Source organism: Shewanella surugensis (assembly GCF_023284005.1).
In the GTDB taxonomy this organism is placed as follows: domain Bacteria; phylum Pseudomonadota; class Gammaproteobacteria; order Enterobacterales; family Shewanellaceae; genus Shewanella; species Shewanella surugensis.
In genome coordinates this window covers 1-54,153 of sequence record NZ_JAKIKS010000027.1, presented here as the reverse complement: position 1 = coordinate 54,153, position 54,153 = coordinate 1, and the positions used below count along the sequence as shown (strand labels likewise).

General features: G+C 41.6%; 57 protein-coding genes and 1 pseudogene. 42 read left to right on the top strand and 16 right to left on the bottom strand.

What is annotated here, in order from left to right; all coding sequences use genetic code 11:
* Positions 1 to 126 precede the first annotated feature (126 nt).
* Both L2764_RS09155 and L2764_RS09150 read left to right on the top strand, forming a co-directional pair.
* Complete coding sequence (locus tag L2764_RS09155) at positions 127 to 432, top strand: T3SS effector SopD family protein (protein ID WP_248939918.1); 306 nt, start codon at positions 127 to 129, stop codon at positions 430 to 432.
* An 86-nt stretch (positions 433 to 518) separates the two neighbouring features.
* A complete protein-coding gene (locus L2764_RS09150) occupies positions 519 to 1,004 on the top strand; it encodes a hypothetical protein (RefSeq protein ID WP_248939917.1) in 486 nt (161 codons plus the stop codon).
* A gap of 139 nt (positions 1,005 to 1,143) precedes the next feature.
* On the opposite strand, the gene L2764_RS09145 is transcribed toward L2764_RS09150, so the two are convergent.
* The 3 genes from L2764_RS09145 to L2764_RS09135 form a co-directional block, all read right to left on the bottom strand.
* Positions 1,144 to 1,422 (bottom strand): putative periplasmic lipoprotein, encoded by a 279-nt coding sequence (locus L2764_RS09145; protein WP_248939916.1) that lies wholly within the window; start codon positions 1,420 to 1,422, stop codon positions 1,144 to 1,146.
* Between the two features lie 84 nt (positions 1,423 to 1,506).
* Complete coding sequence (locus L2764_RS09140) at positions 1,507 to 2,613, bottom strand: phosphotransferase enzyme family protein (RefSeq protein ID WP_248939915.1); 1,107 nt, start codon at positions 2,611 to 2,613, stop codon at positions 1,507 to 1,509.
* Positions 2,614 to 2,909: 296 nt separating this feature from the next.
* On the bottom strand, positions 2,910 to 4,256 hold the full coding sequence (locus L2764_RS09135) for a DUF805 domain-containing protein (protein ID WP_248939914.1): 1,347 nt from the start codon (positions 4,254 to 4,256) through the stop codon (positions 2,910 to 2,912).
* A gap of 376 nt (positions 4,257 to 4,632) precedes the next feature.
* Here L2764_RS09135 and gmk point away from each other — a divergent pair, with 376 nt between their 5' ends.
* The 5 genes from gmk to trmH all read left to right on the top strand — a co-directional run bounded on the left by gmk (position 4,633) and on the right by trmH (position 8,938).
* Positions 4,633 to 5,256: a guanylate kinase gene (gene gmk, locus L2764_RS09130; protein ID WP_248939913.1), complete on the top strand. Its 624-nt coding sequence runs from the start codon at positions 4,633 to 4,635 to the stop codon at positions 5,254 to 5,256.
* Positions 5,257 to 5,318: 62 nt separating this feature from the next.
* Positions 5,319 to 5,603 (top strand): DNA-directed RNA polymerase subunit omega, encoded by a 285-nt coding sequence (gene rpoZ, locus L2764_RS09125; RefSeq protein ID WP_248939912.1) that lies wholly within the window; start codon positions 5,319 to 5,321, stop codon positions 5,601 to 5,603.
* 13 nt (positions 5,604 to 5,616) lie between these two features.
* Positions 5,617 to 7,722 (top strand): bifunctional GTP diphosphokinase/guanosine-3',5'-bis pyrophosphate 3'-pyrophosphohydrolase, encoded by a 2,106-nt coding sequence (gene spoT, locus L2764_RS09120; protein ID WP_248939911.1) that lies wholly within the window; start codon positions 5,617 to 5,619, stop codon positions 7,720 to 7,722.
* A gap of 21 nt (positions 7,723 to 7,743) precedes the next feature.
* Entirely contained in the window at positions 7,744 to 8,127 is a 384-nt protein-coding gene (gene ridA, locus L2764_RS09115) for a deaminase RidA (RefSeq protein WP_248939910.1), read from the top strand.
* 118 nt (positions 8,128 to 8,245) lie between these two features.
* A complete protein-coding gene (trmH, locus tag L2764_RS09110) occupies positions 8,246 to 8,938 on the top strand; it encodes a tRNA (guanosine(18)-2'-O)-methyltransferase TrmH (RefSeq protein WP_248939909.1) in 693 nt (230 codons plus the stop codon).
* A gap of 81 nt (positions 8,939 to 9,019) precedes the next feature.
* Here the strand turns inward: trmH and L2764_RS09105 are convergent, their stop codons facing one another.
* On the bottom strand, positions 9,020 to 9,361 hold the full coding sequence (locus tag L2764_RS09105) for a hypothetical protein (RefSeq protein WP_248939908.1): 342 nt from the start codon (positions 9,359 to 9,361) through the stop codon (positions 9,020 to 9,022).
* A gap of 299 nt (positions 9,362 to 9,660) precedes the next feature.
* On the opposite strand from L2764_RS09105, the gene L2764_RS09100 reads away from it, so the two are divergent.
* Positions 9,661 to 10,002 carry a hypothetical protein gene (locus tag L2764_RS09100; RefSeq protein ID WP_248939907.1) on the top strand — a complete coding sequence of 114 codons (342 nt, stop codon included), beginning with the start codon at positions 9,661 to 9,663 and terminating at the stop codon, positions 10,000 to 10,002.
* An 82-nt stretch (positions 10,003 to 10,084) separates the two neighbouring features.
* Here L2764_RS09100 and L2764_RS09095 read toward each other — a convergent pair whose 3' ends face one another.
* Complete coding sequence (locus L2764_RS09095; RefSeq protein WP_248939906.1) at positions 10,085 to 10,546, bottom strand: hemerythrin domain-containing protein; 462 nt, start codon at positions 10,544 to 10,546, stop codon at positions 10,085 to 10,087.
* A gap of 572 nt (positions 10,547 to 11,118) precedes the next feature.
* On the opposite strand from L2764_RS09095, the gene uvrA reads away from it, so the two are divergent.
* A complete protein-coding gene (uvrA, locus tag L2764_RS09090) occupies positions 11,119 to 13,962 on the top strand; it encodes an excinuclease ABC subunit UvrA (protein WP_248939905.1) in 2,844 nt (947 codons plus the stop codon).
* Positions 13,963 to 14,056: 94 nt separating this feature from the next.
* On the opposite strand, the gene L2764_RS09085 is transcribed toward uvrA, so the two are convergent.
* The 3 genes from L2764_RS09085 to L2764_RS09075 are packed head-to-tail and all read right to left on the bottom strand — an operon-like array spanning position 14,057 to position 17,027.
* Positions 14,057 to 15,106: an FUSC family protein gene (locus L2764_RS09085; protein ID WP_248939904.1), complete on the bottom strand. Its 1,050-nt coding sequence runs from the start codon at positions 15,104 to 15,106 to the stop codon at positions 14,057 to 14,059.
* The gene (locus L2764_RS09080; protein ID WP_248939903.1) at positions 15,099 to 16,190 is read right to left on the bottom strand and encodes a hypothetical protein; all 1,092 of its coding nucleotides are present in this window, start codon (positions 16,188 to 16,190) and stop codon (positions 15,099 to 15,101) included. Before L2764_RS09080 ends, L2764_RS09085 begins: the two co-directional genes overlap by 8 nt.
* Positions 16,191 to 16,241: 51 nt before the next feature.
* Positions 16,242 to 17,027 (bottom strand): alpha/beta fold hydrolase, encoded by a 786-nt coding sequence (locus L2764_RS09075; protein WP_248939902.1) that lies wholly within the window; start codon positions 17,025 to 17,027, stop codon positions 16,242 to 16,244.
* A gap of 184 nt (positions 17,028 to 17,211) precedes the next feature.
* Between L2764_RS09075 and L2764_RS09070 the strand changes: the two genes are divergently transcribed.
* Genes L2764_RS09070 through L2764_RS09055 form a run of 4 tightly spaced genes read left to right on the top strand, consistent with a single transcriptional unit; the run spans position 17,212 to position 19,237 of the window.
* Positions 17,212 to 18,066, top strand: a complete 855-nt coding sequence (locus L2764_RS09070; protein WP_248939901.1) for an MBL fold metallo-hydrolase — start codon at positions 17,212 to 17,214, stop codon at positions 18,064 to 18,066.
* Positions 18,066 to 18,482 (top strand): YeeE/YedE family protein, encoded by a 417-nt coding sequence (locus L2764_RS09065; protein WP_248939900.1) that lies wholly within the window; start codon positions 18,066 to 18,068, stop codon positions 18,480 to 18,482. Before L2764_RS09070 ends, L2764_RS09065 begins: the two co-directional genes overlap by 1 nt.
* Before the next feature lie 3 nt (positions 18,483 to 18,485).
* Complete coding sequence (locus L2764_RS09060; RefSeq protein WP_248939899.1) at positions 18,486 to 18,917, top strand: DUF6691 family protein; 432 nt, start codon at positions 18,486 to 18,488, stop codon at positions 18,915 to 18,917.
* Positions 18,918 to 18,925: 8 nt separating this feature from the next.
* A complete protein-coding gene (locus L2764_RS09055; RefSeq protein WP_248939898.1) occupies positions 18,926 to 19,237 on the top strand; it encodes an ArsR/SmtB family transcription factor in 312 nt (103 codons plus the stop codon).
* A 1-nt stretch (position 19,238) separates the two neighbouring features.
* Here the strand turns inward: L2764_RS09055 and L2764_RS09050 are convergent, their stop codons facing one another.
* Together L2764_RS09050 and L2764_RS09045 are read right to left on the bottom strand one after the other, a co-directional pair.
* Positions 19,239 to 19,658, bottom strand: a complete 420-nt coding sequence (locus L2764_RS09050) for a secondary thiamine-phosphate synthase enzyme YjbQ (protein WP_248939897.1) — start codon at positions 19,656 to 19,658, stop codon at positions 19,239 to 19,241.
* Positions 19,659 to 19,791: 133 nt separating this feature from the next.
* Positions 19,792 to 21,309 carry a hypothetical protein gene (locus tag L2764_RS09045; RefSeq protein WP_248939896.1) on the bottom strand — a complete coding sequence of 506 codons (1,518 nt, stop codon included), beginning with the start codon at positions 21,307 to 21,309 and terminating at the stop codon, positions 19,792 to 19,794.
* Positions 21,310 to 21,605: 296 nt separating this feature from the next.
* On the opposite strand from L2764_RS09045, the gene L2764_RS09040 reads away from it, so the two are divergent.
* From L2764_RS09040 to L2764_RS09025, 4 genes are all read left to right on the top strand, one after another.
* Positions 21,606 to 22,490, top strand: a complete 885-nt coding sequence (locus L2764_RS09040; RefSeq protein WP_248939895.1) for a DUF4396 domain-containing protein — start codon at positions 21,606 to 21,608, stop codon at positions 22,488 to 22,490.
* A gap of 163 nt (positions 22,491 to 22,653) precedes the next feature.
* Positions 22,654 to 23,280, top strand: a complete 627-nt coding sequence (locus L2764_RS09035; RefSeq protein WP_248939894.1) for a multicopper oxidase domain-containing protein — start codon at positions 22,654 to 22,656, stop codon at positions 23,278 to 23,280.
* The gene (locus tag L2764_RS27990; protein WP_248939893.1) at positions 23,232 to 24,317 is read left to right on the top strand and encodes a multicopper oxidase domain-containing protein; all 1,086 of its coding nucleotides are present in this window, start codon (positions 23,232 to 23,234) and stop codon (positions 24,315 to 24,317) included. The genes L2764_RS09035 and L2764_RS27990 overlap by 49 nt, the downstream gene beginning before the upstream one ends.
* A gap of 42 nt (positions 24,318 to 24,359) precedes the next feature.
* Positions 24,360 to 24,782 (top strand): hypothetical protein, encoded by a 423-nt coding sequence (locus L2764_RS09025; protein ID WP_248939892.1) that lies wholly within the window; start codon positions 24,360 to 24,362, stop codon positions 24,780 to 24,782.
* A gap of 98 nt (positions 24,783 to 24,880) precedes the next feature.
* On the opposite strand, the gene L2764_RS09020 is transcribed toward L2764_RS09025, so the two are convergent.
* The 3 genes from L2764_RS09020 to L2764_RS09010 form a co-directional block, all read right to left on the bottom strand.
* Positions 24,881 to 25,168 carry a PAAR-like domain-containing protein gene (locus tag L2764_RS09020; RefSeq protein WP_248939891.1) on the bottom strand — a complete coding sequence of 96 codons (288 nt, stop codon included), beginning with the start codon at positions 25,166 to 25,168 and terminating at the stop codon, positions 24,881 to 24,883.
* Positions 25,135 to 25,284, bottom strand: a complete 150-nt coding sequence (locus L2764_RS09015; RefSeq protein WP_248939890.1) for a PAAR domain-containing protein — start codon at positions 25,282 to 25,284, stop codon at positions 25,135 to 25,137. The genes L2764_RS09020 and L2764_RS09015 overlap by 34 nt, the downstream gene beginning before the upstream one ends.
* Positions 25,285 to 25,524: 240 nt before the next feature.
* The gene (locus L2764_RS09010) at positions 25,525 to 25,977 is read right to left on the bottom strand and encodes an Lrp/AsnC family transcriptional regulator (protein ID WP_248939889.1); all 453 of its coding nucleotides are present in this window, start codon (positions 25,975 to 25,977) and stop codon (positions 25,525 to 25,527) included.
* Between the two features lie 102 nt (positions 25,978 to 26,079).
* Between L2764_RS09010 and L2764_RS09005 the strand changes: the two genes are divergently transcribed.
* The 24 genes from L2764_RS09005 (at position 26,080) to L2764_RS08890 (ending at position 51,338) form a co-directional block, all read left to right on the top strand.
* Positions 26,080 to 26,670, top strand: a complete 591-nt coding sequence (locus L2764_RS09005; protein ID WP_248939888.1) for a LysE family translocator — start codon at positions 26,080 to 26,082, stop codon at positions 26,668 to 26,670.
* Positions 26,671 to 26,782: 112 nt separating this feature from the next.
* A complete protein-coding gene (locus tag L2764_RS09000; RefSeq protein WP_248939887.1) occupies positions 26,783 to 28,426 on the top strand; it encodes an AMP-binding protein in 1,644 nt (547 codons plus the stop codon).
* 194 nt (positions 28,427 to 28,620) lie between these two features.
* Entirely contained in the window at positions 28,621 to 29,565 is a 945-nt protein-coding gene (locus L2764_RS08995) for a calcium/sodium antiporter (protein ID WP_248939886.1), read from the top strand.
* Between the two features lie 117 nt (positions 29,566 to 29,682).
* Complete coding sequence (recG, locus tag L2764_RS08990) at positions 29,683 to 31,761, top strand: ATP-dependent DNA helicase RecG (RefSeq protein ID WP_248939885.1); 2,079 nt, start codon at positions 29,683 to 29,685, stop codon at positions 31,759 to 31,761.
* A 204-nt stretch (positions 31,762 to 31,965) separates the two neighbouring features.
* Positions 31,966 to 32,850, top strand: a complete 885-nt coding sequence (locus tag L2764_RS08985) for a DUF3014 domain-containing protein (protein WP_248939884.1) — start codon at positions 31,966 to 31,968, stop codon at positions 32,848 to 32,850.
* 185 nt (positions 32,851 to 33,035) lie between these two features.
* Entirely contained in the window at positions 33,036 to 33,758 is a 723-nt protein-coding gene (locus L2764_RS08980; RefSeq protein WP_248939883.1) for a beta-ketoacyl synthase chain length factor, read from the top strand.
* Positions 33,751 to 34,581: a lysophospholipid acyltransferase family protein gene (locus L2764_RS08975; protein ID WP_248939882.1), complete on the top strand. Its 831-nt coding sequence runs from the start codon at positions 33,751 to 33,753 to the stop codon at positions 34,579 to 34,581. Before L2764_RS08980 ends, L2764_RS08975 begins: the two co-directional genes overlap by 8 nt.
* Entirely contained in the window at positions 34,568 to 34,816 is a 249-nt protein-coding gene (locus L2764_RS08970) for a phosphopantetheine-binding protein (RefSeq protein WP_248939881.1), read from the top strand. The genes L2764_RS08975 and L2764_RS08970 overlap by 14 nt, the downstream gene beginning before the upstream one ends.
* Before the next feature lie 14 nt (positions 34,817 to 34,830).
* Positions 34,831 to 35,079 (top strand): acyl carrier protein, encoded by a 249-nt coding sequence (locus tag L2764_RS08965; RefSeq protein WP_248939880.1) that lies wholly within the window; start codon positions 34,831 to 34,833, stop codon positions 35,077 to 35,079.
* A complete protein-coding gene (locus L2764_RS08960; protein ID WP_248939879.1) occupies positions 35,079 to 35,627 on the top strand; it encodes a COG4648 family protein in 549 nt (182 codons plus the stop codon). Before L2764_RS08965 ends, L2764_RS08960 begins: the two co-directional genes overlap by 1 nt.
* Positions 35,624 to 36,988: an AMP-binding protein gene (locus L2764_RS08955; protein WP_248939878.1), complete on the top strand. Its 1,365-nt coding sequence runs from the start codon at positions 35,624 to 35,626 to the stop codon at positions 36,986 to 36,988. Before L2764_RS08960 ends, L2764_RS08955 begins: the two co-directional genes overlap by 4 nt.
* Positions 36,981 to 37,376, top strand: coding sequence for an ApeI family dehydratase (locus L2764_RS08950; RefSeq protein ID WP_248939877.1), 396 nt, complete (start codon positions 36,981 to 36,983; stop codon positions 37,374 to 37,376). Before L2764_RS08955 ends, L2764_RS08950 begins: the two co-directional genes overlap by 8 nt.
* Complete coding sequence (locus tag L2764_RS08945; RefSeq protein WP_248939876.1) at positions 37,367 to 39,145, top strand: glycosyltransferase family 2 protein; 1,779 nt, start codon at positions 37,367 to 37,369, stop codon at positions 39,143 to 39,145. The genes L2764_RS08950 and L2764_RS08945 overlap by 10 nt, the downstream gene beginning before the upstream one ends.
* Positions 39,145 to 40,719 (top strand): HAL/PAL/TAL family ammonia-lyase, encoded by a 1,575-nt coding sequence (locus L2764_RS08940; RefSeq protein ID WP_248939875.1) that lies wholly within the window; start codon positions 39,145 to 39,147, stop codon positions 40,717 to 40,719. Before L2764_RS08945 ends, L2764_RS08940 begins: the two co-directional genes overlap by 1 nt.
* Positions 40,720 to 40,800: 81 nt before the next feature.
* Entirely contained in the window at positions 40,801 to 41,220 is a 420-nt protein-coding gene (locus tag L2764_RS08935; protein ID WP_248939874.1) for an acyl-CoA thioesterase, read from the top strand.
* A gap of 55 nt (positions 41,221 to 41,275) precedes the next feature.
* Positions 41,276 to 41,971: a LolA family protein gene (locus L2764_RS08930; RefSeq protein ID WP_248939873.1), complete on the top strand. Its 696-nt coding sequence runs from the start codon at positions 41,276 to 41,278 to the stop codon at positions 41,969 to 41,971.
* Positions 41,972 to 41,973: 2 nt separating this feature from the next.
* Positions 41,974 to 44,439 carry an MMPL family transporter gene (locus L2764_RS08925; protein ID WP_248939872.1) on the top strand — a complete coding sequence of 822 codons (2,466 nt, stop codon included), beginning with the start codon at positions 41,974 to 41,976 and terminating at the stop codon, positions 44,437 to 44,439.
* Positions 44,439 to 45,707: an NAD(P)/FAD-dependent oxidoreductase gene (locus tag L2764_RS08920; protein ID WP_248939871.1), complete on the top strand. Its 1,269-nt coding sequence runs from the start codon at positions 44,439 to 44,441 to the stop codon at positions 45,705 to 45,707. The genes L2764_RS08925 and L2764_RS08920 overlap by 1 nt, the downstream gene beginning before the upstream one ends.
* A gap of 99 nt (positions 45,708 to 45,806) precedes the next feature.
* Positions 45,807 to 46,496 (top strand): DUF3261 domain-containing protein, encoded by a 690-nt coding sequence (locus tag L2764_RS08915; protein WP_248939870.1) that lies wholly within the window; start codon positions 45,807 to 45,809, stop codon positions 46,494 to 46,496.
* Positions 46,497 to 46,553: 57 nt separating this feature from the next.
* Positions 46,554 to 47,792: a beta-ketoacyl-[acyl-carrier-protein] synthase family protein gene (locus L2764_RS08910; RefSeq protein WP_248939869.1), complete on the top strand. Its 1,239-nt coding sequence runs from the start codon at positions 46,554 to 46,556 to the stop codon at positions 47,790 to 47,792.
* Entirely contained in the window at positions 47,785 to 48,282 is a 498-nt protein-coding gene (locus L2764_RS08905; protein WP_248939868.1) for a hotdog family protein, read from the top strand. Before L2764_RS08910 ends, L2764_RS08905 begins: the two co-directional genes overlap by 8 nt.
* Positions 48,279 to 49,004: a 3-ketoacyl-ACP reductase FabG2 gene (locus L2764_RS08900; RefSeq protein WP_248939867.1), complete on the top strand. Its 726-nt coding sequence runs from the start codon at positions 48,279 to 48,281 to the stop codon at positions 49,002 to 49,004. The genes L2764_RS08905 and L2764_RS08900 overlap by 4 nt, the downstream gene beginning before the upstream one ends.
* A gap of 1 nt (position 49,005) precedes the next feature.
* The gene (locus tag L2764_RS08895) at positions 49,006 to 50,343 is read left to right on the top strand and encodes a beta-ketoacyl-ACP synthase (RefSeq protein ID WP_283106961.1); all 1,338 of its coding nucleotides are present in this window, start codon (positions 49,006 to 49,008) and stop codon (positions 50,341 to 50,343) included.
* 116 nt (positions 50,344 to 50,459) lie between these two features.
* Positions 50,460 to 51,338: a hypothetical protein gene (locus L2764_RS08890; RefSeq protein WP_248939866.1), complete on the top strand. Its 879-nt coding sequence runs from the start codon at positions 50,460 to 50,462 to the stop codon at positions 51,336 to 51,338.
* A gap of 221 nt (positions 51,339 to 51,559) precedes the next feature.
* On the opposite strand, the pseudogene L2764_RS08885 reads toward L2764_RS08890, so the two are convergent.
* Positions 51,560 to 51,739, bottom strand: a pseudogene (locus L2764_RS08885) (ISNCY family transposase); the annotation flags it as partial.
* 468 nt (positions 51,740 to 52,207) lie between these two features.
* Here L2764_RS08885 and L2764_RS08880 point away from each other — a divergent pair.
* A complete protein-coding gene (locus tag L2764_RS08880; protein WP_248939919.1) occupies positions 52,208 to 53,110 on the top strand; it encodes an Rpn family recombination-promoting nuclease/putative transposase in 903 nt (300 codons plus the stop codon).
* Positions 53,111 to 53,228: 118 nt separating this feature from the next.
* On the opposite strand, the gene L2764_RS08875 is transcribed toward L2764_RS08880, so the two are convergent.
* Both L2764_RS08875 and L2764_RS08870 read right to left on the bottom strand, forming a co-directional pair.
* A complete protein-coding gene (locus L2764_RS08875) occupies positions 53,229 to 53,804 on the bottom strand; it encodes a hypothetical protein (protein WP_248939864.1) in 576 nt (191 codons plus the stop codon).
* Positions 53,805 to 53,967: 163 nt separating this feature from the next.
* Positions 53,968 to 54,153 (bottom strand): hypothetical protein (locus L2764_RS08870; protein WP_248939863.1); only part of this gene is annotated, 186 nt, incomplete at its 5' end.

Below are 54,153 nucleotides of genomic sequence, written 5' to 3'. Positions count from 1 at the left end.
ACCCACTCTTCATGAGAACGCTTAGTCATATTAACTCCTGATATCATAGTCAGGGGTTAACATAAGGGATCGATGAACACGGTTGAAGATGTACTTGCTCGGACGGTTACACTAAGATGAAAAGTTATGGCCCTAGATTTCAATACTGGACGCTTTTCTGATTATAAATTGAGCATCAGCGATAGCCGATTAGACAAAATTCAAAATGCTGTGAGTGAAAAAGATGCTACTCATATGGGTATTTTCGATAAATTGAAAGATATGATTTTAGGTACCCATAAAGCAGAGGCTCTCACAGCACTATATGAATTAACCCATAATCCAAAAGATACATTGGATACCTCCAGCGCAATCAGTAAAATGAAAAGTTTTACGACATTAAAAAACAGCTTATCTGATACATATAAAGCCAACCTTTCAGCTCGAATTTAGATGGCTCTCACAGTTTTAATTTCAATCTCATGAATAAAGACAACCATTCAATTTTGAAGAACACTTTCCGATTTGGTGAGCCAAATATGGAATTAGCAACAATACGTCAATTACCGCTGAACAATGACGTCGATTTTCTTGATAAAAAATCAGTTGCAGAACACGGATTAGACCAAACACTTAAATCTGTATCTTATCAACCAAAACAACCCTGTATAGTCTCTCGAAATCAAAACGATGTTGAAATGCAAGGTGTTGTTCCTTTTAATCAAACTCGATTAAATCTTCATTTACTTGAAAAAGAGACATTAGTTAAAATGTCTGATGATCCTGTTTTAGCCCAAAAATGGGTTGCCGAACAAATGAAAATTGCTGCACATATAACCACTTTAACGACAAGTTTGCAGGAAGTATTATTCACTGATTTTCCCGCAGAAGGAGATATAGATGGTCACTGGACAACTGAAGCAAACCATCATCTACAAAATATATTGAAAGGAGTCACCCAATGCGCGACTCAAGAATTTAATCGCGAAGTAAACAACAATGGATCATTGCGAAACTATGCATGAATATGCAAACTGTTTATACACAAAATAACTGGTTGTTGGTTTAAGAGATTAAACTTTACCCAACGTTCCAGCTCAATAGTTTGTGAATATAACATACGGTATCGGTAAAACAGATTGTAGATTAAAAGCATTAAATCCATCATTCAGTTGGCTTTTCAAAGCAGACGATCCCCTGAGGGGTATCGCTATTTAGCGTGACATCATCCACCTCATAGATCTTCGTCCAGTCTTGATACTGCTTAAGATCCGCTTCGATTTTGGCTTTATCTTGGGTGGTAAAATCAATACAGGCCATTTGCATAAAGTCGGCATCAGAGCCAAGATGTTGACTCGCTTCACTTGGCTCTGATTCTGATGGATCAGCAGCACAACCTGCTAGCAACAGTGCACCCATGGCTAATATTAATAAATGTTTCACAATCACGTCTCTATTCTCTACTATTATCTACGTTCTACTTTATGAGGCTTGAAAGATTATAATTTTATTATTAAAAACATAGTTTTAATAAATGTACGCCACTAAATCCGCCTCTTGCTCCAGTAAACGTTGATATAAGGTAAACTGGTTCGCGGCTCGAACCAAATTGTGTCCGGGATACTGGATTTTAAAATAATGATCGCCTGCAAGGTGGTCGATTAAAAAACGGACCCCAAGCATAAAGCACATTAGCCTAGCTCCCAGCCATAGACTTTGCTTTTCGGCCAAGCTTATCACATCCCCTAATTCAGACAGGTAACCTTTACAAATTGCAGCAAATATCGTTTCACGTACACCCAGTTGTTCCAATTTATGTGAGTCTTCTTCTACTGTGGAACAAAAAGTCCTTACCATATCGCCAAAATCATACAACAAATAACCCGACATACAGGTATCAAGATCAATCACAGCCATGGCTGTCATATCGTGCATTTTAAAAAGTAAATTATTGATTTTAGTGTCATTATGGCAAATTCGCCGTGGTAACAATGAAAGCGTATGATTCACTTCCTCGATAAAATTAGTTTGATTTACAGCAAAATCAACCCAATGTTGACAGCCCTCGAGCCTTTGCCGTGGATCCTCTTTTACCGTCTGGGTTAACGATTTTATCCGCTGCGATAAATCATGGAAATCAGGAATAACATCCTGCATTTTATCTGGCTCAATAGCCATAAGATGACGGCTGAAGTGAGCAAAAGCACGCGCCGCAGTCTCTGCTTGTGCAGAGGTGTCTACCTGTTCGATACAATGACTACTTTCAAGGTACTCCATTCCTCGCCATACGCCCTGCTCGCCCAGATCTAACATAGATTGATGCTTATTTGTCATCAAAGGCCGAGGGATCGCTAATTGATATCTTGTTAAAGGATCTTGCTTGTCTAAATGGCTGCCCATTAAACATTGATAAACTCGATGCAGGTTATCCATCAAACTTTTAGGGCAAGAAAATACGTGGGTATTAATCCGTTGTAAAACCATCGCCCCTTGAGGCCATTGCACCAAAAAGGTTTGATTAATATGACCCTTCCCCAAAGGAGAAAGCTGTAGGCTATCGCCCAACTCTAGCCAGTTGAGATCAAAATGAACAAGCACATGCTGTTTAATAAAATCCGTTAATCTCGCATCCATCTTACCAATCATCCTCCAATAAAATCCCGCTCTGTGTCCACAGAATAAATCTTAACGATCAATAATCATCAACACAAAGTTCTTCAAAAGCGTGCTTGCCTAACACGGCGAAACTGCCTTTAATAAGCTGAATGTCTTACATTCACCCTTGAGCGTCACATAAACTCACACTCTCAACCAATATTATAAGTAATCACCGAAAACAGGGTTCCCGCCTAACACGGCTAAACTGCCTTTTAAGCTGAATGTCTTCATCCACCATTGAGCGTCACAAAGACTCACTCTCTCAACCAGTATTATAAGTAATCACCGAAAACAGGGTTCTTGCCCAACACGGCTAAACTGCCTTTTAAGCTGAATTTATACCCACAAAGACTCACACTGCCTCGCTTAGCAACATCCGTAATAATACCCGCATTATCTAAGGGAGAAAAACGGGCTTCGATTGCGGTATCAGCAAGTACCGCAACACTTAAAGGACGATATTTAGCCCCATTATTAAAGGTCAATACCGAGCAGCTCTGGTCCCCCTTGGCAGACGCCAGTGACCATAACGTCTGTGGAGCTTGGGTTTCTCCTAACCAACGCATAATAAGAATCGAATCTTCAAAAACCAAACTAAAACCATCGGGTAATTTAGCTTCATGTCGCACAATCGGTTGCTCAGGTAGCACCGTTGCCGTGGACGGCGCAATGTTATCTGAATGGCCAGTAAACTGAAAAATGACGAGCAAGACAAAGGTGATAACACCGATCCCCCCTCCAATTAAGACTTTCCGATCCCTATGCTGAACTCGCTGCTTTATTAGCTTAACGGCCTTTATGCTGATCTTCATCATTTTATCGATGACTACAGTCAGCGTTTTGGCCATTGACCCATCAGCACTAAAGCGTTTATTACCCGCTTGAAAGGCAGTCTTGTCAGACTCTTTTTCTTGAGTACTGATATAAGATTCTCTTATATGCGGCTCTCTTGCATGCAGCACTTGTAAAACGGACTCATGCTCTCTAGTTGACGCCGCTAATGCTTCACCGCTCTCTAAATCACTGTCTTTAGAGGAAACGGCAACGTGTTCATCTAATCGTTTATCGTTCGCAGTTATGGACGTTTCTGTTTCAGCAACACTTTCAGAGGTTAACTCACTTTGTATAACCTCCTCTGTCTGAGCACTGCTGTGAAGATCAGCAGAGAGCGTGGGTTCAACTCTTGTTTTGCCGTTATTATTTTGACTCAATCCGCTATTCCCTCTTTGCATTTTTATTTCTGGACCATTATAGCCTTGAAGATACACGCGCTTCCTATCTGCTTTCAATGAAGAAAAATATACTGCAATACAAACTGCTAACATAACAAAAATAAGCAATAACACTTCATTGCTAATATTGACCAAAGTCGCAATAACACCAACAAAAGGTAATAAAGATAACCAGCTCCATTGACCGGGGTGATCAGCATCACGTAAACGTCGACGATTAGAAAACAATAAAATGGGGGCCAGCAACAGGCCAACAAAATACAACCATGCTGTAGGACCCAATAAAAAACTGATTAGCAGCACGATAAAATAGATGACACCCGTGATCACAGCGCTTCTTAAACCATTATCACAACCTTTCACACACCAAAGAGAGATAAACTGCATAATGTTCTTCACTCACTCTAAAAAATAGGTTTTTTAATTATTATACTCAAGCCACCTAAAAATGAGGATTGAGTATAGACACGATAAAAATCGGTTCCGTTGGAATTAGCCTAGCGAATTAAACAAAGAAAGTCAGGGATGATTGTTCTTTTTAACAGAAAATATATCTCGTTTAATTGAAGTTTTATGATCTGTTCTCCTCTTTGGATCTTCTCGCTACCCCGATAACATTTTTAAGACAATTTCCATTCAAAATATTCCCGTGACTTAAACAGCAAAAAACACCTAAATCGAGTTGTATTTTAAATAGCATCCAAGGATCACTCATATTATACTGCTCCGATCATCTTCAGATTTTCATTATCAGGTACCCCCAATGACTGCTCACGGAAATTTATTTATCGTATCAGCCCCCAGTGGCGCAGGTAAATCCTCACTCATTTCGGCTTTACTCGAAAATCAACCTGCAGACATGCAAGTCTCGGTTTCACACACGACACGACAACCACGTCAAGGTGAAGTTGATGCTCAGCATTATCATTTTGTCACACCTGATACGTTTAAATCTCTCATCAAAGAAAAGGCTTTCTTCGAATGGGCCGAAGTTTTTGGTAATTTTTATGGCACCTCGCGGATCGTCATCGAAAAAACCTTAAGTCAAGGTATTGATGTTTTTTTGGATATCGACTGGCAAGGTGCGCAGCAAGTTAAAAAAATCATGCCTGAAGCCATTGGCGTTTTCATTTTACCGCCGTCAAAAGCCGAACTTGAACGCCGCTTAACAGGACGTGGGCAAGACAGTACTAAAGTCATTAACAGTCGCATGGCCCAAGCGGTTTCAGAAATGTCACATTACCATGAATATGATTATGTCATTATTAATGACAATTTTATTACCGCACAACAAGATTTATTAGCCATTATTCACAGTCAAAGACTCACCGCGACTAGCCAAATTCATGCGCATGATGGTATGCTTAAAGATCTGTTGGCAGAGTAGCCAGCATAGTGTACAATTTTGCGTCATATTTTTCGTTCGATAACACATTGGAGTTTCATTACATGGCTCGCGTAACTGTAGAAGACGCCGTAGAACAAATCGGCAACCGTTTTGACATGATCCTAGTTGCAGCGCGTCGTGCTCGCCAAATCGCTGTTCAGGGTAAAGACCCTATGGTTGATGAAGAGAACGATAAGCCAACTGTTATCGCTTTGCGTGAAATCGAATTAGGTTTAGTCACAGCAGATACATTAGATGCTGCTGAACGTCAAACCGTTCGTGAACGTGAAGCTGCTGAAATTGCTGCTGTTGCAGCAATTGCTGAAGGTCGTAGCCATATATTATAGGGAGTAGCGCCACTTGTATCTGTTTGAAGGTCTTAGGGAGTCTGCTTCAGCTTATTTAGAGCGAGAGCAGCTAGAATTACTCATAAAGGCCTACAAGGTAGCACATGCTGCCCATGAAGGTCAGATGCGCACTAGTGGCGAACCTTATATTACCCATCCCGTTGCGGTTGCCCGTATACTGGCTGAAATGCGTCTCGATCATGAGACGCTGATGGCTGCTTTACTTCATGATACTATTGAAGATACCCCTGTCACTCGAGAAGAACTCTCCGAATTGTTTGGCGATGCTGTCGCTGAATTAGTCGAAGGCGTATCTAAACTCGATAAGCTTAAATTTCGCGATAAGAAAGAAGCTCAAGCAGAAAACTTTCGTAAAATGATGATGGCCATGACGCAAGATATTCGTGTCATACTCATCAAACTGGCTGATCGAACCCACAACATGCGGACCTTAGGGGCACTACGTCCCGACAAACGCCGTCGTATCGCCCGTGAAACGCTCGAAATTTATGCGCCTATCGCCAATCGTCTCGGTATTCACAATATTAAGACAGAACTGGAAGATTTAGGCTTTCAAGCCTATTACCCCATGCGTCACCGCGTATTAAGAGAAGTGGTGAAAGCCGCAAGGGGAAATCGTAATGAGCTCATTGCCAGTATTGAAGGCGCTATCGGTACGCGTCTAGAAGATACCCAACTGATCGGAACGGTCAAAGGACGAGAAAAAAACCTTTATTCCATTTATAACAAAATGAAAAGCAAAGAACTTCAATTTCAAGAAGTCATGGATATTTATGCTTTTCGGATTATTGTTGATACCATTGATACTTGTTATCGCGTTATGGGCGCTATGCATGGTTTATACAAACCTCGCCCCGGCCGCTTTAAAGACTACATCGCCATCCCGAAAGCCAATGGCTATCAATCATTGCACACCTCCCTTTTTGGCCCATTAGGCGTTCCTGTTGAAGTACAGATCCGTACTGAAGATATGGATCAAATGGCAGATAAAGGGGTGGCCGCTCACTGGTTATATAAGAAAGGTAGCTCGCAAGAACAAGGCACAACGACTCAATTACGCGCCCGAAAATGGATGCAGAGTCTATTAGAACTTCAGCAAAGTGCCAGTACCTCTTTTGAATTTGTTGAAAATGTTAAAACCGAATTATTCCCAGAAGAAATTTATGTCTTCACGCCAGAAGGCCGTATTTTGGAGCTGCCTGTCGGTGCTACTGCGGTTGATTTTGCCTATGAAGTACATACCGATGTGGGCAATACTTGCGTCGGCGCAAAAGTGAATCGTCAAGCTTATCCACTCAGCCAGCCATTAATTTCAGGTCAAACCGTGGAAATTATTACCGCGAAAGGTGTCAGACCCAATGCGGCTTGGCTCAACTTTGTGGTGACGGGTAAAGCACGGGCGAAAATACGTCATCTTCTAAAAAACCTAAAAGCAGATGATGCGATTATACTGGGTAAACGTTTACTCAACCATGCACTGGGTGAACACCGTCTCGATTGCATTCCTCAAGAACAGATCGATCAGGTACTGACCGATACTAAACATGGGTCTTTAGATGAGTTACTCGCCGATATCGGCTTAGGCAATGCCATGAGCATCGTCATTGCCCAACGTCTTATAGGCGCACATATTGACGATGCAAAAGATAAAGATGCTCACACCATGTCTATTCGTGGCGCTGAAGGCATGTTGGTCACCTTTGCCAATTGTTGCCGCCCAATTCCTGGGGATGCCGTCATCGCCCATGTCAGCCCAGGCAAAGGTTTAGTCATTCATATGGAAAGTTGCGCCAACATCCGTGGCTACCAAGATGAACCTAATAAATATATTGCAGTCGAATGGGATACAGGTGATGGCGAAGAGTATCAAGCCAACCTGCGTATTGAGATTGTTAACCATCAAGGTGCATTAGCTAAAATCACCTCGATTGTGGCTGCTGAAGGGTCTAATATCCATAGCCTCAGCACAGAAGAACGTGATGGCCGCGTCTTTTTAATTAATTTACGTGTATCGGTCAAAGATCGTATTCATTTAGCCAATGTAATGCGCCGGATCCGAGTGCTTCCGGAAGTCTTGCGCACATCCCGAAATCGATAGTCAACCTGTAGAGAGAACGTCATGGCAGAAAAAAACATTATAGCAACTGATAAAGCTCCTCAAGCAATTGGCACTTATTCTCAAGCCGTGAAAGTGGGCAGTACTGTATATTTATCTGGACAGATCCCATTGGTTCCTGACACCATGCAAATGGTCAGTGAAGAGTTTGCACTTCAAGTCGTGCAAGTTTTCGAAAACCTAACCGCAGTATGTCAAGCTGCTGGCGGCCAGCTTAGTGATATTGTTAAATTGAATATCTTTTTAACCGATCTAAGTCATTTTTCCACCGTTAATGAAATCATGGGACAATATTTTGATCAGCCCTACCCTGCTCGTGCTGCGATTGGTGTAAAGCAACTCCCTAAGGATTCACTGGTTGAAATGGATGGAATAATGGAAATTTAATTCCCATTCATTTTACGACTGTTCCATCACGATGATAATGCAATTAAAAGTCATCACCATTAAGAGCGCATTGGCGCTCTTTTTGTAGCCACACTTTCACCACAAGAATACAAAGCTCATGAGTCCAGAACGCTTCTCTCGCATTAATACCATGTTAAACAACCGCCAACCTGATCTCACCGTATGCCTTGATAAAGTGCATAAATGTAATAATATCGCCGCTGTTATTCGCACCGCCGATGCAATCGGTATTCACGAAATTCATGCGGTTTGGCCTGATCTCGACATGCGCGTCTCGGGCAATACCGCCTCGGGTAGCCAGCAATGGGTTAAAACGGTTAAACACCATCATATTAATGATGCTGTCAGCGCTTTTCGCCATAAAGACATGCAAATATTAGCCACTAACTTTTCAGACTCTGCGATTGATTTTCGCGAAATTGATTACACTAAACCAACGGTAGTGTTATTAGGTAACGAGCGTGACGGCGTTAGCCCTGAAGGTATCGCAAGCGCCGATCAACATATCATTATCCCCATGCAAGGCATGGTACAATCACTCAATGTTTCTGTGGCCGCAGCACTGATCATGTATGAAGCCCAACGTCAAAGGCAAGCCGCAAACATGTATGGCGAGTGCAAGCTCGATCACTATTATTGCCAAACTAAGTTATTTGAGCAAGGCCATCCTATTTACGCAAAAGCGTGCAAACGCAAAAAACTGCCCTATCCAGCCATTGATAATACAGGCCAAATTTTAGCTGATGATGCTTGGTGGCAAGCCATGCGTGCGCCGATTGCTAAAGCGTAAACATTGAAATAATAAACCAAACAAAGTAAAAGTAACATAGACAACAATAGTTTGAAACTATATCACTATCACATTTCTAAACTAAAGTACCCCAATATATTCAGGTGTGGGGCTTGAGCCATAAGTCGGTAATGTGGCACAGTTGCCTTCACCCGCATAATAGAAAATGGCTTGCCCCTTCTCTTTTTTTATCGATTGCAGCATGCTGGTCCACATGGCACAAGTGGCTATTGAGACGCCTCCTTTTTCCTCTTTGAGATTACAAATACTCGTATAATCACCGCGACCTGAATGCAGCACATTTACCATACCTGTCTTGTAAATTAATATTCTTTCTAATGCTACGACACAGTTAAAAGAGGCAAAAGTAGACGCGCTAAAGAGAGCGCAAAAAACCAATATTGCGGTGTTCATTTTTATCATAATTAAGATTAATCCATTACATTTCGACATTAAATATAGAGAGTCAACAACTCAAAGTATTACCATTATATCAATACGATACATAATTACAACTGATACGACACTATTAGCACCCTCCTATGAGGACCATCTATTCGCAACATAGATGAGTGCAATCGCCGCTTAATAAAAACTGCCTTGAACAATTAGATATGGAATAAACTTACCAAGTTAATAATTTTGATTATCAAAAAAGTGCAATATTGACTTAAATATAGCTATGCTTAACGGAGGAATTGTATTATTAAAAGGAATGAATTATGACTAGTCGATCATCAACCCTCGTTATTAGTAGTCTGTTTGTTAGCGCTTTTTTCATCATGGCTTTCATCATTAGCTTCTTATTTTTCAATCACGCCATAGCAGAGCCCTCAAATGAACAAATGCCGCCCTTAGCAAAAATGAGTTTAGAGTTGGATGTCACACCTAATCACCTACTGATGTGTATGGAAGAAGGTAAGCCCGCCTCACTTGGCGCTAAGCCAGACAAAGCCGCTATGCTCACTTGCTTGCAAAATGCCAATCCGGCCATCACCAGCGATAAACTGGATGAAGTAATGAAGAAAAACATGCCTGCTCCGGGTAGTCAGCCTGAGCAATAAGCTTATTGCTAAATAAGCTCTATAGCCTCTCTACATTGTGGATAGGTTTTCACAAGATTAAAAAATCAGTGACTCAAAGCGATTAGCTTTGCCACTGATTTTTAATTTCTTGCCAATCGAGATCCGATAAATACTTATCTGCCATGGGAAAGAAAATATTTTCTTCACCATCAATATGATCATAATATTTAAGAATATAATCATCGATAATCGCGGAAATTTCTTTATGACTTAACTCAGAATCCACCAGCAACTTAAGATGATCGGCAATACGATCAAAACCGTTATGATCATTTTCTAAATCCTGTATTCGAGGATGTAAAGGGATCTCTCTCGCAACTAACTGCTTGCGAATTAATTCTTCATTTTGATGATGCTGTCGTTCTTCATCTGAATGTAAAACAGATAATAAATGAAATACAGCCTGACTATCGACTAAAGGTGATGTTGCCTGTTTCAAATGATTTAACAAAACACTAAGCTCATCGATCACCTTAGATGCATCATGATGATAGTCATACAATTCTTTTAATAAGGCATGCATATTCAATCCTTAAAGCAGACCATAAAACAGCCATTACAATAGTAAATTTAAGCATTTATGAATAAACTTTAATCTATAACTTGACTAAAATCTGTGCTTACCGTCACTTTATAGCACAAAAAACTTATCTCAGAAAAAATCGAAGCCCCCATCCAGAGTTCATATCCGATTAAGATTAAAATGGGTCATTTTTTCTCTCACCTCCCCAACGCGAGCGCTCAAGCATCGATCAATATATGCAATATGGGAAGCGGACCCATTTTACAAATTATCATTGGTCCACTTTTATTCTCATTAAATCATCAGCAAAACATTGATCAAGCCACCGTTTCGCAATGACAATATGCCCTCTATGTCATGCCAATACTCATCTTGCTATCCAGCTTGAACTAGCTATGCTTAGTTAAATTCCTGCTAAAAGACCCGCTATTGTGCGGATTGGTATAAGAACCCAAACCAATTAAAGGTACAGGATCCAGCGGGTTTGGGGATATACCTAATGTTAGCGTTTTGCGCTCACCCATGACTATGGCATAATCAGTCTCTTTTTTACGGCGGAGCCAGAGAGATAGATGGACAATATTGAAGTACGTGGGGCTCGCACTCACAATCTCAAAAACATCAACCTGACCATACCACGAAACAAACTCATTGTTATAACGGGACTTTCAGGATCAGGAAAATCATCTCTGGCATTTGATACCCTCTATGCTGAGGGTCAAAGGCGATATGTAGAATCCCTATCGGCTTATGCACGCCAATTTTTAAGCCTCATGGAAAAACCTGATGTCGATCATATTGAAGGGTTAAGTCCGGCTATTTCTATTGAGCAAAAATCAACCTCACATAATCCACGATCTACCGTCGGCACGATTACTGAAATTTATGATTACCTTAGGTTATTATTTGCCCGAGTAGGGGAACCACGCTGCCCCACTCATGGATCACCTTTGGCTGCACAAACCGTAAGCCAAATTGTTGATAAAATACTCACATTGCCCCAAGGCAGTCGTCAGATGTTATTGGCTCCTGTGGTCAATAACCGTAAAGGCGAGCATGTAAAATTACTCGATAGCCTAGCCGCTCAAGGCTATATTCGTGCGCGTATTGACGGTGAGGTATGTGATTTATCCGATCCGCCCCCCCTTGATTTACATATTAAACACACCATTGAAGTGGTCGTCGATCGCTTTAAGGTACGCGATGATATTCAGCAACGACTGGCGGAGTCAATTGAAACCACATTAGAATTATCGAGTGGCCTAGCGGTTGTCACCAGTATGGATCCTGCTGAAGGTAATACCCCAAACGAAGAGCATGTGTTTTCGGCAAATTTCGCCTGCCCCACCTGTGGTTATTCGATGACCGAACTCGAACCTAGGGTGTTTTCTTTTAATAATCCTGCCGGCGCTTGCCAAACCTGTGACGGTTTAGGCGTACAACAATTTTTTGATCCCGATCGCGTTATCACTAACAGTGAATTATCTTTAGCGGGCGGAGCTATTCGGGGCTGGGATAGACGTAATTTCTATTATTTTCAAATGCTCACTTCATTAGCACTACATTATCAATTTGATATTGAAAAGCCTTTTGAGCAACTCGAAAAAGATACTCAAAAAATCATACTTTATGGATCGGGTAAACAAAGCATCGCCTTCAGGTACATCAATGATAGAGGCGATGTGGTCGTCCGTAACCACCCCTTTGAGGGGATCCTCAATAATATGGATAGACGTTATCGGGAAACAGAGTCAAATTCTGTTCGCGATGAACTCAACAAATTCATTAATACTCAAGCCTGCCAAAGCTGTGATGGTTCCCGTTTACGTGAAGAAGCACGTAATGTCTTTATTGAAGATTTAAACTTACCCAAGCTGAGTAAATGGTCCATTGGTGAAGCCATGGATTATTTCAGTCAACTCCAACTCCAAGGCCAACGCGCTCAAATTGCCGATAAAATCTTAAAAGAAGTGCGCGATCGCTTGGGCTTTCTGGTGAATGTTGGTCTGAATTACCTAAGCCTTTCGCGATCAGCCGAAACCTTATCAGGTGGTGAAGCACAAAGAATACGGCTCGCAAGCCAAATTGGCGCCGGACTCGTCGGGGTCATGTATGTCCTCGATGAACCCTCTATAGGCTTACATCAGCGAGATAATGAGCGATTATTAAAAACCTTGCTGCATTTACGCGACTTAGGTAATACCGTCATTGTGGTTGAGCATGATGAAGATGCCATCCGTATGGCCGATCATGTTATTGATATTGGTCCTGGCGCAGGCGTACATGGCGGAGAAGTCATCAGTGAAGGTAAGTTAACCGATATACTGAATTGTGAGAAATCCGTCACGGGCCAATATTTGTCAGGTGTAAAAACGATCCACATCGATTCAGACAGGATCCCCTACAACCCTGAAAAACTGATTGAGCTTTTTGGGGCAACTGGCAACAACCTTAAAAATGTCGATCTCGCGATCCCCGTTGGACTCTTTACCTGCATTACCGGCGTATCTGGCTCAGGTAAATCCACCTTAATTAATGACACTTTTTACAAAGTTGCTCATATTCAATTAAACGGTGCCACGGTTGATGAGCCCGCGCCTTATAAGCAAATTACCGGCATGGATCATTGCGATAAAGTCGTCGATATTGATCAAAGCCCCATTGGCCGAACACCTCGTTCAAACCCAGCCACTTATACTGGTATTTTCACCCCCATTCGCGAAATTTTCGCCGCCACACAAGAATCGAGAACCCGAGGTTATCAACCCGGTCGTTTTTCTTTCAATGTTAAAGGTGGCCGCTGCGAAGCTTGCCAAGGTGATGGCTTAATTAAAGTGGAAATGCATTTCTTGCCCGATGTGTATGTCCCTTGTGATACCTGTAAAGGTAAACGCTATAACCGCGAAACCTTAGATGTGCAATTTAAGGGAAAGAATATTCACGAAGTACTGCAGATGACTGTCGAAGAAGCCCGCCCTTTCTTTGATGCTATTCCCGCTGTTGCGCGTAAATTGCAAACCTTGATGGATGTCGGCTTATCCTATATTCGACTAGGACAAAGTGCGACCACCCTATCAGGTGGTGAAGCACAACGAGTCAAACTGGCTAAAGAATTGTCTAAACGCGATACGGGTAAAACCTTATACATTCTTGATGAACCCACCACGGGCTTACACTTTGCCGATATTCAAATGTTATTGGATGTATTACATCGTTTGAAATCTCACGGTAATACCATCGTGGTGATTGAGCATAATCTCGATGTCATTAAAACGGCAGATTGGATTATCGATTTGGGCCCTGAAGGCGGTGATGGTGGTGGTACTATTTTAGCGTGCGGCACACCAGAAGCCGTGGCTGAACACGAAACGTCACATACTGCTCGCTTCTTAAAACCTTTATTAAATAAAACGTAAATCTGCTACCGATCAAACGGTTTAGCTGCTCTGCTAAACCGTCTATCCCTAAGCAACCTGAAACTCACATTTTCAAGTTGTTTGGGTATATCATTTACGTCTTTGCTACGTTAATTAAATCTAAAATTAATTGATTTACCTTACGTAAGTAGTAAATCAAACTATAAAAACGCTCAACTTCAGCATAATCAGGAAAAGGGTTATCTTTATTTAGCTGAGCAATTTTCTGTCTAATTTTTAACCTAATCGCATCTAAAGAATGAATATCATTATTTTGTTTAGCTATCGATCCCCCCTGCATCAAATCATGTAAAAGCTGAGTATTCTCTTTTATCACTTGCTGAAACTGTGCTAATTCCGTTTCAAATTCAGCGCATAAGTAACTCGGCTCTTTTTCTAGTAAGGTTAAAATATTAGTTAAATAATGAAACAGTAAATCAAACCCAAATTGATAGCCTTGTAGCTGCTGGCGCTTGCTTCTAGAAAAAGTCAATTCGAACTCAGAAAAGGATTGTTTATTTTTTAACACTTCCCAGCTGGGATACAACTTATGATGCCAATCCATTAGTTGACACATATATTGGGGGTTTGGAGAGGCCACAGAGTAAAAAATATTATCGATGAAGCCATCAAGCTGATCCAGCATGGTTAAGTAATGTGCTTGTACATCCACATGACTTCGATTAGGAAAAATGAGTCCTGACACCACGACAGCAACCAATGCACCGATTAACGTTTCATAAGCCCTAACCAATAATAAAGATAAATTCCAATAAGTTAATAAAGAAAAAAGAAAAACAACAAAAAGAGTAATAAAAAAACTGGCCCAAGCATAAGAGCGAGGCAAAAAATAAACAATTAAGCCAATACTAATAAAGAGCAAAGTAGCCAGTAACACTTGGGATTCTTCTGGCAATACTGGCTGTAAATATAGCACTATTCCCGTGCCAATCAGTCCACCCACTAAGGTCATACTCACCCGCTCTTTGGCTTTTTTAATGCTTTCACCAAAGGTACTGGATACTAATAAAATCGCAGTCAGTGTTGCCCAAATCCCTCGCTCTAATGAAAAAGCATCTGCAATGGATAAAGTCACTATCACTGCAATAGAGGCTTGAATGGCTTGGCGAGTCGCATTATGCATTATCACTCTCCCATATTGCCAACGTCTCTATGAGTCTTTTAATACTGAGCGAAAAATTAAAAATATGAATAGATTCTGGTTTAGTGAGATCAATATCGAAGGGATAACTACTGAAGTAAGCATACTCACGTTTAAAATGTTGTATATGAACCAGCGTTACCTGCATATGGCTGATTTTAGATAGCGCTAATACCAAGAGTAACTCTTTTGCTACACGAAGCATATCCTCTTGAGCTTGTCTATTCAGCTCCTCGCTTTCTATCAACTGCTGACAACTTTCAAACAGCATTCCAAATGTCTTAGTCATACGGTAATGAAAATCATAAAACGTCTCTACTTGCGGATCTTTATCTAAGAACAAGTATTCATTCACTAATCTTGAATTATCCTTCCTCAACTGCAACGCCATTTTCATATACCTTTGATGACAGACTTTGAATGCACTGACTGCTGCCCTCCTTGATAAAACGTTTTCAGATACGTTTGGATTTTCTGTTTTAATTGGAAAAGCGATAAAAGCAGTGATCACCTCACTCGAGAGCTTAAATAACAACTGCATATTGGTATTTAATTGCTTACGATCATCGATAGGAACGATCATAAAAGTAAAAAAAATAACAATACCAGTGGCAAGTAAAATCCCCAGCCACAAACTCAATACGGGAGGACGAGGTAAAAGTTGCACCACAATGTACAACATAAGAACGAACAAGGGAGGCATAAAAAACCGACCACCGAAACGCCTTAAATAAAAAGCTATAAAAACAAGCACAACAAATAAACTGTTATTTAACCATGGCATTTGATAGAATTGTAAGGCTAAACCACTGCTTATCATCATGCCTAAAGCAGAGAAAACGATAGTCATGCCTTGCTGTTTACCGTCTCGCCCAAAACGTAATAGAGATAAAAATCCTGCCACAAAAGTACCCAATACTTGAGCCTTCTCATTGTATTCACCAAGCACTATCCAAGTAAATATTATGATGATTAATGTTTTAACAGATTGAATCAGGGCGTTTTGTCTTTGAGACCACCAGCAAAGTATTGCTGGCTTCATATTTTCACTCAAAAAATTAGTCAAAAAACATACCTTTTTATCATATTAATACCCAATCCACTGTAGAGGTCAGTTCTAAGTAGTTTGGCTATTTGAATGTAAATAATCCACAATCACAGGGTTCACTAATTCCGACCGAACAAGCGGTGCCATATGACCTGCATCGATTTCCACTTTTCTGACATGACGTAGATTTGTCTCAATGACATTCACCACATCTTTTGCTGCAGTTCGACTCTGCTTTCCCGTCATTAATAACACATTTGCCGATATACTTACTGAATAATCTAGAAGCGTTTTCGTTTCATTAATAATGGCATCAAAATCCATAGCAACCTTATCTATCATCGCCATTAACCTTTTTTGTATACGCTGAGGCAAAGCATCAAAATATCCCTCCCCATTCCAATAATTGGTAAATATTGATGCCGCTGTATACGCAGGAACATTATCCATATTAACTGCAAGTTCAGAAACTTGCTTTCGGCTCGGAGCCTCTTCAACTAATAAATGAAAAGCAACGGGTTCAAAAACACATAACGCTTTGACTTGCTCTTTAAACTCATCAGCAAAGCGAAGTGCAACCGCACCACCAAAAGAATGACCGACGACATAATAAGGGCCGAATAATTGATTATTATTTAATAATGCCGCAATACGTTCAACCTCACATTTCAAGGTGTAGGGGTAATCAATGTCCGCATTGAGCATGCTCCCATAACCTTGTAAGTCAACATTAGCACACGTAAAATTTGGCGATAATTGCTTCACTAAACCTTTCCACTGTTCTTTTGAACTCAGTGAGCTATGTAACAAAACAACAACGGGCCCAGTACCCAAAATGTCTATTTCCGTAAACATTATCATTCCTTACATAAAATAAGCTAAAGTTCAATGAGCTACATCCTATATTTCTTACGACATGATCACTAGATAAAAAATTATTGAGTTAATCTCAATCAAATTAAATCAAAAAACACATTGCATATTGTATATTGTATGTTGCGAATGTACGATGCAAAGTGTGCAATCAGGAAACATCACAATGTCATCTATCATTATTCATGCATTCTTTCACCAAGAGTCTTATACAATAAGCTATATAATACATGATAAACAATCACTTGAAGCTATTATTATCGACAGTGCTTTAGACTTCGATTTACAATCAAGAGCAATACAAACTCGGTTTGCAGATAAGCAAATTGATTACATTCAACAATATAGTCTATCTGTAAAATGGATAGCTGAAACCCATATCCATGCCGATCATTTAACCGCTGCTCAATATATTAAAAATCAATTAGGTGGTGAAATAATTATTGGTCGAGGGATTATCAACACCCAAGCACAATTCAATCAACAATTCCCTCTCCATAAGCATTCACTCGCTATAGAGCACCAATTTGATCGACTGCTTCAAAATAATGATCAACTCACTATCGGACAAACAGAAATCACTGTGCTGGCAACGCCTGGGCACACTCAGGACAGCATGACTTACCTCATAGAGAATAATGCCTTTATTGGCGATACCCTTTTCATGCCAGACAGTGGTTCAGCCCGTTGTGATTTTCAAGGCGGTTGCGCCAAAACATTATTCACCAGCATACAACGTCTTTATTCTCTGCCGGACCAAACCACATTATGGATATGCCACGATTACCAACCCAATAATCGGCCGCTAGGTTACCAAACAAGTGTACAAGAAAGTAAAATGACCAACATCCATATCCAACAAAAAACCTTAAAAGATGATTTTATACAATTACGAAAAACAAGAGATAATAACTTAATGCCCCCTAAACTGTTATACCTAGCTTTGCCCTTTAATATTCAATCTGGTGTATGGCCTATTGATCACAATACTTTCTCACCCCTCCCTTTTAAGGGGGCATAATGGAACAATTAACCTTGATGAATTCAGTTATTGGCGGGCTTATCCTTGCCGCTTCAGCCCTCACTTTACTTTTTTTTACTGGAAGAATAACAGGGGTATCAGGCATTTTACATGGCCTATGGCAAACAACTTTTTCTATCGAGTATTGGCGTATTACCTTTATTCTTGGGCTCATTATTAGTCCATTTTTTTCAGCCATAATCGGCTTTAATCTACCTGATCAGATTGATATGAGCTGGAGTGCCATTTCAGCCGGTGGGTTACTCGTCGGTCTAGGCACTCGAGTAGGTTCAGGCTGTACCAGTGGTCACGGGATCTGTGGTATTGGCCGTTTATCTCTCCGCTCGATTGTCGCCACCAGCATGTTTATAACGACGGCTATGATCACCGTTTTGCTTTTAAAATTTGTGAGTTAATTTATGACATTATTTATTGCGCTTTTTTGTGGCATTTCATTTGGTATTGGATTAACTATTTCACAAATGGTTAATCCAAATAAAGTGCTTAACTTTTTAGATATTACCGGTAATTGGGATCCTAGTTTGGTCTTGGTTATGTTCTCAGCACTTACCCTTTTTATTCCTGTTTATCACAAAATCATCAAAAATAAGCCAAAGCCTACTTTCACTAATGCCTTTAGCCTGCCAAGTAAAATAACCATTGATTACCCGCTCCTTTTTGGCGCGTCAATATTTGGCATCGGCTGGGGAATATCAGGTATTTGTCCAGGACCGGCACTGGTTAATATGACTCAAGGTTCGCCTAAAATCATCGTATTTATATTGCTGATGCTCATTGGAATGAATATTCCCAAATATGTTAATATGCTTTTATCAAGATTAAACAAATAAGAGTATTAATGAATTCCACTATATCATTAGAAGAATTAGAGAAAAATTCGGCTAAAGCTGAAGTGCTAATGAAAGCATTAAGCAATAAGTATCGACTCATGATCCTTTGCCTACTTCAAGAGAGTGAGCTATCGGTCTCTGCGCTAAACAAACAGATCCCAATAGCACAATCGACGTTATCGCAACATTTGGCCTGGCTTCGAAGAGAGAAATATGTGACAACACGACGAGACGCACAAACGATATATTATCAATTAAGTGATAAGAACATAATAAAGGTCATTGATTTGCTCCACAGCATCTTCTGTGAAAATGAATAAATTACTCACCATTTAATGTTACAACTAAGGTTCGAGCCGTTGCATAATCTCTATGCTCACAAAGATAAATGCCTTGCCAAATCCCCATATTAAGCAACCCATTTGTCACCGGAATACTCTGATTAGAACCAATCAAGGTCGATTTTATATGGGCAGGCATATCATCAGCCCCTTCAAAAATATGTTCATAATAAGGCGCATTTTCTGGCGCGAGAACATTAAAATGTCTCTCCAAGTCTTGGCGAACAGTAGGATCGGCATTTTCATTGAGAGTAATTGATGCAGAAGTGTGCTTAATAAAAAGATGGAGTAGGCCCACTTTAAGTTGTTCAATTTCTGGAAGTTGCTGCAAAATTTCATCAGTGATGAGATGAAAACCTCTTTTCTTTACTTTTAGACTCATTTCTTTTTGAAGCCACATAAATATTTCCCGTTATTCTTTGTTTATTACCATAATAAGTAACAATTTGATTATGCTACTTTTTCCAAAAAAATAACAACGCCCACAAAAAGCAGGCGTGTACTTCACAATTTAATGTATGGACTTGATTAAATTAGCTCTTACTCATAAAAAATGCTTTTACATTTGATAGTACGCCAGCCAATGACCGTATACGCTCATAAGCAGTATCTTGACCATTTTTGAGTGCAATATCTTCTATTGATTGTTTTTGAATAGGATTATGAATATGACTTCTGGTATCAATTCCCAATGCCCACTTAGTACCTGACTCAACCTTTTGATAAGTATCGATTGGTAAACCTTGCTCCCGATTCATTGCAGCTTGAATATAGGTCGCCGCCGTTCGATTACAATTCGATTCAAACGGGCTATCTGAAGGTAAAGGCGTATAAGCCACCATAGAGCGTGCTTTTAATGCTTTTCTCTCAGACTCAGGCAATATCCCATCTCCCTTTATAGTCCGAATACTCGCTTTCGTTTGTTCTAATCCATTTAAGCCCAGTTTTTCATTTAAATAATCCTGGTAAACTCGTTGCTCTCGGCTAATGTCTTGTAATGTTGTCAACTTAATGGGCTGTTGTTTCACCGGTCCTTTTTGCTGCTCAAAGTAGCTCATATCCTCATTATGAGTAAAGCCTTTACGCGGATCCATATTGTAGAACCCTTGCTGACCATTTTGCTGAGCAGCGATATAACCTAATCCAATGCGGTGTGACTCTGTTAACGTCATTTTTGCACCGCCTAATTTAAGCTCGGACTTCACAGCATCAACAAAGCTATCTAAAAATGCAAAGTTCTTCCCTTGCTCTTTTAAACGTTCAACCGCATTAATCAGTGCTGGTTCAAAAGGCAATTTCACTTTCCCGCCATCACTATTTCTGCTGACATATTTTGCTTGCGATAATGCAACAATAAATGCATCATCGATATTGACTTGCGAGCGAGTCATATCATTTTTTTCACCATAGATCCGCGCATTTTTAGATCCGGGTTCTCCAGCCATAATGTAGGCATGCAATGGCGGAGAAAATTTACTGACAGCATAACGATGGGCCATATAAACAGGCACTGATTTCAATGCGTCTCGCGCTACCATCGTTGGTTCATCGACAGAGCTATTGGTGCCAGCTTTAGCTTGAGTATTTTGGTTTATATTCTGTTGAAAAGATTGAATTAATCTATCTTTTAAGTATTTTGATTGTAATACTTGCGCCGTATTCTGATGCTCATTGAAATATGGCCTTGTCCAAGCTTTGATTATTTCATGATTTTTGGGCTTACCTTTAAAATAACCAATCTGATACTCTATATAACCTTTTGTTCGATCTACTTTGGTATAATCATTGGATGTTAAGTTAATGAGTTTAGAGAAGATATCTTTCTTTAATCCAACCATATCCGGCGTATTTTCGTCGCTAAGCGCATCAAGTTGTCTAATGTATTCTTTCGCCTCAGCTCGATGAGTGCCACAAAAAGCATCACATAACCAATCCCAAATCTTCTCAGTTAAACGCACATTATCAACATGTGAGATCTCTTCAGCACTAATGTAATTTGTATCCCAATTGCTATTTGCAATAGCTCCAGCACCAAGCTGTATACCTGTCATTATGTTTCTTTATTCTAAGTGAAGTTTAATGAGCTCAAATTTAATTCAATCTAAAGCACATAGCTTCCAAAAATAACTCAAGCTATCAAAAAATAGAGTCCATATTCTAAAGTCGTATACTCAATACCTTCGTCTTTCTACCCTTTAATCGAAATAGAATGTAAAAATGACGCCCCCAACAGCCTTAACTATTTAACAATATGACTACTTATTCGCAATAAATATCATTTACTCTTATGCTTAACCATCAATTTCAATCATACTCGATGATAAAACAGCTAACCTTAGGGGGATGAATGAGCGAACTATATGGGGCTTTAATACTATGGTTTAGCTTAACTTTTCTCTCTATGATTTATGTTCTATGGGATCAGTTCACCAATACACCCTCAATGCGAATAATGACCTTCGCATGGGTTCTTATTATCCTATACACGGGTCCTTTAGGGCTGTTCTTTTATTTTCTTTCTTGCCGTCAACCCTTAGAGGGGAAACATGATGAATTTATCAACGTTCATTGGAAGCAATCCTTAGGCTCTCTGATACATTGCGTCGCCGGTGATGCTACCGCCGCCATCATCATCATGGCCATTGTTTTAACATTATTCTCCATTGCAAATGGACTAGAAATGATCCTTGAATATATCGCCGCCTATTTATTTGGTCTATTTATTTTTCAAGCTCTGTTTATGCGCTCCATGTTCGATTCTTATTGGGAAGCCGTTCGAAAAACCCTCTTTGCTGAAACGATTTCAATGAACTTTGTTATGTGTGGTATGTTGCCAACCATGTTTATTTTGGCTCACCTATTTCCGTTAAGCACTGACCCTAACAGTCTCTATTTTTGGGGAAGAATGAGTTTAGCCACCATTATTGCCTCTTTCGTCGCTTACCCCATTAACGCTTGGATGGTACGTAACAATATAAAACATGGAATGATGTCTAGGCCCCAAGCCAGTGATAGTAAGCATGCTCACAATGAACATAACATGCATACCCACGCTCATGAGCATGAGGTGCATGATAATCTAGAACATGATGATAAAAATATTCATCGTGCACACGATATGAAAGCAGACTCTATATCTTTTACAAAACAAGCTATCTTGATCAGTGCGACTTTTGCACTATTACTTATCATTATCTGGCTCACTACTTTTATTATTCCAATCAAATTTTAAAACTTCCCCCTTCAATCTCTAATACATTTATCACTTTATTTATGTCTCTATACTCGCGAAAATTTCGATCTCTTCTTATGCTTATATCAAAATCATTTATCTCGTTTCACACCATATAAATTGATGCTAATTGATACCCGATAACATTTTCAAGGAATGACTAATGACGCTCTTTTTACATAAATTTAGCAATTCACTTTTCATTTTCCTATCTTGTCTATTTTTCATATCCATACTCCCTGCCGAAATTTACGCAAAAGAAGTGATCTATCATCTCAATATCGCAAAGGGTCCCGTCAATGTGACAGGAGAGACCATTGAAGCGATTACCATTAACGGCCAAATGTCTGGACCAACTTTAGTGTTCACAGAAGGTGACACTGCGGTGATGAAAGTCACCAACACCATGCCCGTTCCTGCCACCATTCATTGGCATGGATTACTGGTTCCAAATGCTGTCGATGGTGTACCTTATGTCACCACTTTACCAGCGTTACCCGGTAAAACCGAAATCTATCGATTCCCTCCCATTCAAACGGGTACTTATTGGTATCACTCTCATTTTGGATTACAAGAACAATATGGGCTTAAAGGCACCATAGTGATCAAACCCAAAAAAATGAAAGAAAATACCCCCAAAGACATAGTTCTGAGTATTGGCGATTGGAATAATGAAGTACCGAGTCACAGTTTACGCAGCTTAAAACGCAATAGTCCTTACTTTACCTTGAAAAAAATCAAGTGCAGAGCATCGCTGGTGCCATTAAAAGCAAAAGTTTTGGTAATTTAGTCAAGCGAAATTTCTATAACGTACTTGATGCCGATCTTTCCGATGTCGGATACGATGCCTTTATTACTAATGGTAAAACCCACTGGCAAGTGGATGGCTCACCCGGTGATAGACTTCGTTTAAGAGTGGTTAATACCAGTACATCTTCTTATTTTTATTTAAATTACGCAGGTGGGCCGCTGGAAGTTATCGCAGCCGATGGACTCGATATCACCCCAACAAAACTCGATAAATTACTTATTTCGACTGCTGAGAGCTATGATTTTTTAGTGACAGTCCCTCAAAGTGGACAATATGAATTTCGAGCCACCTCTTTTGATGGCACAGGTTTTACTTCTACTTGGATAGGCGATCTTAACAGTACTCAGTATCCTGCACCCGATATTCCTCAGCCCGATATCTATCAGCTCAGTGTCGATATGACCAATGCGATGATCGCCATGAAAAAAGGCAGTAAAAACATGCCCAAAGGACATAAAAAAACAAATACAATGCCCGCGATGTCAAATATGATGAAAAACGAGTTTACTGGTGGCCCCGCCGAGACACGCCCAGGCGCGCCTTACGGGAAACTACGCTCTCCTGATAAAACAACATTGGCAAAAAATCGCCCTTGGCGAGAGGTAAAGCTTGATTTAACGGGAGATATGGATCGCTATCTCTGGACCTTTAATGGGAAAACCTTGGCAGAAGATGCGCTTATCGCCATTAAAAAAGGCGAAAATGTGCGTTTTGTTATGACTAATAAAACCATGATGCGCCATCCTTTACATTTACATTTACATGGACACTTTTTCAGAGTGGTCACCGAGCAAGGTGAATACTCCACACTCAAACACACTGTTGATGTTGCCCCCATGCAAACCACCATTATTGAATTTGCCGCTAATGAAGAAAAAGATTGGTTCTTCCATTGTCATAACCTATATCACATGCTGTCAGGTATGGAGCGGATCGTGCATTATGAAGACACCGAAGTGGCACCAGAGGTTATGGCACAGCGTTATAAAGCCTACGAAGATCCTTGGTACACTTGATCTAATGCTGGCTTTTACAGCCAAATGACCGAAGGTTTAGCAATGACGACCAATTCCCGTAATACTGTCGCCTTAAATTGGCAATATGATTGGGATAGTCAATACGATATTACCGCAGGATACTATCGCTATTTTAATCGCTTCTTTTCTTTATTTGCCGGCGTCGATGCCGATACCGATATTGCTTCACATGAGAATAGAGGCCTCATCGGTTTCTATTACTTATTACCCTTCGATATAGGCAGTTTAAACTGGGTTGATCACAGAGGAAATGTACGAACTCAGCTCAGTAAACCTTTTCAAATCACAGATAAACTCAGTTTAACCACCGACTTTCAGTATGATTCCTACTCTTATAGCGATTGGGGCGTAGGATTAAATTATTGGTTAACCCGTCGTGTTAGTTTCACTGTCAAGTATGATTCAAGTTATTATGGTGGCGCTGGGATCTCTGTGAGGTTTTAAGCCTGTATTCACATCAATAACACTATAAATTATGGCGTAACTCGATACATTCAAACTATGCCGACACTAATCCTTAATCAACAAGACAACATTAGTGCTTAAGTCAGCACCATCACTTTATATTGTGATGGCACCAGCGTCACTCCCACACAATAGGGAGAAGTGCCATTTTGAGCAGTGGTGCTGGTTAACCTTTGCACTGGCATACCAGCAACCATGACCGCAGTACTGCCAACAGTAAAACTGGTTGAGCCCATCATTTCACCTGACGCAACGCCACCCAGTGCACCAGTACTATCACCTGTACTCAAGGTGATACTGGATGTTTGTGTAATGGTTGGCCCACCATCAATCAATACCGTAGTCGATGCAGTGACGGATCGCACATGATCCCTTCTGACGTATTAGGGTAAGGGATCGCTGAGGTAGCGGTGCCCACTAACGTATAACAGGTGTCTGGATAAGCATAATTCGTCCCACCTAATGTCGTATTCGCGTACATAACAACCTCACAGCTTAATAAGAAAAGTCTATATGGTGCATTTCAGATACTGTTAAAACATCTTCGTTTTAATATATAAACTAAAAGATATCTAGACATAGAATGATGAAATACCGACCACTGGCTAACCTTATCATTGGTGAGCTTACAGATAATTCAAGAAGTGAAAGAAGCGAAAATCTGAGAAATGAAATGTCTTAAACCCTGTAATTCTTAACCCTCATGAGGCGAAGCGATACGTCAAGCACGCTCATCTTTAGGTGAGTCCATCACCACATAAGTCGTAATTTCATTCACTTGAGGTAACGTCCCTAACGTTTCGGTATGAAAGACTTTATAAGCGGCAAGATCGTGAGTTTCTACCCGTAATAAGTATTCATAAGATCCGGTAATATTATGGCATTCTCTCACCTCAGATGAACGAGAAATAGCCACTTCAAAGGCTTGCTGCGCCGCTTTACTATGATCGCTAAGCCCTACCGCAATATAGGCTATACACCCAATCCCTAATGCAGTTTGATCCAACACTGCCCGATAACCCATTATCACGCCTAAACGCTCTAGCTCTTGTACTCGTCGTAAACAGGCCGATGCAGAGAGTCCAACCCGAATAGCAAGTTCAGCGTTACTCACTCGACCATCTGATTTTAATTCTTGCAATATTCTTCTATTAATACGATCAAATTTAGTCATAAGTTGCACATTAATTAATTATTAAGCGAATAAAGCAAGATAACATCTTCTATTAAAAATTATAATTGCAATATCATTCAGACTTATAAAAAGACCTATTATATGGATTACAATCTACTTGGCGCCTTCATTACTTTTGCCTTTGTTTCCACCATTACCCCTGGACCCAATAACATCATGCTAGCTTCATCTGGGGCTAATTTTGGTTTTCAACGCACGATCCCCCATATGCTAGGCATTGGACTCGGTTTTAGTTTCATGGTGATTCTAGTCGGTATGGGACTCATACAGGTTTTTGATTTTTACCCTACTAGCTACTCAATATTAAAGGCCGTGAGCCTAGCTTACTTAGTCTATTTAGCCTATAAAATCGCAACCACTCAAGATGCAAAAGAAAATAAAGCACAGACTAAACCACTCTCTTTCCTACAAGCGGCAAGCTTTCAATGGATTAACCCTAAAGCATGGACCATGGCCCTCACCGCAATAAGTGTTTATGCGCCCTCACACAGCTTCAACGCGATTGTTCTCTGCGCCGGTATTTTTGCTTTGGTCAATTTACCTTCAGTGAGTTTTTGGACTTTCATGGGTCAGAAGTCTCGTCAACTGTTATCAAACCCCGCCCGATTAAGAGCATTTAATATCATTATGGCCGGACTGCTTATTGCTTCTATTTATCCACTTTTATTCTAATGAATATGTTAAAACTGTATACACATAAAACTATTTGTCTTAAATAACAAAAATGTCCATACTTAATTAAGGATAAAAATCAAAAAATAATCGCAAACGGAGTTGAGTGCTGATGAAAAGCCCTATTGAAATGCTCGAACACTGGGTCGCCACGCAAGGAGACAAAGTCTACCTAAAGCAGCCCATTAACGGTCAATACAAAGAATTTACTTGGAAAGAGGTATACAGCCAAGTACAGCAACTCGCTGGAGGATTACGTCATCTAGGCCTCGTTCCTGGAGATAAAATCGCCATTTTATCGAAGAACTGTGCCGAGTGGTTTATCACCGATCTTGCATTAATGTATGCAGGCTACATCAGTGTTCCCATCTACCCCACTGCCAATGCCGATACCATACGCTATACATTAGAACACAGTGATTCTAAAGCTGTTATCGTTGGTAAGCTTGATAACTGGCCCGAACAAGAAACAGGGGTAAATGGTGATATTCTTCGTTTATCAATGCCCTATGATACGATGCCAGCTCAATACCAATGGGAGCAATTATTATCCTTAGGCCAACCCTTAAAAGATACCCCTCTTCCGACAAGTGATACCATGATGACTATCGTTTACACTTCAGGGTCAACAGGGAAACCTAAGGGCGTTATGCATCATTTCTCCAACTATGCTTGGACCGCACAAGCGGCAGCTAAAAAAATTAATCTGAGTACTGATGACAGAATTATTTCTTATTTACCTTTAGCCCATATCACCGAACGTGTAATACTAGAAGGCAGCTCAATTTATTCCGGTTTCAGTGTTGCCTTTGTCGAGAATATGAGTACTTTCGTTGATGATGTAAAAAGAGCGCGGCCAACGTTATTCTTTTCTGTGCCTCGATTGTGGAGCCTTTTCCAGAAAAATATTATCGATAAAATTGGTGCGAATAAACTCAATCTATTATTAAAAATCCCTATCATTAATACCCTGATAAAAAACAAAATAAAAGCAGGTCTCGGCTTCAGTGATTGTCAAAAATTTGGTTCAGGTTCGGCGCCGATCCCACCTTCACTCATCGCTTGGTATCACAGCATTGATATTGACATCTGTGAAGGCTGGGGAATGACTGAGAATAGTGTTTTTTCATTAGTTCATCTCCCCTTCAACCCCAATAAAATTGGTAGTGTCGGTCAACCCATTGAAGGTTGCAGCATCAAACAAAGTGAAACAGGCGAGCTCCTTGTTAAAAGCCCTGGCCTAATGCAAGGCTATTATAAAAATGAAGAGTTAACCCAAGTCAGTTTTACGGATGAAGGTTATTATCTCACTGGAGATTTATGTACCATAGATGATGACGGTTATGTCTTTATCACTGGGCGCGTTAAAGACAACTTTAAAACTTCAAAAGGTAAATATGTCGCGCCAGTCCCCATTGAAACCAAGCTAGCCAAAGACTTAAGCATAGAACAGATTTGTATTATAGGTTCAGGGCTCCCTCATCCCATTGCACTGGTACAATTATCAGAAGGGGCTAAATTACAACACAGAGAAGAAGTACGTACTTCACTAAAAGAGACATTAGATAACGTCAACACACATTTAGAATCTCATGAGAAAGTTGATGCAATCGTCATCACAGATGAGGTTTGGAGTGTTGACAATGACATATTAACTCCGACACTCAAAATTAAGCGCCATGTCATTGAAGCTCGCTATATTAATCGACTCGAAGATTTACGAGGCGGTCAAATACGTTGGGAGAATGAGCTTTAACGTTACACTTAAGCACATCTAATTAACGAAATAAAACACGTTGACTGGCGTGTTTTTCTTTATTAAAATCAGTTAATTAACAAAACATCCCCCAAGTACTTAAATAAAATTAATATTATATATAGTTAAATCCATTGCTATGAAATTTTAAGCCTTTATTCTTGCTACTTATTATCACCTTAAATTCGATGAACATGCTGATTACTCTTTCTCTTCTCGGTGGCTTTCTTATTTTAACCCTCGGCGCTGAAGCGCTCGTGCGGGGAGCCAGCGCAATTGCATTACGTTTAGGCGTTGCGCCTTTAATCATAGGGTTAACCATCGTCGCCTTCGGCACAAGTACGCCTGAGCTTGCTGTTAGCCTAAAAGCCGCGCTTGAGGGTAATAGCGGCTTAGCATTAGGCAATGTCATTGGATCTAACATCGCCAATATTGGCTTGATTTTGGCCATTACCGCGCTAATTAAACCGATCCAAGTCAAGTCACAGATGGTCAAACGTGATATTCCCCTCATGATTATGGCCTCAATGCTATTTTGGTGGCTGCTTCATGATGGTGAACTCAGCCTTTGGGATGGAGCTTTACTCGCATCATTATTGAGTATCTATCTGGGCTATAGCTATATCAGCTCTCGTAAAGACAATAATGAGTGTGATAACAGCGAGCTTATCGATCATCGCCGCCAGCATGTTTTGCTGTCTCTTTTATTCGTCTTTGTTGGCATCGGTATGCTGGTTGGTGGCGGGATTTTGTTTGTCGATGGTGCCATCACCTTAGCCAAACAGTTCGGCATCAGTCAAATCGTAATTGGCTTGACCATAGTGGCCATAGGCACTAGCATGCCAGAGCTCGTCACTTCCGTTGTAGCAGCGAGAAAAGGCCACAGTGATATTGCCATCGGTAATGTTGTTGGATCCAATATTTTTAATATTTTAGGGATCCTTGGGGTCACTGCCATTATTCACCCTATTAGCGCTGCAGGCATGAAAACCATCGACTTTAGCGTCATGTTGATGCTTGCTGTCATTACCTTGCCTTTTGCATGGACAGGCTATCGAATTGGCCGCAGGGAAGGTATTTTATTGCTATTAGGTTACTTTTGCTATGTCGGTTATTTAGTCAGTAACGCCTCCGTGTAAACCTAATTTAATGACTCAAGTGAAATGAGTGGCTCGTTTTGCTTGGCGATAAGATTGCCATCTACAATTTATCTGATAGTATATGTATAAATTTACAGTGGTTGGAAAGCTTACCGTTTGCATACATTAGATCTTACTCCTATTACAGATCTGAAAGGCGTTGCTACTAAAATGGCTGAACGCTTAGACAAACTCAAAATTAAAACCATACAGGATTTGTTATTTCATTTACCCCTGCGTTATGAAGACCGTACACAAATTTATCCCATTGGCTCTTTGTATCCTGGTCACTATGGCACTGTAGAAGCCAATATCATTTCTAGCCAGATCATCCACGGTAGAAAACGCATGCTGACGTGTCTTGTTAACGACGAAACAGGCCACTTACTGCTACGCTTTTTTAATTTTTCCGCTGCACAGCGTAATACACTGGCTCCAGGCATGACAATCCGCGCCTATGGCGAAATTCGCCGTGGAAAGCATCAAGCTGAAATGATCCATCCAGAATATAAGGTGATCCAAGAGGGAGATGTATTATCGCAGAGTCATACCTTAACGCCTGTTTATCCGACCACAGAAGGCTTAAAACAAACCAGCTGGCTTAAACTCACCGAACAAGCACTTGTTTTACTCAATAACGGCGGGCTACCGGAATTGCTGCCAACCCATCTCAGGCCCAACAGCATGAGCTTGCAACAGGCGTTACAGATAATGCATCGCCCCAGTAATGATGTCTCTATTTTTGAATTAGAACAAGGCACACACCCTGCGCAGCAAAGACTGATCCAAGAAGAACTACTGGCCCATAATTTAAGCATGTTACGATTGCGCCAGCGCGTCCACAAAGATAACGCTGTCACCATGCCTGCAACAAAACAGCTTATCAGCCCTTTTTTACAATCTTTGCCTTTTTGTCCCACCAATGCCCAACAAAGAGTGGTTCATGAAATAGAACAAGATCTAATAAAAGAGCAACCTATGATGCGGTTAGTCCAAGGGGATGTGGGCTCAGGGAAAACCTTGGTCGCCGCCATTGCCGCACTACAGGCAATCGAAAGTGGCTATCAAGTCGCTATGATGGCGCCCACCGAATTATTAGCCGAGCAACATGCTGCTAATTTTACCACTTGGCTTAAGCCGCTAGGCTTAAAAGTAGGCTGGTTAGCTGGAAAACTAAAAGGCAAGGCAAGAGCACAATCCTTATCTGATATTGCCTCAGGTGAGGCCCACATGGTGATAGGCACTCACGCTATTTTTCAAGAGCAAGTCGTCTTTAAACGATTAGCGCTCATTATCATTGATGAACAACACCGATTTGGCGTACACCAGAGGCTGGAATTAAGAGAAAAAGGGATCAGCCAAGGTTTTCACCCTCATCAGTTAATCATGACGGCAACGCCAATCCCTCGTACACTCGCCATGACAGCCTATGCCGACTTAGATACCTCTATCATCGATGAATTACCACCAGGACGGACGCCTGTCACCACAGTGGCTATCTCAGAACAACGCCGACCAGAGGTCATTGAGCGGGTCAAACAAGCGGCGCTGGCTGATAAACGTCAAACTTATTGGGTCTGTACATTAATTGAGGAATCGGAGGTGCTTGAATGCCAAGCTGCTGAAGACACAACTGAAGAGCTCAAACTCGCGCTCCCCGAACTTAACATTGGCCTCATACATGGACGGATGAAATCAGCAGAAAAGCAGCTAATTATGGCTGAGTTCAAGCAAGGCCATTTAGATTTATTAGTCGCCACGACGGTCATTGAAGTCGGCGTGGATGTCCCCAATGCTAGCCTGATGATTATTGAGAACCCAGAACGCTTGGGTCTTGCTCAACTGCATCAATTACGTGGCCGTGTGGGTCGCGGCGCTATCGCGAGCCATTGTGTCTTACTTTATAAGGCGCCTTTATCCATTACCGCCATCAAACGTTTAGGCGTGCTGAGGCGAAGTAATGATGGGTTTGTCATTGCCCAACAAGATTTAGAAATCCGAGGACCCGGAGAAGTATTAGGCACCAAACAAACTGGCATTGCCAACATGAAAATAGCGGATTTATTACGCGATCAAGCCTTGATCCCTCATATTCAAAAATTAGCCCAACATGTAATGGATCAATCACCTGATAACGTTGATAATATTATTGCAAGGTGGCTTGGTGAAGAAATAGAGCAATTTGTACAAGCCTGATTAAGGTTTAAAAAATTAAAATGGACCGTACACCTTCAATACTCAAGCCAGCTGAATTCTGCATCTTCAACGAGTTTAGGTATACAATGAAAGTTCAAAAGTTAAACATCTTTAATTAAGATGACTTCAATAGGCAATGCCTGTTAATTTGACAATGAACCATATCGACACATGAATGTTCGACCGAGTAACAGAGGAATTAAAATGAAAGCCAACCAAGAAGATAGGGCCAACCCCAAGGGAAACTCCTCTGGATCTAACCCTGCAATTATATTCATCATTATCGTTATCTTACTTGCTGGTGGAGCTTATTATTATTTCAGCCAGCAAGATGGCAAGATTGAGAACAGTGCAGAAACAGACATCATCCAGCCTGTTTCAACTCCCGATGAACCTTTAGATACCGTTGCCAAGGTACCCGAAACCTCCACAACGATACTCAATAGTGATACCACCGCTGAAACGACACCACACACCCCCATTCAGCCTGAGATCCTACCGCCATTAAATACCAGTGATCAGTTTGCCTATCAAAAAGCACTCGATATTGCCGACGGTATGACGATTCAACCTATTCTCAATGACAAAAACATCATTCGTCAGTTTGTGGTTTTCGTTGATAACCTCTCTGAAGGAGAGCTCGCTCGTAATGCTAGCCCTATTAAAGGGCCTAAAGAAAAGTTTACCGTTGCTGATGTCAGCAATAAAACTTACATCGATCCTGATAGTTATCATCGATACGATATCTATGCAGACTTTCTTAGCGGTCTCAATGAGCAGCAACTACTGAGCACCTATAAGCAAATGAGTCCTTTATTTAGCGAAGCATTAGCCGAACTGGGATATAAAGATACTTCATTTGATGAGCGCATGTTAAAAGCCATCGATTTAATGATGGCCACACCCGTGATAAATGATCCCATTGAGGTCAATGGCATCAGTGTTAATTATAAATTTGTTGATCCCAAGCTAGAAGTATTAGCAGGCCCACAAAAACTGCTTATTCGTATGGGTGCAGATAATGCCAGAAAGGTGAAAGCCGCTTTACGCCGCCTTAAAACTCAATTAATTCAACAAGAAAACAATTAACATTGACTATCGTTATATTTAATTTTTAGCATTATCCCCTTCACGGGGATTTATGCTATGATGCTGCCCGAAATTAAAAATACCCAACATAGACTAGCATCAATTCGAATTTTCTTATCTTCGACAATTATTAAGCAATATAGGTTGGTGTAAAGAAAACAAGTAAAACAGGTGCGTAACAATCAATGCGGTTAACATTTGATATTATTTCATGGGGGGCATGGTCTCCTTTGTACCAACAAGCCTTGGATTGGCGACATTGGCAAGCACCAACAGGTGTGCAGCTTCCTCCTGCGCTGACACCCAAACTTCAGCAAGTCTCACCAAACCAACGAAGACGACTTAGCCCATTAACGAAAATATTGCTTGCGGCAGCTTTCCAAGCACAGCCCCCCTCTCAATGCCGCAGTATCTTTGCTTCTCAACATGGTGAAATCAATCGAACCATGTCACTGCTTAACGATATTACCCATAAAAATTCACTCTCCCCCACCAGCTTTAGCCAGTCGGTGCATAACACTGCAAGTGGTATTTTTAGTATATTGACCCATAATCAGGCCGCTTCGACGGCTATTGCTGCTGGGAGCTCTTCCTTATCCCAAGCCTTTATTGAAGCCTATGGATTGTTACACGAAAATGCTGAACCGATATTGCTCGTCTATGGTGATGAACCTGTTCCAGCCATTTTTAAAGAATTCAACTGCCAACCAGAATGGCCCATCGCCATGGCTTTCGTATTAACAAAACAATCATCCAATACCCGTGTCGCCAAGCTGACTGTTGACACAGTGAACTCGCAGAAAACGGATACGACATTGCATTATGGCCAAATGCTGCAAGCTCTCGCCTGTAGAAGCCCTCTTGCTGGTATCATTGCGAACCAACACTGGTCAATAAATTGTGACTGATTTTACACCAGCCCCTAAATTGACAGGGCTCGCTTATATTCCACGATGGCTGGGTGGCGTTGCCTGTTATATCGTTTTTGGTCTAGGAGGGCTACTCAGCTCACTCACCCTTTTACCTCTCATCAAATGTTGGCCCGGATCTCGCGAACAAAAAATTAAGCGGGTCAGAAAAGCGGTCCACATTATGTTTCGAGGGGTTGTGGCTATGCTCACTTGGGCGGGTGTCATCAAAGTCAGTACCGAAAACGCCGCGCTATTACGCAGTATTAAAGGAAAAATCATCATTGCCAATCATCCTACACTCGTTGATGTGGTCGTCATGATAAGCTTCATTCCAAATGCTGGCTGTATCGTTAAACAAGCATTGTGGCGAAACCCTTTCTTACGCGGTGTGGTTTCTTGTGCAGGTTATATACCTAACAGAGGCGCCGATTTACTCCTTGCCGATTGTAAATCTGAACTCGCAACAGGCACAAACCTCATTATTTTTCCTGAAGGGACACGCACTCAAATAGGTGCAACGATTAATCAATTTACCAGAGGTGCCGCGAATATTACTCTGCGTACCCAAAACGAACTCATTCCGATCGTGTTACGAACCAATGCAATTGGTCTCAGTAAACAACAACCGTGGTATCATATTCCCGCCCGTACTATCGGTATGCGTGTCGAAATAGGACATCCTCTCTCTTATAGCGATTACTCCTCAGCTTCGAGTGTCGATATGAATATGAGTTTAGATGCAAAAAAAGCGCGACAAATGACTCGGGATTTAGAAATTTATTATAAACAACAATTAGATATGACCCATGAAATTACATAATGATATTAAAACATTAATTATTGAATGTCTCGACCTTGAAGACGTTAGCATCGATGATATTGACTCTGATGCGCCACTATTTGGTGAAGGCTTAGGCTTAGATTCTATTGATGCCTTAGAACTAGGTTTAGCTATAAAAAAACAATTCAATATAAAAATCGATGCCAATTCAGACGAAACTAAACAACATTTTTATAGTGTCAATAGTCTTGCCAGCTTCATTGAAGCGCAATAAGCGTAGGAAGTAACATGAAAAACCGTGAGCAAATACTTGAAACCTTGACTAAGATTTTAGTAGATGAGTTTGAAATTGAAGCAAATAACGTCACACTAAACGCTTCTCTTTATGATGAATTAGATTTAGACAGTATCGATGCTGTTGATCTCGTAATAAAACTGCAACAGATCACTGGCAAAAAAATTAACCCTGATACTTTTAAAAGCGTTCGTACCGTTGATGATGTCGTTTCAGCCATTGAAGCGCTTGTTATCGCCTAATGAAATTGTTTTTACAAGTAGCCACCATACTGGTGGTGCTATGCTATCCCATAGCAGTTTATTTTGGGCTTAATTATTTACCCCAAGGCAGCATCGCACTGCTACTTTGTAGCTTACTTGTACTGCGATTGTTCATCAGTAAACAAAAACTAAAATCATTAATGCTGCCACTCATTGCTGGGATAATCTTAACCGCGAGTAGTTTTATCGCTAAAGCGAATGATTGGCTATTATATTATCCTGTCGTCATCAGTACTTGCATGTTGTTATTGTTTGCTCATTCATTAAAGTGGGGGCCCAGCATAATAGAAAGACTCGCAAGATTGAAAGAGCCTGATTTACCAGAAAAAGCGGTACCTTACCTCAATAAAGTCACGTTAATCTGGTGCAGCTTTTTCATTGTAAATGGCGCGATAGCTTATTACACCGCCCAATATGCTAGCCTCTCAGCTTGGACACTTTATAATGGCTTGATTTCTTACTTATTAATGGGCATTCTTTTTGCTGGAGAATGGTTGTACCGCACATTTTGGTTGAAAAAAATATGATAAACATTCTGACATCTTGGTTAACCTTAGGCCCTATTGATCAACAACTTATCAGTTTTAATCACCACAATATATTGACTGGAGAATGTTTTACTCACCAAGTTGCCTTTCTTCATCAACAACTCAGTGAAAGTCATCATAAAAAATGGTTATTAGCCTGTGATAACAGTGAGTTATTTGCTATTGGTATCTGTGCCGCGTTAATTGCTGGCAAAGAAATTATTTTACCTGCAAATGTGCAGCCCGCCAATTTATTAGCATTGAAGGATCAATTTGATGCTGTATTATCAAATCAGGCTTTAGATGCATCAAAGGCCTTTATTTTATTAAAAAAAGACCCTAGCCTGCCTAAAGCTCTTTGGCCCCAAAAAAACCAATGGGGCAGTTTTACCCTCTTTACTTCAGGCAGCAACGGTCAACCTAAAGCCATTACAAAAAGTCTGGCGCAATTAGACTGTGAAGTGTCCACACTCGAGTCAACTTTTGCGACACAACTCCCCCAATGCAGTATCATTTCAACGGTATCGCATCAGCATATTTATGGCTTACTGTTTAAAATTCTTTGGCCTCTTGCTAGCCGCAGACCTTTTCTCAGTGACTTAATTGAATACCCAGAGACACTCAGTTATTACAGTAACTTATTCTCTCAATTATGTTTGATTAGTAGTCCAGCACACTTATCTCGCTTACCCGCTGCACTGGAATATCAACGTCAGATGCGGGCACCCAGCTTGGTTTTCAGCTCCGGCGGCCCCTTAAGCTATGATGCCGCGCAAGCCATTAATCAGTGTTATTCCACTCTACCTATTGAAGTCTTTGGGAGTACTGAGACTGGTGGCATCGCTTATCGGCGTCAATATAAAGAGCAACAAGCGTGGAAAGCCTTTCCGTCAGTCCAAGTGAAGCAAGATGAAATCGATGGTGCATTGTGGCTAAAATCACCTTATATCGACCACAAAGGCTGGCTTAAATGTGCTGATAGAATTCAACTCATTAAAGAAAATGAATTTTTACTTCAAGGGCGACTCGATCGCATTATAAAAATTGAAGAGAAACGACTTTCTTTAGTCGAAATGGAAAACCTATTAGAGACACATCCGATGGTCGAACTCGCCGCATTAGTCGTGATTGAGCAACCAAAAATGCAATTAGCGGCAGTCGTTGAGTTGTCTTCTTCTGGTAAAGAATACCTCAGTTCAAAGGGTAAACTCAGTCTTAATACCCTATTAAAATCTTATTTATTAACGCAATTTGAAAGAGTGACCTTACCTAAGCGTTGGCGCTATCCAGATCAAATGCCCGTTGATTCACAAGGTAAACGCGTACAATCTCACCTACTGGCATTGTTTTCAAATGATTAAGTCTAGCCTTCCTGACATTATTAGTCGCGATCTCAGCGCAACGTCCGCCACTTGGCGTCTGCGTATTGATAAGAACTTACCCTATTTTAATGGGCATTTTAATGAACAACCCGTATTACCTGGCATTACTCAACTGGACTGGGCAATTCGATTAGGTTGTCAGCACTTTGATTACCCAAACCATATCCCAGTATTAGAAGTACTCAAGTTTCAAAATCTTATGTTACCTGGATCGGAGGTGGATCTCACGATCACCCTAGATGAAAAGAAACAGAAACTCAGTTTTATTTACAGCGATAAAGATATTCGCTTCGCTTCTGGCCGGATTGTGATGTCGACTAAGAACACAAATTTAACAGCTAAAGTGAGTTCAAATGCATGCAGTTAGCATTCGTAATCCCAAATTATAATCACACTGCCGCCATCAGTGAAACCTTAGCAAACTTAGCGGGCTTTGGACTCGATTGCTATCTTATCGATGATGGCAGTGATGATGAAACACGCTTTTTATTGCAGCAACTCGCCAATCAATATGAGTGGATCCACTTGCGGCTTCATCCTTATAACCGAGGAAAAGGCGCGGCGGTCATGACAGGCCTTCGCGCAGCGTATCAAGATGGCTTTAGCCATGTGCTGCAAATCGATGCCGATGGCCAACATGATTTAACCGATATACCCCATTTTATAGAAGCGGCAACACGCTTTCCTGCGGCACTGATCTCGGGTCAACCCCAGTACGATGATTCTATTCCAAAAGGCCGATTATATGGCCGTTATCTCACTCATTTTTGGGTATGGGTTGAAACCTTAAGTTTCGACATTAAAGATGCGATGTGTGGCTTTAGGATCTATCCTTTACAGTCCACTGAAGCCCTGTTGTCCCAGCAAGCTCTGGGTGAGCGAATGGACTTTGATATTGAAGTGTTAGTCAAGCTTCACTGGCAAGGCGTGGATATTAAACATATTCCTACTCGCGTGATTTATCCTGAGGATGGCAGCAGTCATTTTCAAGGGGTTAAAGATAACCTCCGCATTTCAGCACTGCACATACGACTCTTTTTTGGCATGCTCAAACGTTTACCTTTACGGATACAAAGACCCCAGCGTCAACCAAGCCCTCTCACCGAAGAGCAAGCCCATCAAGACGCTAATCCTGTTACAAAAAAAGCAAACAAGCATTGGTCTTCAATGACAGAGCGTGGCAGCTACTGGGGCATAAAACTGCTTGCTAATAGTTATCGTTTGGGCGGGCATTGGCTTTGTCGAGCCATCATGTATCCGGTCATTTTATATTTTTTCATTACCGGTAAAACCGCAAGGCATGCATCGATGGATTTCTTGCAACACGTCAAAACTGTTGCACCCGACAACCCTCAATTATCCCATCCGCTTAATTGGCTTGATAATCTTAAGCACTTTTTTGCTTTTGGCAATGCAGCCCTAGATAGAATCGATGCTTGGTGCGATCGTATCCCCCCTGAAAAAATTGATTTTCCAGAGAGTGATATTTTATCGAGTCATATGGCGACTGGCCAAGGTGCTGTGCTATTGGTCTCTCATTTGGGCAATTTAGAGTTATGCCGCGCAATATCCGTCAATCATCGTAATGCCAAAGTGAATGTCATGGTATTGACCCATCATGCAGAAAACTTCAACCAAATTCTTAAGCAATTAAATCCCAATAGCGCCCTCAACCTTATTCAAGTCACTGAACTTGGCCCGAGCACCTCAATTTTATTACAACAAAAAATTGAGGCCGGAGAACTGGTTGTCATTGCAGGTGATCGTACTTCATCAAACAGTGAAGGCCGAGTGATTTATGCCCCCTTTATGGGCAAACCCGCCCCCTTCCCTTATGGACCCTTTATTTTAGCGGGATTACTCGACTGCCCGATTTATTCCATGTTCTGTTTAAAAGAACAAGGAAAGTACCGTGTGCATATCAAGCCTTTTAACGCCACGTTAAGAGGCCCAAGAAAAGATCGCATGGTAAGGCTACAACAAGCCGTAAATGATTACAGTCAACTTCTTGAATACCATGCTAAGCAAGAACCGCTGCAATGGTTTAATTTTTATGATTTTTGGCGCAAAGATAATGATGCTCAACGCCTCTCCCCAACAGGGAATGAGCCGAGTAAGAATAGGACCAGCAGTTAATGATACATACAGCTCAAAATAATGAGACCCAAGCCATTGTTCATTTTGGTTACCAAACACTGTCCCTTGAAGATGTCGTCGCCATCGCTAAAGGCGCTAAAGCCGAGCTCAATAGCAGCGAAGAATACCACCGGTATATTCAGCAAGGAGCCGATTTTATCGATAATTTGCTCAAAGAAGAAGGCGTCATTTATGGCGTGACCACAGGTTATGGCGACTCTTGTACTGTGTCCGTAGGCCTCGACTTAGTCGACGAACTGCCATTACATTTAACGCGTTTCCATGGTTGCGGCCTAGGTAATACATTATCTGGGATGCAGGCAAGGGCCGTCATGGCTTGCCGTTTAAGTTCACTGGCTTATGGTAAATCAGGCGTCAGTTACGCACTATTGAAACGTATTGCACTGCTGCTTAACCTCAATATTACGCCCGTGATCCCAGAAGAAGGCTCTGTCGGCGCCAGTGGTGATTTAACCCCATTGTCTTATTTAGCCGCGGTATTGATCGGTGAGCGAGACGTCATATACCAAGGCGTTAAACAGTCAACCGCTGATGTTTATGCAAAGCTCAATATTATACCTTTAAAATTGCGCCCTAAAGAAGGCTTGGCACTCATGAATGGCACCGCGGTAATGACAGCGCTCGCCTGTTTAGCCTTTGATAGAGCTAAATATATGGCCAAACTCTCGAGCCGGATCACAGCGATGGCCTCTCTCACGTTACAAGGTAACTCTAACCATTTCGATGATATTTTGTTTGCCGCTAAGCCACACCCGGGACAAAATCAAATTGCTGCATGGATCCGTGAAGATTTAAACCATCACCATCATCCCCGCAATTCAGATCGCCTCCAAGACCGATATTCCATTCGCTGTGCGCCACATATTATTGGTGTATTACAAGATTCACTGCCTTTTATGCGTCAGTTCATCGAAACCGAATTAAACAGTGCTAATGATAATCCCATTATCGATGCTGAAGGTGAGCATGTCCTCCATGGCGGGCACTTCTATGGCGGCCACATTGCCTTTGTCATGGATTCCATGAAAAATGTCATCGCTAATATTGCCGATCTCATCGATAGGCAAATGGCACTGGTCATGGATCCAAAATTTAATAATGGCTTACCCGCAAACTTATCGGGATCGACAGGGCCGCGTAGCGTGATCAATCATGGCTTCAAAGCCGTACAAATTGGTGTCTCTGCATGGACCGCTGAAGCGCTAAAACAGACGATGCCTGCCAGTGTATTTTCTCGTTCCACAGAATGCCATAATCAAGATAAAGTCAGCATGGGCACCATCGCCGCCCGAGATTGCCTACGGGTATTACAACTTACCGAGCAAGTTGCAGCGGCTGCACTACTGTCAATGACTCAGGGCATTAATTTACGTATACAAAATAATGAACTGGATGCCAGCTCTCTGACGCCCTCTTTAGCAAAAACCTTAACACAAGTGAAAGCCGATTTTAGTTTCTTAACCGAAGATCGTCCGTTAGAGCACATCCTTAGGCAAACTATTGATAAGATCCAACGTGGAGAATGGGAAGTCTGCCATTCGACTCAGCGTTAATTGCCCACACTTAACCCTATTCAGTAATGAGGCAGCCATAGACTCAACTGCTTCATTAATATCTCAATGTTAGGAAAAATAATGCAGTCCATACTCACAGCAGAAATAGAACAAATCATTCCTTTTCATGATGTTGACTCAATGGGGATCACTTGGCACGGTAATTATTTACGCTATTTTGAAATTGCACGCTGTGCATTGTTAGATAAAATTAACTACGGCTACCGTCAAATGCTCAGCTCAGGGTTTAGCTGGCCAATCGTGGATGCACAAATAAAGTATGTACAATCGAGTACCTTCGATCAAAAAATCAAAGTGATCGCATCCTTAGTAGAATGGGAAAATCGCATAAAAATCAACTATCAAGTACTGGATGCCGATTCAGGAAAGCGGATAACGAAAGGCTATACCATCCAAGCCGCTGTCGATATGAAAACCAATGAGCTTTGCTTCGTCACACCTGAGATTTTCCAAAGTAAAATCAGACCATTATTATCCTAATGTTCCAATATGCAACTGTGCATCTCACCGTGCCTCACATTAAGTGGTAGTGACTATGAAAAAAAATGCCTTAACGCGAGTATGTTATTTTTTGATATTACTCATCTTACCTTTACAGGTTATCGCCCAAACACATGATGACTCTGTGTTTTCGCATCCCGCCACCGAAGCACAACTGAAAAAATTAACGACACAACTCCATTTAGGCCCCTCGGCTCTCGGAGATTTTACCCAATATAGGCAACTGAAAGTATTAAAAAAACCACTCATCAGTCACGGAAACTTTTTATTTGATCAAGCTCAAGGCTTGATTTGGCAACAATTACGCCCCTTTAAATCCAGCCTTATTTTAAAAGATAAGCAATTAATTCAAATTGATAGTCAAGGTAACATTCAAGTACAACAGGCAGGAAAAATACCCGCCGCCTCGACTTTAGAAACCATCATGCCGAACCTGTTAACCGCCATGCTAACTGGCGATATTAGCCAACTCAAACAAAACTTCTCACTTTCATTTCAACAACAAAACAAGCAATGGCAATTAGGCCTGCTCCCAAAAGATCCTATTGTCAAAAAAATACTCCCGAAAATGATAATAGAAGGCCAACAAACAGTCACGGCGCTGGTTTTACTCAGCCCAAATGGTGATAGCAGCCGGATAGAATTAAGCCATATTCAAAATCGTCCGCTCACAGCAGAAGAGCTTAAAGGCTTTAATCCATCCACTACTGACAAGTTACAGCCTAACTGAACATGATAAAACATATTGCACAGTGGGTAAGCGACATCAAGCCCAGCCTACGTTTCTTGCTGTGGGTGACAATCTTAATATCCTTAGCCTTTACCGGCTTACATTTATGGCAACATGGCGCTAAGGTGCAAACTGACATCTTAGCCATGCTGCCTAAGGTCAAAGAAGATCCTCTCACCGATAGAGCCTTATCTCGAGTCGAAAGCCAACTGGCTAATCGCATCTATATTGCGCTGATCGCGAGCAATGAAACGGAAGCGGTCTCAGCGGCTAAGCGGTTTATGGACAGCCTAGAGCAAACTAGCCCTGCAGCCTTTGATGACATTCAAAGTGCCGATCTCAATCAAGGAGAAGCACTCAGCCAGTACTATTTTCCTTATCGATTTAAACTGCTCACACAGAAGCAGACACAAGCTTTATCGCAAGATCAACTGCCACAAATGATCCTTAGCACCCAGCAAGCGTTATATAACGCCTTTAATTTTGCCAATAGCCGCTTGTTAACCCAAGATCCTTTGCTCTTATACCCAGACAACATCATGGCCATGGTGCCCAAAAACCAACTACAAGTGCAGCAAGGAATATTACTGCATAAACAAAATGGTCATGTTGCTTCCATCGTCATGGCGAAAGGCATAAACAGTGCTTTTAATCCCGATGCACAACAAGCCCAACTGGCAAGTTTAGATAACGCTATCCAAGTTACCACCCATCAATACCAGAATATTAAAATCATTAAAGCGGGGGCCTTATTCCATGCCGCGGCGGCAACAGAGACCGCCAAAAATGAAATATCCACCATAGGGATTATCTCACTGGTGGGCGTTATCGCACTTGTCTGGTTCGCTTTTCGCTCCATTATGCCGCTCCTCATCGCCCTCTTAACCCTGACAACGGGATTTTTATTTGCGCTCATCGGCACTTTACTGGTGTTTAACCAAATTCATTTACTCACCTTAGTCTTCGGCACCAGCCTGATTGGCATTGCCATCGATTATAGTTTTCATTTTTATTGTGAACGGTTACAGCATCAAACATTATCGGCATCCAATACGGTCAAGCATATCTTCCCCGCCATTAGCTTGGCCTTGCTCACCAGTGTGCTGGCTTACCTCAGTATGGGGTTAGCCCCCTTTCCTGGAATGCAACAAGTCGCCATATTTTGTGCCTCAGGCTTGATTGGTGCCTATCTCACATTAATTTTGGCCTACCCTTTATTGGCGCAATCGCCATTGCCCACCTCAAAAAAACAGCTCGTATTAGCCACCCAGTATCAAACGATGTTAACGCGCTTTAGCCATGGTTTATCCCATCAGCAACTGACTATTTCACTCATTATTTTATTCGCCTTTTGTAGCTACGGACTCCTCCACCTTAAGAGCAATGATGATATTCGTCAGCTACAGCAAAGCCCAGTGCAAATAACCCAAGAAGAAAATCAGGTAAGAAGCTTACTGAGTGGCGGAACGGATAATCAATTTTTACTGGTTAAAGGTGCCAATGAACAAGCATTATTACAACATCTTGAGAGCCTAACCCCTTACCTTCAAAAGGCAATATCCTTAGGTTATCTTGGTAATGCCATCAGTATTAGCCCTTACCTTCCCAGCCATAAGCAACAAGATGAGTCTTATCAATTACAAGAAAAAATTTATGGGAAATCGCTGCATTCGATATTGGATGACATCGGATTAGATGACAGTATAGCCCCCGCTTTGCAAAATGCTTACCTGAACGCTCGCAGCCAATATATTGAACCCGATGGTTTTTTAACCAGCGCTGGAGGCAAGTCGCTTTCTCCTCTGTGGCTCGCCCCCACAGCTAAAGTCTCATCTGAAGTAAAGCTGACTCAAACCAAGCTAGCTCAAACAAAATTAACGCCAATAGCGTTAAATCAGACAAATGAATTTGGCACAATTGTCCTCTTAGGTGGCATTCACAACTTACCCGCTTTAACCCAATTACTCATGCCACTGATCCACAATAATGGTCCGGTAAAATTAGTGGATAAAGTCGCTGACATTTCACACATCATGGGCCAATATCGACAACTCACCTTAGCTTTATTAGCGATTGCCCTTATTCTTGCCTGCTTTATTTTTTCCATACGCTTTCATTTTAAATTAGCACTGATCATCGTCGCGGTGCCCACATTGGCGACACTTTTTACCTTAGCGATCTTAGGTGTCGTCGGCAGTGCATTAACCTTATTTCATGCCTTAGCCCTTATTTTAGTGTTTGGCATTGGGGTGGATTACAGCTTATTTTTTGCCGAAGCCCAAAAAGACAGCGCCGGCGTGATGATGGCTGTTTTTATGTCGGCTTGCTCGACATTGCTCGCCTTTGGATTGCTTGCCTTTAGCAATACGCCCGCCATCCATACCTTTGGCCTCACCCTGTTACTGGGTATTGGCTTCACGTTTTTACTGTCTCCTTTTATACATGTTGTCACAAAGGGTAAACCTTAATGCTGTTCGAATTAAACGCTCCTTCTATACCCGATAATCTCGATGTCGTTATCATTGGCGCTGGCCCGTCAGGCAGTATTGCTGCCAGCTTATTGCACCAACAAGGCAAAAAAGTGCTGGTGCTCGAAAAACAATTTTTTCCACGCTTCTCTATTGGCGAAAGTTTATTACCCTGCTGTATGCAAGTTATCGAAGAAGCCAATATGTTAGACGCCGTCAATAACGCAGGCTTTCAATTTAAAAATGGCGCCGCTTTTCAATATGGCGATCGTTATACGACATTTGATTTTGATGATAAATTTACTACAGGCCCCAGCACAACATTTCAAGTTGAGCGGGCTAAATTTGATAAACTTCTGGCTGATACCGCGCAAGCACAAGGCGTCGATATTCGTTTCGGTCAAACGGTTGAACAGGTTGATTTAAGTGCAACGCCTCGCTTACACGTCCGTAATGAGCAAGGAAAAACCTACGAGGTTAATGCTCAATATATTCTCGATGCCAGTGGCTTTGGGCGGGTTTTGCCTCGATTATTAGACCTAGAGCGTCCGTCAAGTTTACCCACTCGCAGCGCTATTTTTACCCATGTTGAAGATAATATTACTGATGCGAACTTTGATCGTAATAAAATCCTGATCAGTGTAAACCCCAACGATCCCAGCATTTGGTACTGGCTCATCCCCTTTTCTAACGGACGTTGCTCATTAGGGGTTGTCGCAGAGCCTGAAAAGTTAGCCCAACAAGGCGATGACTTCAACACTCAACTGCTCAACATGGTAGAGCAAGAACCAAGCCTACATAAATTATTGAAAAATTCTAAAATACTCAATAATTGTAATGAATTAAAAGGCTATTCGGCCAATATCAGTACCTTAGCAACGGATAAGTTTGCCTTATTGGGCAATGCAGGAGAATTTCTCGATCCGGTGTTTTCCTCAGGTGTCACCATTGCGATGCAATCTGCTTCATTCGCAGTTAAATCGCTTATAAAACAACTTAATGGTGAGAGTGTCGACTGGCAACAAGACTACGCAGCACCGTTAATGCAAGGCGTTAATACTTTCCGTACTTATGTCCAAGCTTGGTATGATACGCATTTCCAACAAGTCATTTTCCACCAAGATTCTAATCCAAAAATTAAACAAATGATTTGCTCTATTTTGGCCGGTTACGCTTGGGATATGAATAACCCTTATGTGAGTCAGTCCGACAGGCGTTTAAGAACCTTGGTTGAACTTTGCCAAGAAACGGCACTCAACCCAGTATAAGCCATCATCAAATACATTATTTCAGCGTACCGATATTCACTGACGATATAAAGTGATACCCACTAAACAAATATGACCGAACGAGTGTAGAGAGCGAATATGAAGCAGCACGATAACATTAGAGAGTTTCTCCGCTATGGCCGCACGATCAGTGTCTTGTTATTGTTGCTGCTATTATCCGCTTGCAGCCAGACATTCGACCGACAAACTTGCGTCTCCTTGCCTCAAGACAGTCGATATTGTTTAGCGCCCTTACCCAATCAAACTCGTAGCCTAACCCAAAAGATCAGTATTAAAGTGGGGACGCAACAGCATGAACTCATGGGACAGTTGGATTTAACACCTAACAGCCTCACTCTGGTCGGATTAGCGCCTTTGGGACAGCCGTTATTTACCTTGGTCTATAACGGTAAAAGCTTAAGCAGTAAACAGAGCATACTCTTGGGTAAGCAGTTTAAAGCAGAATATTTGATGGCCATGCTGCAACTCATTTATTGGCCCCAAGCAGAGGTTAATCAATATTTACAAGGCGCGAAACTCAAATCATTCAGTCAACAAGTTCCATTATGCCGCAGCAATAACGTTAACATCCAAGCAGGATCAATAACTTGCAAAGAAGGACTGCAATGTAATGCAACTCTTTGTAAAGCATTATATAATACCCAAAAGAAACCACCTGCAACGCCCATATTGCAGATCCAATACAGTCAACTTGATCCTTGGGGATCTAAAGTCGAATTGAGTATTCCAGAGGCCGACTTCACACTGACAATGACGCCAATTACGTAAAAGTGGCGTGTCGTGAACCAATAGAGAAGCTGGCCATTTGTCAGCATAAAGACCATTATGACAACAATAGCGATAACTCAATTAGGCTTGTGTACTCCTTTAGGACAAACCGCTGAGTCAGTATTAACCCATTTACTCAAAGGACAAAGCGCGCTCAAACAACGAGCGGGTTTATTGTTTGATAGAGCCGCTATGGTGGGTGAAATAGAAGCTGAACTCCCGCAGATCCCTAGCCACTTGTTCCATTACAATACCCGTAATAATCAAATATTACTGTGCGCGGCTAAACAAATCGAACAAACAATCAATCAAGCCAAACAAGATTATGGCAGCCAACGGATCGGCGTCGTGATCGGTACCAGCACCTCGGGCATTGAAAGTGGTGAGCAAGCGCTTAAGTATCATCAACATCATCAACAATTTCCTCACGATTATGACTATGCATTACAAGAACTCGGCAATACGAGCCAGTTTTTGCAAGCCTATTTTTCATTATCTGGCCCTTGTTACACCCTTTCTACCGCCTGCTCTTCCAGTGCGAAAGTTTTTGCGAGTGCTAAACGTCTATTAATGGCCGATCTTTGTGATGTGGTGATTGTGGGAGGCGCAGATAGTCTCTGCCAATTAACCTTAAATGGATTTGATTCTTTAGAGTCTATTGACGATGTCGCTTGCCAACCTTTTAGCCTTAACAGAAAAGGCATTAATATTGGCGAAGGTGCGGCCCTTTTCACACTTGAAAAAGCACAGCACTCACAAGGTAATGCCGGTAAAGCACAGACTCAGATTTTATTGGCAGGTATTGGTGAGTCGAGTGATGCGTACCATATATCAGCGCCTCATCCTGAAGGCCGTGGTGCCATTAATGCGATGCAAGCCGCCATCAAGGATGCCAATATTGAGGCCTCCCAGATCGATTACATTAATCTACACGGCACAGCGACTCAAAAAAATGATGCCATGGAAAGCCGAGCCATACATGCCGTCTTTAGCCCGACGTTACCCGCCTCGAGTTCCACAAAACCCCTAACAGGGCATACCTTAGGGGCCGCTGGTGCTATAGAAGCGGCATTTTGTTACCTGCTATTGTCCAAAGAAAACACGCAACAATCACTGCCACCGCATCGATGGGATGAACAAAGCGATCCTAATGATCCTGCTTTAACGCTGGTTCCATTGAATAAGCACACGGATAAAGAGACTGAGCTCAATTACATCATGAGTAATTCTTTTGCCTTTGGCGGTAGTAATGCGAGTTTAATTTTTAGTCGAGGAGAAATACCACATAATGATTAACATGACAGCAATTGATACACATGATGTGGCTGATTATCTCCCCCATAGCGCGCCGATGATTTTCATTGATAAAATAATAGCCTATCAAACCGATACACTATTATCTGAAATAAACATTACCTCACAAAGCCCCTACTTTGATGACATCATTTCCGGCGTGCCTAATTATGTCGGCATTGAATACATGGCACAAACCATCGCGGCACTGGCCGGTATCGAAGCACTAAAACGTAATGATATTATCCGAATAGGCTTTTTATTGGGCAGTCGTAAGTTACAACTGCATGTCCCACATTACAAGCTGGGGCATACTTACCACACTCGTGTCAGCCGACTTTATCAAGAAGAGACGGGATTGGCCGTCTTTGAATGCCAAATACTCGAACAAGATGACATCATCGCTCAAGCCAATATTAATGTGTTTCAGCCACAAGATACACACACTTATATCAGTAATAGCACCCAAGATAGTCAGGAAATCGTAAAATGAAGCAACGCGTATTAATCACGGGATCAAGCCGCGGGATAGGCAAAGCCATCGCCCTTAAACTCGCTAAACAAGGTTACGACATCGCCCTGCATTTCCACCGCAATCATGCTGCAGCAAGCGAAACATTGGCCGAACTGGAAAACCTGGGTGTTCATGCCTCTTGCTTGCAATTTGATATCAGCGATCGCGCTGCTGCAAAAGCGACCATTGAAAAAGACATACTCGCTCATGGTGCTTATTACGGCGCCATTCTCAACGCAGGCATCAGTCGTGATACGGCATTCCCCGCCATGACTGAAGATGAATGGGATAGTGTGATCCATACTAATCTTGATGGTTTCTATAATGTCATTCACCCTTGCACCATGCCGATGATCCAAACTCGAAAAGGTGGACGCATCATCACACTGGCCTCGGTTTCGGGCATTGCGGGTAATCGAGGGCAAGTCAATTATAGTGCTTCCAAAGCGGGCATCATTGGCGCCACAAAAGCATTATCGTTGGAATTAGCCAAACGTAAAATAACCGTCAATTGTATTGCACCAGGCCTGATTGAAACCGATATGGTGGCCGATATCTCCGCTGATTTAGTCAAAGAAATCGTCCCAATGAGACGTATGGGTAAGCCTTCTGAAATCGCCGGGCTAGCACAGTTTTTATTATCAGAAGATGCCGCCTACATCACTAGGCAAGTGATCTCAGTCAATGGCGGGATGATTTAATATGGATATTCATATCGGATCGAGCACTGAAAACAGTGATAATCACCTTGATACAGTCACCTCACCTCAAGCAACCACAGCAAACAATAGTCGTTCGGGTCGACGTGTGGTTATTACTGGCATGGCCGGCATTTCATCCCTTGGCCAAGATTGGACCACGATCGCAGCCAATTTAAAAAAACAGCAAAACTGTATTGTTAGAATGGATGACTGGGATAAATTCGATGGTTTACACACCCGTCTTGCAGGTCCTGTCACCGACTTTGTTGTACCAAAACACTATTCTCGTAAACAGATCCGCTCGATGGGTCGCGTCTCTTTGATGGCAACCCGAGCCAGTGAACTCGCCTTAATGGATGCCAATTTACTCGATAACCCTGTCATCACCTCAGGGAAAATGGGCGTAGCTTATGGTTCATCAACGGGCAGTACTGAGCCTTTATTGGCCTTCAGTAAGATGCTCGATACCGGCGATATGTCGGGCGTAACAGCCACCAGCTATATTCGTATGATGGCACATACGACAGCCGTTAACTTAGGGGTGTTCTTTGGTCTTAAGGGACGCATTCATACGACAAGCAGTGCCTGCACCTCTGGCAGCCAAGGCATAGGGTATGCCTACGAAGCGATTAAATACGGTCAGCAAGATCTCATGCTCGCGGGTGGGGCTGAAGAGTTATGTCCCACTGAGGCGGTTGTGTTTGATACATTATTTGCAACCAGCACTAAAAATGATGCACCAGGTTCGACACCCAGTCCCTTTGATAAAAATAGGGATGGCTTAGTGATCGGTGAAGGGGCCTGTACGCTGATTTTAGAAGAACTGGATCATGCCCAAAACCGCGGCGCAAAAATTTATGCTGAATTAGTCGGCTTTGGCACCAACTCCGATGGACAACATGTCACCCAACCCAATAGCGACACCATGGAAGTCGCCATACGTTTAGCCCTAAAAGATGCACAGCTATCTCCAAATGCAATCGGTTATGTCAATGCACACGGCACAGCGACCGAACGGGGTGATGTGGCCGAAACTCAAGCCACGCAAGCCGTCTTTGGTAATAAGCAACCCATATCATCATTAAAGAGTTACACCGGACACACCTTAGGCGCCTGCGGCTCGTTAGAATCTTGGCTCAGTATTGAAATGATGAATGAAGGCTGGTTCGCCCCAACATTAAATCTTGAACATGTTGATCCTGCTTGTGGTGAGTTAGACTATATTCGCCAAGACATTCGCCACATCGATACTCAATATGTGATGAGTAATAATTTTGCTTTTGGTGGCATCAACACCTCACTTATTTTTAAAAAATGGTCTGATAAACCAGGAAGTTAAGCTCAATACCCAGCGATAAATCAAATCCAACCTCATAAAGAAGGACTTCATTATGAGGTTATCCCAGATGCAGTTTCAACTTAGCTGTTTCAACAATAAACTAAGGACAGTTTTCCATGGCCAGAATACAGCACAACCAGCACAACCCCTTATTTTCAAGCTTTAGACCTAACGCACTATTAAAAATACTGCTTTGTGGTGCGTTACTGGTGAATAGTAGCGCTTTGAGTGCCCATACCCCCGTAGCCGATGTGAGTACTCAATCTGCCCATCAAGGCCTATCTCAACAGCAACTGATCCAAATAGACAATCAACGAAAAAGCCAACTCGAACGCTTTATTCGTGTTTTCGAAGCTGACAATCGTTATCAACAGCAACAAATTAGCAGTGAATTAATGCTGGCAGGTGTGAGTGATGTAAGCCTATTTGATATCATCGATCATAAGCTTTATCTCTCTTTACCCGATGCGACGACGAAAACGGGCATTAACTATAGTGCTAGCCTACTAAAAGTATTAGCTTATTCAGGCAACCCCAAATATGCCCAACGTTTTAGTAAAATAGTGAATGGGGATTATCATAAAAAACTCAGAAAATATGCTAAAAAATACCAAGTATTGCTCGATAAATACCAAGTGTGGAACGGTATATTAAACAATACCCACTATTATTTACCCAATGAGAGTTTACACGACAACCAACTTATCGCTGCCATCCAAAGTGATGAGCTTGAATTGAAACGGACCACTGCTCGCCATATTTTCAAATTAAAACTTAATGCCTTGCCGATACTGAATAGTCTTGAGCGTGAACTCAAGCACCCCAGACTGCTGGAACATAACCGACTCGCTATCGATACTTATGCTTGGATGGCTAAAGCGTTGGCCCAATCTCGCTTGCCTCAATACCGCCCCTTGTTATCAGAGATCTCAGCCACCAGCCCAGAGAAGAAACTACGTGGCTATGCCGAGGACTATCTAGAGGATTATTATTGATCCTCTTAATCACCACCAAAAATGGCTTGGCCTTTGAATGAAAGCCAAGCCATTTTATACCTCTGTGGCACGCTGTGAACTCATCCCTGCAGCGCTGGATTCATCCCACTCTTTTATCTATGAGTCACAAAACGCTCAGCGGCATCTACACTGCATTTCGACATAAAAGGTAAAAGCTCACAGCATTTAGGTGGGCAATAACGTTTCGATGAATGAGCTTAGAACCGATCATGGTAAAAGCCATCAATTTGTACCCGCTCACCATAGCATTCACGACGATGACGAGGTTGATAGACTTTTTTCTGTTTACGCTTACGAACCCGCCATAACCCCTCAGTTATAAGCCATTGCCTTAAGGTTTCACTTGAAAGACGAATGCCATGTAACTCAGCTAACTTTTCAATGAGTAATATGTCATTAGGCTGTGAGTCCATGATCAAACACGCAAGCTCTGGGCGCTCAATTTAGCCCCCGATTGGATTTCCGCATAGAAGCTGGCAATCCATAGTCCCTTTTGATCTGCAAACTGTATTAATTCTTCTTTGGCGCGATTGGCGTCTTGCTCGTCGGTTGATGCACGAAGGTAGGCTCTGATAAACATTTTACGTTACTGGTCTATTTAGGGTCTGGTTTAGAATATTAGTTCGCATAGTGTTGTTTATCAATGCATTGCTAACCAATTATCACTATTCTTCACCTGGTTCGCACTGGGTATCCCCTGTAGAGACTTAAGCGAATAATATGCTATCTATGCACAACACCCCAACAAGGTTGTGACCTGCAACAGATTAGAAATTAGAGCGATGACAAAGTGGTGTTTAACCATTTTCATTTTTTAAGTTTACGGCAATTGCTGTTATGCTAAGACCCTGAAAACAAAATCAACACCGATGCCACACGATGCGCTATTCAAACAGTTTCTTACTCACCCTGAAACAGCTAAAGATTTCTTAGATATTCACTTACCCCCTAAATTACGAGAGGTATGCGATTTATCTACGTTAAAACTGGAATCAGGCAGCTTTATAGAGGAAGACCTGCGACCTTATTATTCAGATATTCTTTATTCGCTTAAGACATCTCATGGCGATGGTTATGTTTACGCATTAATTGAGCATCAAAGCAGTCCAGATAAAAATATGGCCTTTAGGTTGATGCGTTATGCCATTGCTGCCATGCAGCAACACCTCGATGCTGGGCATGAACACCTTCCTCTGGTTATTCCATTGCTGTTCTATCACGGAAAGGTTTCTCCCTATCCCTATAATATGAATTGGCTGAACGCCTTCTTAGACCCAAAGTTAGCCGAAGAACTCTACTGTCAAGATTTCACTTTGATAGACGTCACGGTTATTCCTGATGATAATATAATGCGTCACCGTCGTATAGCGCTGTTAGAGTTAGTACAGAAACATATCAGACAGCGCGATATGCGAGAGTTAATAGACCAACTGGTCACATTGCTTCTTAAGGGGTACACTACAGATAAGCAAGTGGAATCGCTTATGAGCTATATCCTCCAAGTTGGCGAGACCAACAACCTAAACGCATTGATAACACTATTAGCCTTAGAAGTGCCGGAACATAAGGACACATTAATGACAATAGCAGATCAATTACGTCAAGAAGGCGAAGCCAAAGGACGTCAGGAAGGACGCCAAGAGGTATTAAATGAAATGGCTCGCAGTATGTTGCTTCGTGGGATCGAACGTAACACCGTTATGGATGTCACAGGTCTAAGCCCTGATGAACTCGCGCAGCTTTCTCACTAGTCTATAACCATGATTAAGAGTGACGTATTTTCACGTCACTCCTCCTTCTATCTTCACATTGTTCACCGTACTCCCATTCACCTGGATACCATTATTTAGCATACTTTACATTATGCAATTAGCTCGGCAATAAAACTTGAATGTATTCTTCAGCTTCAGAAGCAATAACAGGAAATAGCATTGAGTAAGGAACTGTCCATGCAGTGCTGTGAACTAAAATCACCGCACGCTTTGGATTAAGCTTGCTGACTTGTCCTATATACTCATTGTTGTCCTTGTTATTGATAAATCCGACGGTGCAACCGATAAAAAGCTCCGCTTTAGACATTCCCTTAGTATTAAGTGAAACGATCTCTGTTTCGATGTGGTCAAGATTGAGATAGTAGAAAGGAATAGACCAACGCTTTTGGGTACCGCTTTCTTGAACATCGACTCTACTACGGCCAACCTTAAGAACTGTGCAATGAATAGAGTGATTTAGATCGGTGCAAAAATAGTCAACTTTCATACCAACCTGAATTTTTAACTTTAGTGCTCTAGTTCGTTCAGGATCTTCAAGAGCTTTCTGTATTGCTGATTTTAATCGGAACAGTTCAAAGTCAGTAGCCGTCTTGAGTTCCTCAAAAATATGTTGAATTTGCATGTTCTTCAAGCCAGAAATCCCGCTTAATAACAAAGAGGGGTATTTTATCATTTTGAAGCTTTGGGAGCCAATTTTAACTGAATCCCCATAGTGGTCAAAGTGGCTAATGTTTAGCATTCCATTTGGGGTGTTTTTTGCTAAGATAAGTATTCATTTCAGAGCTTATCCTACTCTTTTTCCTCGAAATCCAAAGTCGCTATGCGCCCAATCATTATTATGGTAGTGCGACGTGAAGTCGTATGAAGCCCTGTTCACCGCTTATGAGTGAACCATCTGTATCACCAGATGCCCCTATGACTCTGAATAAAGAAGCGAGTCTGACAATGTAACAAAGTCCATTGGACGGGAAAAGAATCGTGAGAGGACGTTCCTCCTGACAACCACGAGTCGGGTAAGTGCT

Excerpts from the sequence above, each read along its gene's own strand:
- L2764_RS09140 (WP_248939915.1), bottom strand. The coding sequence starts at position 2,613 with ATGGATGCGAGATTAACGGATTTTATTAAACAGCATGTGCTTGTTCAT.
- L2764_RS09085 (WP_248939904.1), bottom strand. The coding sequence starts at position 15,106 with ATGCATAATGCGACTCGCCAAGCCATTCAAGCCTCTATTGCAGTGATA.
- L2764_RS08905 (WP_248939868.1), top strand. The coding sequence starts at position 47,785 with ATGATTAACATGACAGCAATTGATACACATGATGTGGCTGATTATCTC.
- L2764_RS09050 (WP_248939897.1), bottom strand. The coding sequence starts at position 19,658 with ATGTGGCTTCAAAAAGAAATGAGTCTAAAAGTAAAGAAAAGAGGTTTT.
- L2764_RS09010 (WP_248939889.1), bottom strand. The coding sequence starts at position 25,977 with ATGACTAAATTTGATCGTATTAATAGAAGAATATTGCAAGAATTAAAA.
- L2764_RS08980 (WP_248939883.1), top strand. The coding sequence starts at position 33,036 with ATGCGGTTAACATTTGATATTATTTCATGGGGGGCATGGTCTCCTTTG.
- L2764_RS08945 (WP_248939876.1), top strand. The coding sequence starts at position 37,367 with ATGCAGTTAGCATTCGTAATCCCAAATTATAATCACACTGCCGCCATC.
- L2764_RS08940 (WP_248939875.1), top strand. The coding sequence starts at position 39,145 with ATGATACATACAGCTCAAAATAATGAGACCCAAGCCATTGTTCATTTT.
- L2764_RS09070 (WP_248939901.1), top strand. The coding sequence starts at position 17,212 with ATGTCATCTATCATTATTCATGCATTCTTTCACCAAGAGTCTTATACA.
- L2764_RS08965 (WP_248939880.1), top strand. The coding sequence starts at position 34,831 with ATGAAAAACCGTGAGCAAATACTTGAAACCTTGACTAAGATTTTAGTA.
- trmH (WP_248939909.1), top strand. The coding sequence starts at position 8,246 with ATGAGTCCAGAACGCTTCTCTCGCATTAATACCATGTTAAACAACCGC.
- L2764_RS09100 (WP_248939907.1), top strand. The coding sequence starts at position 9,661 with ATGACTAGTCGATCATCAACCCTCGTTATTAGTAGTCTGTTTGTTAGC.
- L2764_RS09105 (WP_248939908.1), bottom strand. The coding sequence starts at position 9,361 with ATGATAAAAATGAACACCGCAATATTGGTTTTTTGCGCTCTCTTTAGC.
- L2764_RS09075 (WP_248939902.1), bottom strand. The coding sequence starts at position 17,027 with ATGTTTACGGAAATAGACATTTTGGGTACTGGGCCCGTTGTTGTTTTG.
- L2764_RS08895 (WP_283106961.1), top strand. The coding sequence starts at position 49,006 with ATGGATATTCATATCGGATCGAGCACTGAAAACAGTGATAATCACCTT.
- L2764_RS09000 (WP_248939887.1), top strand. The coding sequence starts at position 26,783 with ATGAAAAGCCCTATTGAAATGCTCGAACACTGGGTCGCCACGCAAGGA.
- L2764_RS09150 (WP_248939917.1), top strand. The coding sequence starts at position 519 with ATGGAATTAGCAACAATACGTCAATTACCGCTGAACAATGACGTCGAT.
- L2764_RS08935 (WP_248939874.1), top strand. The coding sequence starts at position 40,801 with ATGCAGTCCATACTCACAGCAGAAATAGAACAAATCATTCCTTTTCAT.
- L2764_RS08875 (WP_248939864.1), bottom strand. The coding sequence starts at position 53,804 with ATGATAAAATACCCCTCTTTGTTATTAAGCGGGATTTCTGGCTTGAAG.
- L2764_RS09005 (WP_248939888.1), top strand. The coding sequence starts at position 26,080 with ATGGATTACAATCTACTTGGCGCCTTCATTACTTTTGCCTTTGTTTCC.
- L2764_RS08985 (WP_248939884.1), top strand. The coding sequence starts at position 31,966 with ATGAAAGCCAACCAAGAAGATAGGGCCAACCCCAAGGGAAACTCCTCT.
- rpoZ (WP_248939912.1), top strand. The coding sequence starts at position 5,319 with ATGGCTCGCGTAACTGTAGAAGACGCCGTAGAACAAATCGGCAACCGT.
- L2764_RS09025 (WP_248939892.1), top strand. The coding sequence starts at position 24,360 with ATGACGACCAATTCCCGTAATACTGTCGCCTTAAATTGGCAATATGAT.
- L2764_RS08920 (WP_248939871.1), top strand. The coding sequence starts at position 44,439 with ATGCTGTTCGAATTAAACGCTCCTTCTATACCCGATAATCTCGATGTC.
- L2764_RS08960 (WP_248939879.1), top strand. The coding sequence starts at position 35,079 with ATGAAATTGTTTTTACAAGTAGCCACCATACTGGTGGTGCTATGCTAT.
- L2764_RS09015 (WP_248939890.1), bottom strand. The coding sequence starts at position 25,284 with ATGTACGCGAATACGACATTAGGTGGGACGAATTATGCTTATCCAGAC.
- L2764_RS09155 (WP_248939918.1), top strand. The coding sequence starts at position 127 with ATGGCCCTAGATTTCAATACTGGACGCTTTTCTGATTATAAATTGAGC.
- L2764_RS08910 (WP_248939869.1), top strand. The coding sequence starts at position 46,554 with ATGACAACAATAGCGATAACTCAATTAGGCTTGTGTACTCCTTTAGGA.
- L2764_RS09065 (WP_248939900.1), top strand. The coding sequence starts at position 18,066 with ATGGAACAATTAACCTTGATGAATTCAGTTATTGGCGGGCTTATCCTT.
- L2764_RS09045 (WP_248939896.1), bottom strand. The coding sequence starts at position 21,309 with ATGACAGGTATACAGCTTGGTGCTGGAGCTATTGCAAATAGCAATTGG.
- L2764_RS08970 (WP_248939881.1), top strand. The coding sequence starts at position 34,568 with ATGAAATTACATAATGATATTAAAACATTAATTATTGAATGTCTCGAC.
- L2764_RS09055 (WP_248939898.1), top strand. The coding sequence starts at position 18,926 with ATGAATTCCACTATATCATTAGAAGAATTAGAGAAAAATTCGGCTAAA.
- L2764_RS09135 (WP_248939914.1), bottom strand. The coding sequence starts at position 4,256 with ATGCAGTTTATCTCTCTTTGGTGTGTGAAAGGTTGTGATAATGGTTTA.
- L2764_RS08955 (WP_248939878.1), top strand. The coding sequence starts at position 35,624 with ATGATAAACATTCTGACATCTTGGTTAACCTTAGGCCCTATTGATCAA.
- gmk (WP_248939913.1), top strand. The coding sequence starts at position 4,633 with ATGACTGCTCACGGAAATTTATTTATCGTATCAGCCCCCAGTGGCGCA.
- ridA (WP_248939910.1), top strand. The coding sequence starts at position 7,744 with ATGGCAGAAAAAAACATTATAGCAACTGATAAAGCTCCTCAAGCAATT.
- L2764_RS09060 (WP_248939899.1), top strand. The coding sequence starts at position 18,486 with ATGACATTATTTATTGCGCTTTTTTGTGGCATTTCATTTGGTATTGGA.
- uvrA (WP_248939905.1), top strand. The coding sequence starts at position 11,119 with ATGGACAATATTGAAGTACGTGGGGCTCGCACTCACAATCTCAAAAAC.
- L2764_RS08915 (WP_248939870.1), top strand. The coding sequence starts at position 45,807 with ATGAAGCAGCACGATAACATTAGAGAGTTTCTCCGCTATGGCCGCACG.
- L2764_RS08925 (WP_248939872.1), top strand. The coding sequence starts at position 41,974 with ATGATAAAACATATTGCACAGTGGGTAAGCGACATCAAGCCCAGCCTA.
- L2764_RS08995 (WP_248939886.1), top strand. The coding sequence starts at position 28,621 with ATGCTGATTACTCTTTCTCTTCTCGGTGGCTTTCTTATTTTAACCCTC.
- L2764_RS08950 (WP_248939877.1), top strand. The coding sequence starts at position 36,981 with ATGATTAAGTCTAGCCTTCCTGACATTATTAGTCGCGATCTCAGCGCA.
- L2764_RS08930 (WP_248939873.1), top strand. The coding sequence starts at position 41,276 with ATGAAAAAAAATGCCTTAACGCGAGTATGTTATTTTTTGATATTACTC.
- L2764_RS08890 (WP_248939866.1), top strand. The coding sequence starts at position 50,460 with ATGGCCAGAATACAGCACAACCAGCACAACCCCTTATTTTCAAGCTTT.
- L2764_RS09040 (WP_248939895.1), top strand. The coding sequence starts at position 21,606 with ATGAGCGAACTATATGGGGCTTTAATACTATGGTTTAGCTTAACTTTT.
- L2764_RS09035 (WP_248939894.1), top strand. The coding sequence starts at position 22,654 with ATGACGCTCTTTTTACATAAATTTAGCAATTCACTTTTCATTTTCCTA.
- L2764_RS08900 (WP_248939867.1), top strand. The coding sequence starts at position 48,279 with ATGAAGCAACGCGTATTAATCACGGGATCAAGCCGCGGGATAGGCAAA.
- L2764_RS09095 (WP_248939906.1), bottom strand. The coding sequence starts at position 10,546 with ATGCATGCCTTATTAAAAGAATTGTATGACTATCATCATGATGCATCT.